The organism is Micromonospora sp. DT47, from assembly GCF_049844475.1.
Classification (GTDB): domain Bacteria; phylum Actinomycetota; class Actinomycetes; order Mycobacteriales; family Micromonosporaceae; genus Micromonospora.
Genome location: NZ_JBNCLC010000001.1, coordinates 438,781 through 495,650 on the forward strand (window position 1 = coordinate 438,781; position 56,870 = coordinate 495,650).

The 56,870-nt window shown below is 73.1% G+C and carries 50 protein-coding genes and 1 pseudogene (2 of these 51 only partly in view); 17 read left to right on the forward strand and 34 right to left on the reverse strand.

What is annotated here, in order from left to right:
• From ACLQ2U_RS02220 to ACLQ2U_RS02245, 6 genes are all read right to left on the reverse strand, one after another.
• A protein-coding gene (locus ACLQ2U_RS02220; protein WP_425748790.1) for an acyltransferase family protein crosses the window boundary here: on the reverse strand, nt 1-1,117 show its 5' portion. The gene continues 1,025 nt to the left of window position 1, outside the view; only the first 1,117 of its 2,142 coding nucleotides appear in the window; its start codon is at nt 1,115-1,117; the stop codon falls past the left edge of the window.
• A 175-nt stretch (nt 1,118-1,292) separates the two neighbouring features.
• Nucleotides 1,293-2,714, reverse strand: coding sequence for an adenylosuccinate lyase (gene purB, locus ACLQ2U_RS02225; protein WP_425748791.1), 1,422 nt, complete (start codon nt 2,712-2,714; stop codon nt 1,293-1,295).
• A gap of 349 nt (nt 2,715-3,063) precedes the next feature.
• Nucleotides 3,064-5,421, reverse strand: coding sequence for a hypothetical protein (locus ACLQ2U_RS02230; RefSeq protein WP_425748792.1), 2,358 nt, complete (start codon nt 5,419-5,421; stop codon nt 3,064-3,066).
• A gap of 338 nt (nt 5,422-5,759) precedes the next feature.
• Nucleotides 5,760-8,102, reverse strand: coding sequence for a hypothetical protein (locus tag ACLQ2U_RS02235; RefSeq protein ID WP_425748793.1), 2,343 nt, complete (start codon nt 8,100-8,102; stop codon nt 5,760-5,762).
• Between the two features lie 5 nt (nt 8,103-8,107).
• Entirely contained in the window at nt 8,108-9,133 is a 1,026-nt protein-coding gene (locus ACLQ2U_RS02240) for a glycosyltransferase family 2 protein (RefSeq protein WP_425748794.1), read from the reverse strand.
• 171 nt (nt 9,134-9,304) lie between these two features.
• On the reverse strand, nt 9,305-10,597 hold the full coding sequence (locus ACLQ2U_RS02245) for an acetyl-CoA C-acetyltransferase (RefSeq protein ID WP_425748795.1): 1,293 nt from the start codon (nt 10,595-10,597) through the stop codon (nt 9,305-9,307).
• A gap of 55 nt (nt 10,598-10,652) precedes the next feature.
• Between ACLQ2U_RS02245 and ACLQ2U_RS02250 the strand changes: the two genes are divergently transcribed.
• From ACLQ2U_RS02250 to ACLQ2U_RS02260, 3 genes and pseudogenes are all read left to right on the forward strand, one after another.
• On the forward strand, nt 10,653-12,008 hold the full coding sequence (locus tag ACLQ2U_RS02250; protein ID WP_425748796.1) for a 3-oxoacyl-ACP reductase: 1,356 nt from the start codon (nt 10,653-10,655) through the stop codon (nt 12,006-12,008).
• 227 nt (nt 12,009-12,235) lie between these two features.
• A complete protein-coding gene (locus ACLQ2U_RS02255) occupies nt 12,236-13,063 on the forward strand; it encodes a MaoC/PaaZ C-terminal domain-containing protein (protein ID WP_425748889.1) in 828 nt (275 codons plus the stop codon).
• Between the two features lie 75 nt (nt 13,064-13,138).
• Nucleotides 13,139-13,670, forward strand: a pseudogene (locus ACLQ2U_RS02260) (DedA family protein); the annotation flags it as partial.
• Here ACLQ2U_RS02260 and ACLQ2U_RS02265 read toward each other — a convergent pair.
• Nucleotides 13,671-14,315: a TetR/AcrR family transcriptional regulator gene (locus ACLQ2U_RS02265; RefSeq protein WP_425748797.1), complete on the reverse strand. Its 645-nt coding sequence runs from the start codon at nt 14,313-14,315 to the stop codon at nt 13,671-13,673.
• 78 nt (nt 14,316-14,393) lie between these two features.
• Here ACLQ2U_RS02265 and ACLQ2U_RS02270 point away from each other — a divergent pair, with 78 nt between their 5' ends.
• From ACLQ2U_RS02270 to ACLQ2U_RS02280, 3 genes are all read left to right on the forward strand, one after another.
• Nucleotides 14,394-14,846, forward strand: a complete 453-nt coding sequence (locus ACLQ2U_RS02270; protein WP_425748798.1) for an SCP2 sterol-binding domain-containing protein — start codon at nt 14,394-14,396, stop codon at nt 14,844-14,846.
• A 2-nt stretch (nt 14,847-14,848) separates the two neighbouring features.
• The gene (locus tag ACLQ2U_RS02275) at nt 14,849-16,063 is read left to right on the forward strand and encodes an acyl-CoA dehydrogenase family protein (protein ID WP_425748799.1); all 1,215 of its coding nucleotides are present in this window, start codon (nt 14,849-14,851) and stop codon (nt 16,061-16,063) included.
• A 157-nt stretch (nt 16,064-16,220) separates the two neighbouring features.
• Complete coding sequence (locus ACLQ2U_RS02280) at nt 16,221-17,783, forward strand: AMP-binding protein (RefSeq protein ID WP_425748800.1); 1,563 nt, start codon at nt 16,221-16,223, stop codon at nt 17,781-17,783.
• 74 nt (nt 17,784-17,857) lie between these two features.
• Here ACLQ2U_RS02280 and purD read toward each other — a convergent pair whose 3' ends face one another.
• Together purD and ACLQ2U_RS02290 are read right to left on the reverse strand one after the other, a co-directional pair.
• Complete coding sequence (purD, locus tag ACLQ2U_RS02285; protein ID WP_425748801.1) at nt 17,858-19,108, reverse strand: phosphoribosylamine--glycine ligase; 1,251 nt, start codon at nt 19,106-19,108, stop codon at nt 17,858-17,860.
• 132 nt (nt 19,109-19,240) lie between these two features.
• Complete coding sequence (locus ACLQ2U_RS02290) at nt 19,241-20,530, reverse strand: adenylosuccinate synthase (RefSeq protein ID WP_425748802.1); 1,290 nt, start codon at nt 20,528-20,530, stop codon at nt 19,241-19,243.
• A gap of 123 nt (nt 20,531-20,653) precedes the next feature.
• Here ACLQ2U_RS02290 and ACLQ2U_RS02295 point away from each other — a divergent pair, with 123 nt between their 5' ends.
• Nucleotides 20,654-21,649 carry a hypothetical protein gene (locus ACLQ2U_RS02295; protein WP_425748803.1) on the forward strand — a complete coding sequence of 332 codons (996 nt, stop codon included), beginning with the start codon at nt 20,654-20,656 and terminating at the stop codon, nt 21,647-21,649.
• 76 nt (nt 21,650-21,725) lie between these two features.
• Entirely contained in the window at nt 21,726-23,414 is a 1,689-nt protein-coding gene (locus ACLQ2U_RS02300) for a chromosome partitioning protein (RefSeq protein WP_425748804.1), read from the forward strand.
• A gap of 47 nt (nt 23,415-23,461) precedes the next feature.
• Here the strand turns inward: ACLQ2U_RS02300 and ACLQ2U_RS02305 are convergent, their stop codons facing one another.
• Complete coding sequence (locus tag ACLQ2U_RS02305; protein WP_425748805.1) at nt 23,462-23,890, reverse strand: DUF3151 domain-containing protein; 429 nt, start codon at nt 23,888-23,890, stop codon at nt 23,462-23,464.
• Between the two features lie 273 nt (nt 23,891-24,163).
• Here ACLQ2U_RS02305 and ACLQ2U_RS02310 point away from each other — a divergent pair, with 273 nt between their 5' ends.
• Nucleotides 24,164-25,375, forward strand: a complete 1,212-nt coding sequence (locus tag ACLQ2U_RS02310) for an LOG family protein (protein ID WP_425748806.1) — start codon at nt 24,164-24,166, stop codon at nt 25,373-25,375.
• Nucleotides 25,376-25,426: 51 nt separating this feature from the next.
• Here the strand turns inward: ACLQ2U_RS02310 and fbaA are convergent, their stop codons facing one another.
• Both fbaA and ACLQ2U_RS02320 read right to left on the reverse strand, forming a co-directional pair.
• A complete protein-coding gene (fbaA, locus tag ACLQ2U_RS02315; protein ID WP_425748807.1) occupies nt 25,427-26,449 on the reverse strand; it encodes a class II fructose-bisphosphate aldolase in 1,023 nt (340 codons plus the stop codon).
• Between the two features lie 131 nt (nt 26,450-26,580).
• Nucleotides 26,581-26,964 carry a phage holin family protein gene (locus tag ACLQ2U_RS02320; protein ID WP_425748890.1) on the reverse strand — a complete coding sequence of 128 codons (384 nt, stop codon included), beginning with the start codon at nt 26,962-26,964 and terminating at the stop codon, nt 26,581-26,583.
• Nucleotides 26,965-27,101: 137 nt separating this feature from the next.
• Between ACLQ2U_RS02320 and ACLQ2U_RS02325 the strand changes: the two genes are divergently transcribed.
• A complete protein-coding gene (locus ACLQ2U_RS02325; protein WP_425748808.1) occupies nt 27,102-27,314 on the forward strand; it encodes a hypothetical protein in 213 nt (70 codons plus the stop codon).
• A gap of 3 nt (nt 27,315-27,317) precedes the next feature.
• Here ACLQ2U_RS02325 and ACLQ2U_RS02330 read toward each other — a convergent pair whose 3' ends face one another.
• Nucleotides 27,318-28,376 carry an LCP family protein gene (locus tag ACLQ2U_RS02330; protein WP_425748809.1) on the reverse strand — a complete coding sequence of 353 codons (1,059 nt, stop codon included), beginning with the start codon at nt 28,374-28,376 and terminating at the stop codon, nt 27,318-27,320.
• Entirely contained in the window at nt 28,376-28,858 is a 483-nt protein-coding gene (locus tag ACLQ2U_RS02335) for a SigE family RNA polymerase sigma factor (protein WP_425748810.1), read from the reverse strand. Before ACLQ2U_RS02335 ends, ACLQ2U_RS02330 begins: the two co-directional genes overlap by 1 nt.
• A gap of 258 nt (nt 28,859-29,116) precedes the next feature.
• Between ACLQ2U_RS02335 and ACLQ2U_RS02340 the strand changes: the two genes are divergently transcribed.
• From ACLQ2U_RS02340 to ACLQ2U_RS02355, 4 genes are all read left to right on the forward strand, one after another.
• On the forward strand, nt 29,117-30,682 hold the full coding sequence (locus ACLQ2U_RS02340; protein WP_425748811.1) for an LPXTG cell wall anchor domain-containing protein: 1,566 nt from the start codon (nt 29,117-29,119) through the stop codon (nt 30,680-30,682).
• A 126-nt stretch (nt 30,683-30,808) separates the two neighbouring features.
• On the forward strand, nt 30,809-32,242 hold the full coding sequence (locus ACLQ2U_RS02345; RefSeq protein ID WP_425748812.1) for a 3' terminal RNA ribose 2'-O-methyltransferase Hen1: 1,434 nt from the start codon (nt 30,809-30,811) through the stop codon (nt 32,240-32,242).
• Nucleotides 32,239-34,752: a polynucleotide kinase-phosphatase gene (locus ACLQ2U_RS02350; RefSeq protein ID WP_425748813.1), complete on the forward strand. Its 2,514-nt coding sequence runs from the start codon at nt 32,239-32,241 to the stop codon at nt 34,750-34,752. The genes ACLQ2U_RS02345 and ACLQ2U_RS02350 overlap by 4 nt, the downstream gene beginning before the upstream one ends.
• A 139-nt stretch (nt 34,753-34,891) precedes the next feature.
• Nucleotides 34,892-35,797 carry a DedA family protein gene (locus tag ACLQ2U_RS02355; RefSeq protein WP_425748814.1) on the forward strand — a complete coding sequence of 302 codons (906 nt, stop codon included), beginning with the start codon at nt 34,892-34,894 and terminating at the stop codon, nt 35,795-35,797.
• A gap of 203 nt (nt 35,798-36,000) precedes the next feature.
• Here ACLQ2U_RS02355 and ACLQ2U_RS02360 read toward each other — a convergent pair whose 3' ends face one another.
• The 15 genes from ACLQ2U_RS02360 to ACLQ2U_RS02430 all read right to left on the reverse strand — a co-directional run bounded on the left by ACLQ2U_RS02360 (nt 36,001) and on the right by ACLQ2U_RS02430 (nt 49,528).
• Nucleotides 36,001-36,342 carry an ArsR/SmtB family transcription factor gene (locus ACLQ2U_RS02360; protein WP_013730828.1) on the reverse strand — a complete coding sequence of 114 codons (342 nt, stop codon included), beginning with the start codon at nt 36,340-36,342 and terminating at the stop codon, nt 36,001-36,003.
• Nucleotides 36,343-36,435: 93 nt separating this feature from the next.
• Nucleotides 36,436-36,975, reverse strand: coding sequence for an orotate phosphoribosyltransferase (pyrE, locus tag ACLQ2U_RS02365; RefSeq protein WP_425748815.1), 540 nt, complete (start codon nt 36,973-36,975; stop codon nt 36,436-36,438).
• 166 nt (nt 36,976-37,141) lie between these two features.
• The gene (locus ACLQ2U_RS02370; RefSeq protein WP_425748816.1) at nt 37,142-37,951 is read right to left on the reverse strand and encodes an SDR family NAD(P)-dependent oxidoreductase; all 810 of its coding nucleotides are present in this window, start codon (nt 37,949-37,951) and stop codon (nt 37,142-37,144) included.
• On the reverse strand, nt 37,948-38,640 hold the full coding sequence (locus ACLQ2U_RS02375) for a hypothetical protein (protein WP_425748817.1): 693 nt from the start codon (nt 38,638-38,640) through the stop codon (nt 37,948-37,950). The genes ACLQ2U_RS02370 and ACLQ2U_RS02375 overlap by 4 nt, the downstream gene beginning before the upstream one ends.
• 73 nt (nt 38,641-38,713) lie before the next feature.
• Nucleotides 38,714-39,697 (reverse strand): hypothetical protein, encoded by a 984-nt coding sequence (locus ACLQ2U_RS02380; protein WP_425748818.1) that lies wholly within the window; start codon nt 39,695-39,697, stop codon nt 38,714-38,716.
• A gap of 128 nt (nt 39,698-39,825) precedes the next feature.
• Nucleotides 39,826-41,421: a polyamine aminopropyltransferase gene (locus ACLQ2U_RS02385; protein WP_425748819.1), complete on the reverse strand. Its 1,596-nt coding sequence runs from the start codon at nt 41,419-41,421 to the stop codon at nt 39,826-39,828.
• Entirely contained in the window at nt 41,418-42,203 is a 786-nt protein-coding gene (locus ACLQ2U_RS02390; protein ID WP_425748820.1) for a hypothetical protein, read from the reverse strand. The genes ACLQ2U_RS02385 and ACLQ2U_RS02390 overlap by 4 nt, the downstream gene beginning before the upstream one ends.
• Entirely contained in the window at nt 42,203-42,625 is a 423-nt protein-coding gene (locus tag ACLQ2U_RS02395; RefSeq protein WP_425748821.1) for a DUF350 domain-containing protein, read from the reverse strand. The genes ACLQ2U_RS02390 and ACLQ2U_RS02395 overlap by 1 nt, the downstream gene beginning before the upstream one ends.
• Before the next feature lie 45 nt (nt 42,626-42,670).
• Nucleotides 42,671-43,096, reverse strand: a complete 426-nt coding sequence (locus tag ACLQ2U_RS02400) for a DUF4247 domain-containing protein (protein ID WP_425748822.1) — start codon at nt 43,094-43,096, stop codon at nt 42,671-42,673.
• Nucleotides 43,093-43,602: a DUF2617 family protein gene (locus tag ACLQ2U_RS02405; RefSeq protein ID WP_425748823.1), complete on the reverse strand. Its 510-nt coding sequence runs from the start codon at nt 43,600-43,602 to the stop codon at nt 43,093-43,095. The genes ACLQ2U_RS02400 and ACLQ2U_RS02405 overlap by 4 nt, the downstream gene beginning before the upstream one ends.
• 2 nt (nt 43,603-43,604) lie before the next feature.
• Entirely contained in the window at nt 43,605-44,234 is a 630-nt protein-coding gene (locus ACLQ2U_RS02410; RefSeq protein ID WP_425748824.1) for a DUF4178 domain-containing protein, read from the reverse strand.
• A gap of 86 nt (nt 44,235-44,320) precedes the next feature.
• On the reverse strand, nt 44,321-45,169 hold the full coding sequence (locus ACLQ2U_RS02415) for a hypothetical protein (RefSeq protein ID WP_425748825.1): 849 nt from the start codon (nt 45,167-45,169) through the stop codon (nt 44,321-44,323).
• Between the two features lie 59 nt (nt 45,170-45,228).
• Entirely contained in the window at nt 45,229-45,606 is a 378-nt protein-coding gene (locus tag ACLQ2U_RS02420; RefSeq protein WP_425748826.1) for a hypothetical protein, read from the reverse strand.
• A gap of 143 nt (nt 45,607-45,749) precedes the next feature.
• Nucleotides 45,750-48,341 carry an ATP-dependent chaperone ClpB gene (clpB, locus tag ACLQ2U_RS02425; protein WP_425748827.1) on the reverse strand — a complete coding sequence of 864 codons (2,592 nt, stop codon included), beginning with the start codon at nt 48,339-48,341 and terminating at the stop codon, nt 45,750-45,752.
• 89 nt (nt 48,342-48,430) lie between these two features.
• Nucleotides 48,431-49,528, reverse strand: a complete 1,098-nt coding sequence (locus ACLQ2U_RS02430; RefSeq protein WP_425748828.1) for a hypothetical protein — start codon at nt 49,526-49,528, stop codon at nt 48,431-48,433.
• A 32-nt stretch (nt 49,529-49,560) separates the two neighbouring features.
• Here ACLQ2U_RS02430 and ACLQ2U_RS02435 point away from each other — a divergent pair, with 32 nt between their 5' ends.
• The 3 genes from ACLQ2U_RS02435 to ACLQ2U_RS02445 all read left to right on the forward strand — a co-directional run bounded on the left by ACLQ2U_RS02435 (nt 49,561) and on the right by ACLQ2U_RS02445 (nt 51,917).
• On the forward strand, nt 49,561-50,061 hold the full coding sequence (locus ACLQ2U_RS02435; RefSeq protein ID WP_425748829.1) for a cation:proton antiporter regulatory subunit: 501 nt from the start codon (nt 49,561-49,563) through the stop codon (nt 50,059-50,061).
• Between the two features lie 5 nt (nt 50,062-50,066).
• Nucleotides 50,067-51,272 carry a cation:proton antiporter gene (locus ACLQ2U_RS02440; RefSeq protein WP_425748830.1) on the forward strand — a complete coding sequence of 402 codons (1,206 nt, stop codon included), beginning with the start codon at nt 50,067-50,069 and terminating at the stop codon, nt 51,270-51,272.
• Nucleotides 51,273-51,485: 213 nt separating this feature from the next.
• Nucleotides 51,486-51,917 (forward strand): hypothetical protein, encoded by a 432-nt coding sequence (locus tag ACLQ2U_RS02445; protein ID WP_425748831.1) that lies wholly within the window; start codon nt 51,486-51,488, stop codon nt 51,915-51,917.
• Nucleotides 51,918-52,014: 97 nt separating this feature from the next.
• Here ACLQ2U_RS02445 and ACLQ2U_RS02450 read toward each other — a convergent pair whose 3' ends face one another.
• From ACLQ2U_RS02450 to dnaK, 5 genes are all read right to left on the reverse strand, one after another.
• Nucleotides 52,015-52,224 (reverse strand): hypothetical protein, encoded by a 210-nt coding sequence (locus ACLQ2U_RS02450; RefSeq protein ID WP_425748832.1) that lies wholly within the window; start codon nt 52,222-52,224, stop codon nt 52,015-52,017.
• Between the two features lie 389 nt (nt 52,225-52,613).
• Entirely contained in the window at nt 52,614-53,051 is a 438-nt protein-coding gene (locus ACLQ2U_RS02455) for a heat shock protein transcriptional repressor HspR (RefSeq protein WP_425748833.1), read from the reverse strand.
• A 29-nt stretch (nt 53,052-53,080) separates the two neighbouring features.
• Nucleotides 53,081-54,262, reverse strand: coding sequence for a molecular chaperone DnaJ (dnaJ, locus tag ACLQ2U_RS02460; protein WP_425748834.1), 1,182 nt, complete (start codon nt 54,260-54,262; stop codon nt 53,081-53,083).
• 82 nt (nt 54,263-54,344) lie between these two features.
• A complete protein-coding gene (gene grpE / locus ACLQ2U_RS02465; protein ID WP_425748835.1) occupies nt 54,345-55,100 on the reverse strand; it encodes a nucleotide exchange factor GrpE in 756 nt (251 codons plus the stop codon).
• Nucleotides 55,101-55,148: 48 nt separating this feature from the next.
• Nucleotides 55,149-56,870 carry the 3' portion of a molecular chaperone DnaK gene (dnaK, locus tag ACLQ2U_RS02470; protein ID WP_425748836.1) on the reverse strand. The gene runs 147 nt beyond the window's last position, so only the last 1,722 of its 1,869 coding nucleotides appear in the window; its start codon lies beyond the right edge, outside the window; it ends in the stop codon at nt 55,149-55,151.

Below are 56,870 nucleotides of genomic sequence, written 5' to 3' on the forward strand. Positions count from 1 at the left end.
TGTTCCGGATCGGGTTCTCGACCAGGTGGTACGAGACGACGGTGAGCGCCAGCGCGCCGGCGGCCAAAGCCAGGTTCACCTTGACCGTCGGCTCCACCCCCAGCGCCGACGGGCCGATCATGAGGACCGGCCAGTGCCAGAGATACCAGCCGTAGGAGAGCTTGCCGATCTGCTGGAACGGCCAGGTGCCGAGCAGCCGGGCGGCGCCCTTGCCGCCGGTGGCCGTACCACCCGCGATGACGGCGGCGGTGCCGAGCACCGGCAGCAGGGCCGCGTATCCAGGGAAGGTGGTGTTCTCGTTGAAGGTCAGCGCCGCGGTCAGCACGGCGGCGAGTCCCACCCAGGTGAGGACGGCGGCCAGCGGCTTCGGCAGCTTGGTGAGCGCGCCCGCCGAGACGGCCACCAGCGCCCCCACAGCCAGTTCGTGCGCCCGGGTGTGCGCGCCGAAGTACGCCCAGGGTGCGGCGGCCTCGCTCTGCCAGACGCTGATCAGGAGCGAGGCCACGACGATGCCGCCGAGGACCATGACAATCGGTAGCCGATGGTTGGACCGGCCGCGCCGCCAAGCCCAGGTCGCCAGCAGCAGCAGCGGCCAGACCAGGTAGAACTGCTCCTCGACGGCGAGCGACCAGAGGTGCTGCAGCGGTGAGGGCGCTGTGGCGTCGTTGAAGTAGTCGGTCCCCACGGCGGCCAGCCGCCAGTTGATCCCATAGAAAGTGCTGAACAACGCGTCCAGCGAGACCGACCGGAACCGGGTCGGTGGCAGCCACAGCCAGCTCGCCACGAGCGTCGCGACGAGCACGACCGTGGAGGCGGGCAGGAGCCGGGCTGCCCGGCGCGCGTAGAACCCGGCCAGCGAGACGGTTCCGGTCCGGGACAGCTCCTTGACCAGCAACGTGGTGATCAAGAAGCCGGAGATGACGAAGAAGACGTCCACGCCGACGTAACCACCGGCCAACGTGGCGATGCCCGCGTGGGCGAGCACCACGAGGGTGACCGCCACGGCCCGCAGACCCTCGATGTCGGCCCGGAACCCGAGGTGCGGGGCCGGAACTGCGGCGGCATCGGAGTGCCGGGCCGAGACGTGGTGCCGGTCCCAGGTTGCGGTGGTCGCCATACCTCACCCATAGATTTGTGGCGGCCGCAGGGCCGGGTGCTGTTCGTCCGTGCACTCAGAGCATCAGCATGCTAGTCGATCACGCCGGATCCGTCCGACCCCGTCCACCCGGTGAATGCGGCGCCAACCGTAACAGGATCGAGTCCCGCGCGCCGACGTCGCCTCGTCCGCGTGGTCAGAGGATGGGGGGTGGGGAGTAGGCGGCGGCGTCGGGGTGGGCGGTGACAACGTCGGCGATACGCTTGGTGACCCGGTCGACCTGCGCGCCGGCGGCGCCCGTGAAGGCGGCGCGGTCGGCGACCAGGGCGTCGATCTCGGCGCGGGACAGGCCGAGGCGGCCGTCCGCCGCGAGGCGGTCGAAGAGGTCGTTCTCCGGGGCGCCCTTCTCCCGCATGGCGAGCGCGACCGCGACCGCGTGCTCCTTGATCACCTCGTGCGCCACTTCCCGGCCCACACCGCGACGCACCGCCGCCACGAGGATCTTGGTGGTGGCCAGGAACGGCAGGAAGCGCTCCAGCTCCCGATTGATCACCGCCGGGTACGGGCCGAACTCGTCGAGCACGGTGAGGAAGGTCTGGAAGAGCCCGTCGGCGGCGAAGAACGCGTCCGGCAGCGCCACCCGGCGGACCACCGAGCAGGAGACGTCCCCCTCGTTCCACTGGTCGCCGGCCAGCTCGCCGACCATCGACAGGTACCCACGGATGATCACCGCGAAGCCGTTGACCCGCTCCGACGAGCGGGTGTTCATCTTGTGCGGCATCGCGCTGGAGCCGACCTGGCCCGGCTTGAAGCCCTCGGTGACCAGCTCCTGGCCGACCATCAGCCGGATCGTGGTGGCCAGCGAGGACGGCGCGGCAGCCACCTGGGAGAGCGCGGCGAGCACCGCCACGTCGATCGAGCGCGGGTAGACCTGCCCGACGCTGTCCAACACCCGCCTGAACCCGAGGTGCTCGGCCACCCGGCGCTCCAGCTCGGCGACCTTGTCGGCGTCGCCGTCGAAGAGGTCGAGCTGGTCCGCGGCGGTGCCCACCGGACCCTTGATGCCGCGCAGCGGGTACCAGTTGATCAGGTCGTCCAACCGCTCGTACGCGATCAGCAGTTCCTCGGCGGCCGACGCGAACCGTTTGCCGAGCGTGGTGGCCTGCGCCGCGACGTTGTGCGAGCGGCCGGTCATCACCAGGCCGGAGTACTCGTGGGCGTGCCAGGCGAGCCGGGTCAGGGTGGCGACCACCCGGTCCCGGATCAGCTCCAGCGAGCGGCGTACCTGGAGCTGCTCGACGTTCTCGGTGAGGTCCCGCGAGGTCATCCCCTTGTGCACGTGCTCGTGCCCGGCGAGCGCGCTGAACTCCTCGATCCGGGCCTTCACGTCGTGCCGGGTGACCCGCTCCCGCTCGGCGATCGAGGCCAGGTCGACGTCGTCGACCACCCGCTCGTACGCCTCGACCACCCCGTCCGGCACCGGCACCCCGAGATCACGTTGGGCCCGGAGGACGGCGAGCCAGAGCCGCCGCTCCAGCCGTACCTTCTCCTCCGGCGACCAGAGGGCGACCAGTTCAGGCGAGGCGTACCGGTTGGCGAGCACGTTCGGGATCGTCACGTACCTCAGTCTTTCATGCCCTCTTCGACGGCGGACGCTGCGTCAGCCCGGCGCGGGCCGTCCGGTGAGCGCCTGCCAGAGCCCGGCCCCGGCCTCCTCCTCGGTGTCGAAGGATCCTCGATCTCGAAGGGGTCCGGCGACAGCCCGGTCGCCAGCAGGGCGTTGCGCACCCCGTGCCGGTCCACTCCCGACCTCCCGATCGTCCTGGGATCAGTAGACGTTGACGGCGGGCAGCCCGCCGCCCGTGCCACCCTGCCGCGGCACCCGGTCGGCAGTGCGGGGCGGGAAGTTCGCGCCCGTGAATGTGGTGGTTTATGCCTTTTGCCCGCTAAAGGGTGGGCGTGGGCGGTCAGGAGCGGTTCACCTCGTACACCGTGACGGTGCCGGAGACCAGGCGGACCCGGGCCAGCCGGGCCAGCTCAGGCGACACGGCCGAGGCCCGGGTGTCGGCGAACAGCCAGCGCACGCCGTACTCCCGTGCCATCCGGTCCAGATCCGCCCGGGTCGGCGCGGCGAAGACCCCGTCGTTGAACGCGAGCAGGGCGGGGTCGGGCGGCCCCTGTTGCGAGTAGCCGAACCCGTCCCGACCCTGCGCGGCGAGGGCCGCATCGGTGTAACCCCAGCTCTCCACGAGCGCCCGATGCCCACCGAGACCGGTCACCCAGAACGCCCGCGCGATGCAGCGCGGGGCGGTCGCCACCGGCATGCAGTGCACGTTGGTCGCCACCACGTCCTCGTCGTCGGCCTGCGCGTCGAGCCAGAGCGCCGCCCGCAACTCGTCCTCGGTCACCGCGAACCGCTCCGGGAAGTACGGGGCGGGCGGGCGCTCCAACTGCTGCACCGTGCCCTTGACGCCGACGGTGACGCTGGCGCACAGCAGCGCGGCGGTCACGCCGGCCGCCGCCACCGCCCACCACCGGGTCGGGGTGCCCGCCGGACCGTCGGTCGACCGGCCCGCTCCGGACCGCCACCGCGCCAGCACGGTGACCAGGACCGCGAGCAGGGCCGCCAGCAGGGCGAACATCGCGAACCGGGCGACCGAGTCGCCCACCGTACGCAGCCAGTCCGCCGTGTCCGGCTCCGGGCGAACGAGCGGGGCGACGACCAGCGGCGCGGCCACACCGAACAGGCCGGCCACCCCCACCGCCGGCCACGGCGGCCGGACCGCCGCCAGCCACCAGCCGGACAGCAGCGCGCCGAACGGGATCACCCCGAGCCAGAAGTAGACCTGACTGGCCGCTGGGTGGTGGAACACCCAGGTGGCAGCCGCACCCGCCAGCACCGCGCCGGCCAGCAACCAGCCGGCCGGATCCCCCCGGTGCTCACGGCTGATCAGCAACGGCCATCCCGCGAAGCGGGACGCCTGCGCCAGCAGCCACCAGCCGAGCAGCGCGAACGCGAAGTACAGTCCGTCCGCACCCGCGTCGGCGAGGCCGGGGGGCAGCCCTCCGCCCGGCTGTACGCCGTCGTCGACCCCCATCGTCTCGGTGTAGGGCGCCATGAACCGGAGCAGGCCGAACGCCTGCACCTTGAGCGAACCCGCCCCACCGCCGGCAAAGAGCAGGTAGCCGAGGCCCATCGCTACGAGCAGACAGACCAGCGCGCCGAGCACGGCCCAGGGGGTCGACCGCCGGCGCCACCAGGCCACCACCGCGGCCAGCCCCAGGGCGACGATCAACGGTGGCAGAGCGCTGGACTTGCCGCCGGCGCATGCCAGACCGAGGGCCGGCACCAGCGGCCAGGCCCGACCCGGACCGCGCCCCCGGACCGCGTCCACGCAGATCCCGGCGAGCAACAGCAGCGGCGCCAGCACGTACACCTGGGAGAGGCTGGCGAACGACAGCGACTGGTATCCCGTCGCGCTGATCGGGGAGCCAAGGGTGACCGGGCCGCCGAGGAAGCCGGCGGCGGCGACCACCGGGCCGACCCAGGCCGTCCGGGCGAGATCCCGGGCCAGACCGGCAGCCACCAGCATCGCCGTGGCCACCACCGGCACGATCCAGAGCCGGAGCATGACCATCGCCGGCGAGATGCCGGTGATCATGCTGCCGGAGGCCACGTGGGCGTCCGACAGATAGTGGTAGCGCAGCGCCTCCCCGTAGACGTGCGGCAGCCGGAACGGCATCGACCTGGTCAGCTCCTGCACCAACCCGAGGTGGTAGAAGAGGTCCTGGTAGTACGCGTAGGTCGCGGGCGGCAGCGGGGAGCGCCGCCACTCGGCCATCGCCCAGGCGAGCGCCAGCAGCAGGACCACGCAGAACGCCCAGTGCCAGGCCACCGGCAGCGGTCGCCGGGGACCGCCCCGCCAGTGCCGCCGCAGACCGGGCACCACCACGAAGGCGATCACCACGGGCACCGGCCACCAGCGCAGCAGGTGCTGCTGGCCGGTGGCGGCGGCGGCCGCCCACGCGACGAGTTCCAGCAGCAGGCCGGTAGCGGCGCCGTACCCGAGATCCTCGGGCAGGTTGCCCCGGCCGCCGCGCAGCGCCCGGTGCACCAGGGTGCCGGGGAGCACCAGGCACAGCGTCCAGTACGCGGCGAACCGGGCGATGTCGCCGCCCGGCACGTCGGCGTCCGCCCAGGCGGTGAGCAGGGCGGCCAGCACCAGCAGCCAGGGCAGCAGCGCGAACGCCCGGCCGGCCAGCAGCCGGCCGCGCCGCGCCTCCGGCGGGGCGGCGGTCTCCGCCCTATCCAGCACCATCCTCATCGGACCCCCGATACCCGCGCGTCATCACAGCTCATAGATGGTGACCGGGCCGGACCTCAGGCGAACCCCGGCCAGCGCCGCCGTCACCACGACCGCGACCGCCGCGACCGGAACGATCCACAGCCGCAGGAGGATCACCGGCGGCGCGGGTCCCGGTGACCATCGAGGCGCTGGCCAGGTGGGCGTTGGAGAGGTTGAGCCACCAGGCGGCCACCATCGCCCCGAGTGCGACGAGCCACGGCAGTGCCGTGAGCGGCCGGCTGGTCCGGGTGGAGGCAGGTGTCACCCGCTGCGGCGCCTCAGCCTCCGCAGCGTTCCGCAGCCCCGTCATGGGCGGGCTACGGTATCTCGAAGACGGCCACGTCGCCCGAGCGGAACCGGGGCGTGGCGTACCGGGCAAGCTCGGGGCTCACCTTGGGACCGACGGCGACCAGCCAGCGCACCCGGTAGGTGCGGGCCAGCGTCGCGACGTTCCCGGCGGTGGGCGCGGTGAAGACGACGTCGTTGTCGGCCAACCGCTGCGGATCCCAGTACTTGCTGGCACCCAGGTGGTCGTGAATGGTCCGGCCCTCCATCGCCCGCTCCACGTACGCCCAGCCCTCGACCAGCACCCGCCGCTCGCCGTACGCGGCGAGCCAGAAGTCCCGGTTGTCGCAGAACGGGCGGCCCGGGTGCCGGCAGTGGCTGTTCGTGGCGACCAGGTCGTCCGGGGCCGAGTGGTCCCGCAGCCAGCGGGCCGCCTCGATGCCGCCGACGGGGAGGCTCGGCGGGTTCGCCGCCACGTTGCGCAGCGGCGCGTCGGACGAGACCAGCCGCGCCATGGTCCGGATCCCGGCGGAGTCGCTGACCACGCTGGTCGCGGCGAAGAGCACCACGACCGCCGCGACCGCGACCACCGGCCGGAGCCGGACCAGCCGGGTGACCAGGAAGAGCAGCGCGGTCAGCACCAGCAGCACCACCGCCAGGACGAGGTAGGGCTCGACCGCGTCGCGCAGCGGGTGGTCCCCCGCCGGACGGTCCTGTCCCACCGTGGCCCGGACGGCGAGGACGGCGCCGGCGCCGAGCGCGGCGGCCAGGGTGAGCAGCCCGGCGAGGGCGGTACGACCGCGCCGGCCGAGTTCCGCCGCGGTGGGCAGCAGGACGGCCAGGCCGAGGGCCGCGAGCATCGCCAGGTACGGACGGGCGGTACGACCGAAGTAGATCTCGCTCAGCCCCGGGTGCCCGAACGTGTACATCGCGCCGACACCGGCCGCGGCGAAGCCGGCCATGAACAGCACCACCGGGTCGACGAGCCAGCGCCGGCGCAGCAGTCCGACGCTGCCGACCAGACCGAACGCGCAGGCCAACAGCGCGATGCCGGTGAGCTTGACCAGGGTCGGCCAGTGGTTCTCCGGGGTGGGCGTGCCCAGCACGAGCTGGCCCAGTCCGCTCCACTTGGCCAGCGAGAGCGGGGCCGGTTCGGTGCCGTAGCTGCCGCCGCTGAAGAGCACGTACTGGGCGAAGGCCAGCCAGGCCAGGACGATCCCGATCGCGAGCAGCGCCCGTACCCGGTGCTTGCGGGTGATGAGCTGCCCGAGCAGGGCCAGGATCAGCCCGCACGCCAGAGCGGGCACGAAGGTGGCCTTGGCCCCGGCGACCGCCCCCACCAGCATGACCAGGACGAGCCAGGACCCGACCGGCGCGGTGTCCTCGCGGAGCAGCCGGACCAGCACCAGGACGACCGCCACGGCGAGCGTCGCGGCCATGGTCTGGGTGGGGCTGAGCCAGAAGGTGTCCAGGAGCGTCGCGTCGAAGACCGGCGCGGAGGTCCACGCGTACGGGACGGTCGCGGTGCCGAGGTAGAGCAGCACCAGCGCCAGCAGGCCGGGCCACCACCGGCCGCTGATCGCCCGGACGACGCCCATGACCAGCAACAGGAACGCGGCGACGATGGGCAGCACCTGCAGCCGGAGGATCAGCACCTGCGGCTCGATGCCGGTGAGCCAGCTGGCCGCCGCGCCGTGGGCGTGCGCGTACCAGTGGTACTGGAGGGCCTCCGCCACCACGTACGGCGCGGTGGGCTGCATGTGGTGCTTGAACTCGCCGACCAGCGCGATCTGAAACGGCAGGTCGACGTTGGGCCCGAGGGCGGCCGCCCCGGAAAGCCCCTCCGTACGGAAGAACAGTGCCGACCGGGCCAGAACGAACAGCGCGATCGCGGCGAGGCCCCAGCTGACCCCGGTCGGGAGCCGTTCCGGGCCGCCGCGCCAGTGCCGGCGCAGCCCCGGTACGGCGAGGAACACGAGCACGGTGAGCACGGGCCAGGCGAGCACCGCCAGCGGCACGCCGAGCGCCCGCGCCGGGATGTACACGGCGAGTTCGACGGCGAGACCCAGGGCGAAGCCCGCCGCCACGTCCACCGCCAGCGTGCCGGAGCGGCCGTGCAGGGCGCGCCAGAGCAGCGTGCCGGGCAGCGCCAGGCAGCCGGCCGAGTAGCCGGCGAAGAGGGCGAGGTCCGGACCGGACACGCCGTACCAGTGCAGCACGACGGCGGAGACGGCCAGCACCACGGCCAGGGGCAGCCAGCCGGTGGCGAGAACGGAGCGGAGCCGTCGCCCGCCCGCCGGCGGGGTCTCCGCGGCGGGCGTGTCGCCGTCCGCGGTGGCGGACTTCCCGTCCACCGCCTCGCGCAGGTTGACCATCCGGGTCAGCCGCTGACCGGGACGCCCGGGCGGTCGGCGGAGACCGCCGGGTCCGCCGAGTCCGCCACCACGACCGGCTCGACCGGCTCGAACGGGGACTCGACCGAGTCGAAGCCGACGTGGAACATCGGTCGGTTCTGCACGGTCGCGTAGATCCGCCCGACGTACTCCCCGAGCAGGCCGAGGCAGATCAGCTGCACCCCGCTGAGCAGGAGCACCGCCACGAACATGGAGGTCCAGCCGGGGATCGCGGTGCCGGTGGTGTACGCGGTCACGCCGAAGGCGATCAGCGCGAGGCAGGCCACGAAGCTGGTCACCCCGAGCCAGGTGGCGACCCGCAGCGGGGCCGCCGAGAAGTTGGCGGTGCTGTCCCAGGCCAGGGCCACCATCTTGCGGAGCGGGTACTTCGTCTCGCCGGCGGCGCGCGCCTCACGGACGTAGGTGACCTCGGCGCTGGAGAAGCCCAGCGAGGGGATCAGCAGCCGGTAGACCGGCGCCCGCTCGGGCAGCTGGCGGAGCACCTCGATGACGTCCCGGGTGATCAGCCGGAAGTCGCCGGCCTGGGCGGGCATGTCGCCGCCGACCAGCCGCCGCATCAGCCAGTAGTAGCCGCGGGCGGTGTTCCGCTTGAACGCGGTGTCGGTGCTGCGGTCCGAGCGGACGCCGTAGACCACGTCCACGCCGTCCTCACGGGCGACCCGGAGCATCTCGGCGATCGTCTCGGGCGGGTCCTGAAGGTCGGCGTCGATGCTGACCACCCAGCGACCCCGAGCGCGGTGCAGCCCGGCGGTCAGCGCCGCCTGGTGCCCGCTGTTGCGGCGCAGCTGGATCAACCGCAGCTGCGGCCAGCTACGCGCGTGCGCGCTGACCATGCCGGCGGTGCCGTCCCGGCTGCCGTCGTCAACGGCCACGACCTCGTAGTCGACGTCGAGCGAGTCGAGCACCGGACGCAGCCGGGCGACGAGGGCGGGAATGACCGCCGTCTCGTTGTACATCGGAATGACCACGGAGAGCGCGATCGATCCGGACATGTTTGATCCCATCGTTGCCGGCCCCGTCCCGGGCGCAGAAGGTCTGTGATTTTACGCGGGTCGGACGCCCGGCGCGAGGCATCATACTCTCGCTCCGACTTTTCGGTCGGGTCGACAGCGGATGAGCCGTTGATGAATGATATTCCCCTCGGCGTCGGCCGTGGGACCCGGTCAGCGCTCCAGGATCGCGGTGACGCCCTGCCCACCGGCCGCGCAGATCGAGATCAGACCCCGGCCACTGCCCTTCTCCGCGAGCAGCTTGGCCAGGGTGGCCACGATCCGGCCGCCGGTGGCGGCGAACGGGTGCCCGGCGGCGAGCGAGGAGCCGTTGACGTTGAGCCGCTCCCGGTCGATCGACCCGAGCGGTGCGTCCAGCCCGAGCCGCTCCTTGCAGAACTCCGGCGACTCCCAGGCGGCGAGGGTGGCCAGCACCTGGGAGGCGAACGCCTCGTGGATCTCGTAGTAGTCGAAGTCCTGCAGGGTCAGCCCGGCCCGGGCCAGCATCCGGGGCACCGCGTACGCGGGCGCCATCAGCAGCCCCTCGTCGCCGTGCACGAAGTCGACCGCGGCCGTCTCGGACCAGGAGAACCAGGCCAGCACCGGCAGGTGGTGCTCCCGGGCCCACTCCTCGGAGGCGAGCAGCACGGTGGAAGCGCCGTCGGTCAGCGGGGAGGAGTTGCCGGCCGTCATGGTGGCCTGCTCGGCGTCCGGCCCCCTGGTGCCGAAGACCGGCTTGAGCGAGCTGAGCTTCTCCAGGCTGGTCTCCGGGCGGAGGTTCTGGTCCCGGGTCAGCCCGAGGTACGGCGTCATCAGGTCATCGAAGAAGCCCCGGTCGTACGCGGCGGCGAGCCGCTGGTGCGAGCGGAGCGCCAGCTCGTCCTGGGCCGGCCGGTCGATCTGCCAGCGCAGCGCCGTCCGGGCGGCGTGCTCTCCCATGGACAGCCCGGTCCGCGGCTCGGCGTTGCGCGGGATCTCCGGCTGGAACGGCTGCAGCGGCCGCAGCTTCGCCGCGATCCTCAGCCGCTCGCCGAGGGTGCGGGCGGAGTTGAGCTTGAGCAGGGTGCGCCGCATCTCCTCGTTGACCGCGAGCGGGGCGTCCGAGGTGGTGTCGACGCCGCCGGCGATGCCCACCTCGAGCTGCCCGAGGGCGATCTTGTTGGCGACCAGGACGGCCGCCTCCAGGCCGGTGCCGCAGGCCTGCTGGATGTCGTACGCGGGGGTGTGCGGGTCGAGCTTCGAGCCGAGCACCCCCTCGCGGGTCAGGTTGAAGTCCTTGGCGTGCTTGAGCACGGCGCCGGCCACCACCTCGCCGACCCGCTGCCCGGCCAGGCCGAAGCGGGCCACCAGGCCGTCCAGTGCCGCGCCGAGCATGTCGGAGTTGGACGCGCTGGCGTACCGCGAGCTGGACCGGGCGAAGGGGATGCGGTTGCCGCCGATGACCGCGACCCGCCGGATGCTCTGCACGATCCCGCCTCCTTGAAAGACTTGCCCTCAACCTACTCGCCAGTAGGCTACGCCTATGACCGACAGGTACGCGAGCTTCGTCCAATCGGGGGCCGGCCGCGCGCTGGTCAAGCGCCTCGGGCTGCCGGACCCGCCGCGCCTGCGCCGGCACACTCCCGGCGACCCGCTGCTGCCCGGCCCGGCCCTGCTCGGCGCGGCCACCGATGGCCGGCTCGCCGAGCCGGTCGGCAAGATCCTCAGCGCCGCCGGGGTCGAGCTGCGGGAGCCCGGCACCGCCGACGCCGCCGCCCGCTTCGGCGCCCTGGTGTACGACGCCACCGGCATCACCGACTCCACCGGCCTGCGCCAGCTGTACGACTTCTTCCACCCGCACGCCCGCGCGGTGCTGCCCAGCGGCCGGGTGATCGTGCTCGGCACCCCGCCGGCCGAGTGCGGCTCGCCCCGCGAGGCGACCGCGCAGCGGGCCCTGGAGGGGTTGACCCGCAGCATCGGCAAGGAGTTCGGCCGCGGCGTCACCGCCCAACTGGTGTACGTGACGAGGGACGGCGACGCCGGCACCCTGACCAGCCTGGAATCGGCCCTCCGATTCATTCTGTCGGGCCGCTCCGCGTACGTCTCGGGCCAGGTGGTCCGGGTCGGCGCCGGCCGCGCGGAGCCGCCGGCCGACTGGGACCGCCCGCTGGACAGGCAGGTCGTCCTGGTCACCGGGGCGGCCCGCGGCATCGGCGCCGCGCTGGCCCGGGTGCTGGCCCGCGACGGCGCCCAGGTCGTCGCGCTGGACATCCCGGCGGCCGGCGACGCGCTGGCCGCGGTGGCCAACGAGATCGGCGGCAGCGCCGTGCAGCTCGACCTGACCACCCCGGACGCGCCGACCCGGCTCGCCGAGCACCTCGCCGCCCGGCACGGCCGGGTCGACGTGGTGGTGCACAACGCCGGCATCACCCGGGACAAGACCCTCGGCCGGATGGACGCCGACCGCTGGGACTCCGTCCTCGACGTCAACCTCTCCAGCCAGGAGCGGATCAACGACGTGCTGCTGGAGCGCGACCTGATCCCGGCCGGCGGCCGGATCGTCTCGGTCTCCTCGATCGCCGGGATCGCCGGCAACCGCGGCCAGACCAACTACGCCACCAGCAAGGCCGGCGTGATCGGGCTGGTCGACTCGCTCGCCCCGGCGCTGCGCGGGCGCGAAATCAGCGTCAACGCGGTCGCCCCCGGGTTCATCGAGACCCGGCTGACCGCGCGGATCCCGCTGGCGCTCCGGGAGGCGGGGCGCCGGATGAACAGCATGTCCCAGGGCGGCCTGCCGGTGGACGTGGCCGAGACGATCGGCTGGCTGGCCTGGCCGGCGTCCGGGGCGGTCAGCGGCAACGTCGTCCGGGTCTGCGGCCAGAGCCTGCTGGGGGCGTGATGGCCGGGAAGAAGGAGCGACCGGAGGACGCGCCCACCCACGACCTCTCGGTGCACGAGCTGATCGACGGCCCGACCGAGGTCATCTCCGCGCACGACCTGTCGGCCGCCCGCGCCGCCATGTCGTCCGGGCACGACGGGAACGTCGAGGCCACCCACGACCTCTCCGGATACGCCACCCACGACCTGTCGGCGCACGCGCCCCGGGCGCGGGTGGAGGTGCCCCGGATGCCGGCGCAGGGAGCGCTGTACCGGCGGGCGCTGCTCGACGCGGTGCCCGGCATCGGGCGGTCCCGCCGTCCGGACGCCCCGCCGGAGGTCGAGCTGGCGGTCGCCGGGATCACCGTCGACCGGGCGCACCTCGCCGACTACGACCGGGTCTGCGGGTTCCGGCTGGCCGACCGGCTGCCGGCCACGTACCCGCACGTCATGGGGTTCCCGCTGGCGCTGCGGCTGATGACCACCCCGGAGTTCCCCATCCCGTTGACCGGGGTGGTGCACGTCGGCAACCGGATCACCGTGCACCGCCCGATCGAGGCCGGCGAGACGCTCGACTTCACCACCCACGCGGAGAACCTGCGCCCGCACGAGCGCGGGCGGCAGATCGACGTCGTCCTGGTCGGGTGGGTCGGCGGCGAGGAGGTGTGGCGCGGCGTCTCGACGTACCTCGGCAAGGAGCGCGCCTCGGACGGCGGTGCGCGGCGCGACCGGGGTGACCGGCCCGCGCCGCCGGCCGCCTCGGGCCGGTGGCGGGTCGAGCCCCGGGTGGGTACGGACTACGCCCGCGTCTCCGGCGACCACAACCCCATCCACACCTCCCGGCTGGGGGCACGGCTGCTCGGATTCCCCCGGCCGATCGCGCACGGAATGTGGAGCAAGGCCCGCTGCCTGGCCGCGCTGGAGAGCCGGCTGCCGGAGGCCTACACCGTCGACGTGGCGTTCAAGCTGCCGGTGCCGCTGCCCACCACGGTGGCCTTCAGCGCCACCCCGGCCTGGGACTTCGCCCTGCACGACGCGCGCACCGGCCGCCCGCACCTGGTCGGCACGATCCGCTGACCAGCCGGTGCCGGGGACTCGGCCGTCCCCGGCACCCGGCCCCGGTGGCGGCGGCCCTTCTGCCCGGTTGCGCCTCCGGCCGGGGCCGGTCACCGGAGCATGATCACCGCCGGGGTCTTCGCCACCGGCGGGCAACCCGACCTGGCGACGGTGATCGTGGTGGCCGCGGTCGGCGCGCTCGCCGGCGACCACGTCTCGTACGCCATCGGCCGGCACGGCGGCGCCCACCGGGTGGCCCCGGCTGCCCGCCGACAGCCGCCGCCGCACCGGATCGGAGTGGGCCCGGCGGGCGGTGGACCGGCGCGGCGGGCTGATCCTGACCACCTCCCGCTACGTCCCCGGCGGGCGCACCGCGGTCACCCTGACCATGGGCGCGGTCTGCTACCCGCTGCGGTCGTTCCTGCTCTTCGACGCGATCGCGACCAGCTCCTGGGCGGCGTACTGCGGGCTGCTCGGCTACTTCGGCGGCCTGGCCTTCGAACGGGAGCCGGTCCGGGGCATCGTCGCCGGCGTGGGCCTCTCGCTGGTCGTCACCTCCGGCCTGGAGCTGGCCCGCTGGCTGCGCCGGCGCGCCCATCGCCGCGCCGCCGCCCGCCGCTCCGCGTGATCACGACGACCGGGTGGGTGGGCGCCAGGTCGCGCCGTGCAGCAGCTGGCCGGCGCCGAGCCAGGCGACGTTCATCATCCGGGTGGCGGTCTTCTCCGGGTCGGCCTCCGGGTGGTCGGCGAGCCAGTCGGCCAGCGACTCGGTCGCGCCGACCAGGGCGTACGCGACGACCTCCAGCTCGGTCTCGCCCACCTCGCGCCCCTCGGCGCGCAGCGCGTGGTCCAGCATCCCGGCGACCACCTCGACCAGCCGGGCGCGCATCGCGGCCAGCTCGCCGGCGAACGGCTGCGAGCCGCGGGCCTGCCGGTAGAGCACCGCCCAGCCGTCCCGGTGCGCGCCGACGAAGCCGAAGAAGGCGCGCAGCCCGCGCCATAGCCGCTCGTCGGCGGGGAGGTCCGGGGCGGCCGCCCCGGCGATCGCCTTCGTCATCCGGGTGCCCTCGCGGTGCAGGCAGGCGATGAAGAGTTCCTCCTTGGTGCCGAGGTAGGCGTAGACCATCGGTTTGGAGATGCCGGCGTCCTCGGCGATCTCGTCCATGCTGGCGGCGTGGAAGCCGCGACGGGAGAAGACCTTGACGGCCGCGTCGAGCATCTGCTGCTCGCGTACGGCCCGGGGCAGGCGCTTGAACGTCGGTGTGCTGGACACCCTTGCGAGCATACCTACTCGTGCGTAAGGTTACGCCAGAGTAACCAAAGTCGGCCCGCCCGAGAGGTGCATTCCCCCATGACTGACTTCGACCCGGCCAACTTCGCCAACGTCGGCCCCAAGGAGTTCGCCCAGCTGGTCAAGTCCACCCCCGGCGACAAGATCGCCGAGGTGATGTCCGGCGACCAGCGCGGCAAGATCCTCGGCGCGGTCTTCGGCCGGATGCCAGAGCTGTTCCGCGCCGACCGCGCCGGCTCCACCAACGCGGTCATCCACTGGAACATCACCGGTCGCCCCGACGGTGGCACCGACACCTACGAGGTCGTCATCGAGAACGGCACCTGCACGGTCAACGAGTCGGCGACCCGCGACCCGAAGCTGAGCCTCACCATGGGCCCGGTCGAGTTCCTGAAGATCGTCTCCGGTGGCGCCAACCCGGTGATGCTGTTCATGACCGGCAAGCTGAAGGCCAAGGGCGACCTGGGCCTGGCCGCCAACATCGCCAACCTGTTCGACATCCCCAAGGCCTGATCATGGCCGAATTCTCGCTCGACCTGAACGAGGAACAGCGGGATCTACGCGACTGGGTGCACGGCTTCGCGGCCGAGGTCGTGCGCCCGGCCGCGGCCGACTGGGACGCCCGGGAGGAGACCCCCTGGCCGGTCATCCAGGAGGCGGCGAAGGTCGGCCTGTACGGCTTCGAATTCCTCGCCACCTGCTGGGCCGATCCCACCGGCCTCTCCCTCCCGATCGCCAGCGAGGAACTCTTCTGGGGTGACGCCGGCATCGGGCTGAGCATCTTCGGCACCTCCCTCGCGGTCGCCGCGATCTACGGCGCCGGCACCCCGGACCAGATGGTCGAATGGGTGCCACAGTGCTTCGGCTCCCTCGACCAGCCCGCCGTCGCCGCCTTCTGCACCAGCGAACCGGAGGCCGGCTCCGACGTCGGCGCGATGCGTACCCGGGCGGTCTACGACGAGGCGACCGACGAGTGGGTGCTGCGCGGGCAGAAGGCGTACGCCACCAACGGCGGGATCGCCGGTGTCCACGTGGTCACCGCGTCGGTCGACCCGACGCTCGGCTCGCGCGGGCAGGCCGCGTTCGTCGTACCGCCCGGCACGACGGGGCTGAGCGCCACCCGAAAACTGCGCAAGCTGGGGCTGCGCGCCTCGCACACCGCGGACGTCTTCCTCGACGACGTCCGCATCCCCGGGCGCTGCCTGCTCGGCGGCCGGGACGCCCTGCTGGAGCGGCTGGACCGGGCCCGGTCCGGGCAGCGCGCCTCCGGGCAGGCCGCGATGCGCACCTTCGAGCTGTCCCGGCCCACCGTCGGCGCGCAGGCGCTCGGCGTGGCCCGGGCCGCCTACGAGTACGCCCTGGACTACGCCAGGGACCGGGTCCAGTTCGGACGCCCGATCATCGAGAACCAGGCGGTGGCGTTCGCGCTGGCCGACATGAAGATGGAGATCGACGCGGCTCGGCTGCTGGTCTGGCGGGCCTCCTGGATGGGCCGCAACAACCGGCCGTTCACCGCCGGCGAGGGCTCGATGTCCAAGCTCAAGGCCGGCGAGGTGGCCGTCGCGGTCACCGAGAAGGCGGTGCAGCTGCTCGGCGGCGCCGGCTTCCTCCGCGACCACCCGGTCGAACGCTGGTACCGGGACGCCAAGATCTACACCATCTTCGAGGGCACCTCGGAGATCCAACGGCTGGTCATCTCCCGCGCCATCTCCGGCATGCAGATCCGCTGATCCGTCACCGTCCGCGCCGATCCCGATCACCCACGGTTGCGCGGTGTGACACGGATTGGGTTACCGGACGCTTCCGGTGCATGATCGAAAGGTGACGCCCCGGTGAAGGGGCCCCTCCGGGGGCCCCTTCCCTGCACCCGAGAAGGAGGCCCGCGGCATGGACCTGCCGTTCGTCGTGGCCACGCTGACCCGACGCGGGCTGCTCACCCCGGGCCGGCCGATCCGGGTCGCCTCCCAGCTCGGGGCGCTGCGCAAGTGGGGCTGGAGCCTCGCCGGCGAGCTGCGGCAGGCCGCCGCGCGCGACCCCGGCCGGATCGCGGTCGTCGACGACCAAGGCGCCGAAACGACCTACCAGGAACTGCTGGACCGAGCCGAACGACTGGCCCGGGCGATGCGTACGGCGCTCGGCGTGCAGCCCGGCGACCGGGTCGGGGTGCTCTGCCGCAACCACCGGGGACTGATCGAGGCGGTCGTCGCCGCCACCGTGCTAGGGGCGGACGCGGTGCTCGTCAACACCGGTCTCTCCGCCGCACAGCTGACCACAGTGGCCGAGGAGCAGCAGCTCCGGGTGCTGGTGCACGACGCCGAGTTCGCCGAGCGGGTGCTCGGCCTCCCCGCCGAGGTCCAGCGGGTGGACGAACGCGGCCACGAGGATCTGATCGCCGGCGCGCTCCCCGGCGACCTGCAACCGCCCGAGCGCGACGGCCGGACCATCGTGCTGACCTCCGGCACCACCGGCACGCCGAAGGGTGCCCGTCGCCCCACGCCGAACGGCTTCGGCCCGCTGGTGTCCATCATCGACCGGATCCCGCTGCACACCCGCGACACCATGATGATCGCCGCGCCGCTCTTCCACACCTGGGGGTACGCCGGCCTCCAGGTCGCCTTCGCGCTGCGGGCCACCATCGTGCTGCACCGCCGCTTCGACCCGGCCGCCACGCTGACCGCGCTCGTGGCGCACCAGTGCCAGGCGCTCTTCGCCGTACCGGTGATGGTGCAGCGGCTGCTCGACGTGCCGCCGCCGGACCCGCTGCCCCCGCTGAAGGTGGTCGCGGTGAGCGGCTCGGCGCTGCCCGGCGGGCTGGCCCCCCGGTTCATGGACGTCTATGGCGACGTGATCTACAACCTGTACGGCTCGACCGAGGTCTCCTGGGCCTCCATCGCCAGCCCGGCCGACCTGCGCGAGGCGCCCACCACGGCCGGTCGGCCGCCGCGCGGCACCCGGTTGGAGCTCCTCGACGCCGACGGCCAGCCGGTGCCCGACGGCCGGGTCGGGCGGATCTTCGTGGGCAACGAGATGCTCTTCGAGGGCTACACCTCCGGGGCGCGGCGGGAGACCCACGACGGGCTGCTCGACACCGGCGACCTCGGCCGGATCAACGCCGAGGGGCTGCTCTTTGTCGACGGCCGGGCCGACGACATGATCGTCTCCGGTGGCGAGAACGTCTTCCCGTCCGAGGTGGAGGATCTGCTCTCCCGGCTTCCCCAGGTCCGCGAGGCCGCCGTCATCGGGGTGCCCGACCCGGAGTACGGCCAGCGACTCGCCGCCTTCCTCGGCCTGCATCCCGGCGAGACCCTCGACCCGGAGGCGGTCCGCGAGTACGTCCGGCACTACCTGGCCCGCTTCTCGGTGCCCCGCGACGTGATCTTCGTGAAGTACCTGCCGCGCAACGCCACCGGCAAGGTGCTCAGCCGCGAACTGCGCCGCTACTACGGCTGACCGTGCGCTTCCGTACCGACGCGTACGGGTTCCCGCACGGGGCGCGCGACCGCGCGCCAGGCCGCCCGGTCGGGTCAGCCCGGCAGGGTGATCCGGCCCTCGACCGCCGCGGCGGCGATGTCGGTGCGGTGGTGCGAACCGGCCAGCTCGACGCCGCGTACCAGGGCGTAGGCGGCGTCCCGCGCGGCGGCGAGGTCCGGGCCGGTGGCCGTACCGCAGAGGACCCGGCCGCCGGCGGAGAGCAACGCGCCGTCGGCGGCCCGGCGGGCGGTGCCGGCGTGGATGACGCCGGCGCGGTCCGCGCCGGCGATCACGTCACCGGTACGCGGTGCGGCCGGGTAGCCCTCGGACGCGACCACGACGGTGACGGCGGCGCCGTCGCGCCAGCGCAGCGGCGGGTGCGCGGCCAGCGCGCCGGTCGCGGCGGCGTGCAGCAGGCCGGCGAGCGGTGTTTCCAGCAGGGCGAGGACGACCTGGGTCTCCGGGTCGCCGAAGCGGGCGTTGAACTCGATCACCCGGGGGCCGGCGGCGGTCAGCGCCAGGCCGACGTAGAGCAGGCCGGCGAACGGGGTGCCGCGGCGGCGCATCTCGGCCAGCGTCGGGTGGACCACGTCGGCCATCACCTCGTCGACCAGGCTGGGCGGCGCCCAGGGCAGCGGTGCGTACGCCCCCATGCCGCCGGTGTTCGGGCCGGTGTCACCGTCGCCGACCCGCTTGAAGTCCTGGGCCGGCAGCAGCGGCAGCGCCGCCTCACCGTCGGTCACCACGAACAGCGACACCTCGGGGCCGGCGAGGTACTCCTCGACGACGACCCGGCCACACTCCTCCGCGTGCCGCAGCGCGGCGGCGCGGTCCTCGGTGACCACCACGCCCTTGCCGGCGGCCAGCCCGTCGTTCTTCACCACGTACGGCGGGCCGAAGTCGTCGAGCGCCTTCGCGGTGCTCTCGGCGTCGGTGCAGGTGTGGGCACGGGCGGTCGGCACACCGGCCGCGATCATGATCTCCTTGGCGAAGGTCTTGGAGCCCTCCAGTCCGGCCGCCTCGGCGGACGGACCGAACGCCGGGATCCCCTTGGCGCGGACCGCGTCCGCGACCCCCGCCACGAGCGGCGCCTCCGGCCCGATCACCACCAGATCGGCCCCCACCTCGACGGCGAGAGCGGCGACCGCCGACGGATCGGTCGGGTTCACCTCCCGCAGTTCAGCGAGCGCGGCGATACCCGGGTTACCGGGAGCCGCGATCAGCTGCTCGACGGACGGATCACCGGCGAGGCCCAGCGCGAGCGCATGCTCCCGCCCCCCACCACCCACAAGAAGAACCCGCACGACCCCGCATCCTACTGACCCGGCTCGCCCACCCCGTTGATCATGAAGTTACCGCCACGACACGCCGAGGCGGACAGCAATAACTTCATGATCAACGCGCGGGGTGAGTGCGGGAGGGCGGGGCTGGAGGGGTTAGGGGAGGAGGGGGTGGCGGATGACGTTTTCTTCGCGGCCGGGGCCTACGCCGACGACGCTGACCCTGGTGCCGGTGATCTCCTCGATGCGGGCGATGTAGCGCCTCGCGTTCTCCGGGAGCTCGTCCTCCGTGCGCGCCTTGGTGATGTCCTCCCACCAGCCGTCGAGCTCTTCGTAGATCGGCATGGCGTGGTGGAAGTCGGTCTGGGTCATCGGCATGTCGTCGAACCGCTCGCCGTTGATCTCGTAACCGACGCAGATCGGCACCTTCGGCATGCCGGTGAGCACGTCCAGCTTGGTGATCACCAGGTCGGTGACGCCGTTGAGGCGGCAGGCGTACCGGGCGACGACGGCGTCGAACCAGCCGCAGCGGCGCTCTCGGCCGGTGGTGGTGCCGTACTCGTGGCCGATCTTGCGCAGGTGCTGGCCGTTGTCGTCGAAGAGCTCGGTCGGGAACGGGCCGGCGCCCACCCGGGTGGTGTACGCCTTGCTGACCGCGATCACCTTGTTGATCGCCATCGGCGGGATGCCCGCGCCCACGCACGCCCCACCGGCGGTCGGGTTGGACGAGGTCACGAAGGGGTACGTGCCGTGGTCCATGTCGAGCATGGTGGCCTGGGCACCCTCCAGCAGGACCGTCTCGCCGCGGTCCAGCGCGTCCCAGAGCATCACCCGGGTCTCCGCGATGTACGGCTTGAGCCGCTCCGCGTACTCCAGGTACTCCTCGATCGTCGCGTCGACGTCGATCGCCTTGCGGTTGTAGATCTTGAACAGCAGCTGGTTCTTCTCGCGCAGCGCGAGTTCCAGCTTCTTGCGCAGGATGCCCGGGTCGAGCAGGTCCTGCAGCCGGATGCCCATCCGGGCGACCTTGTCGCCGTACGCCGGGCCGATGCCCCGACCGGTGGTGCCGATCCGGCGGGAGCCGAGGTAGCGCTCGACCACCCGGTCCAACGCCCGGTGGTGCGGCATGATCAGGTGCGCGTCGCCGGAGATGCGCAGCCGGGAGACGTCCACGCCGCGCTCGGCGAGGCCGTCGATCTCGGCGAGCAGCACCTTCGGGTCGACCACCACGCCGTTGCCGATGACGATCATCGCGCTCGGCGAGAGCGCCCCGGACGGCATCAGGTGCAGCGCGTACTTCTGCCCGTCGGGAGTGATCACCGTGTGGCCGGCGTTGTTGCCGCCGGAGTAGCGCACGACGTAGTCGACCCGCTCACCCAGCAGGTCGGTAACCTTGCCCTTGCCCTCGTCGCCCCACTGAGCGCCGATGAGCACGATCGCTGGCATCTTCTCCGCCTCCAGAAGGCTCGGGTGCCAGGTGGCGACCGGTTGGCGAGCCCGGGGTGTCAGGCTAACAAGTAGTGACGGCGCGGCCGGCAGGGGTCGCGTCGAGAGGCAGGAGGCTCCTTCGTGTACGACGTGGTGCTGCTCACCCTCGGCTCGGAGCGGGACGCTCCCGGTGGGGGCTGCGGCAGCGGCGGAGCCTGCTGCGGTGGTGCCTCCGAGGCCGCCCCGGAGAAGACCGACGAGCGCTGCGAGACGCCGCGCGTACCGGTGCTGGCCTGCGCGGACGCGCTGACCGCCCGGGGCGCCCGGGTGGAGACGGTGACCGCCCGCTCGGATGCCGAGGTCGACGAGGTGCTGGCCCGGCTCGATGGCCCGCCCCGCCCCGACGGCCTGAGCTGGCCCGATCCCGACTCCAAGACCCGCCTGGTCGTCGCCACAGCCAGTGACGCACAGTTGCGCGCCGTTGTGCGCCGGCTGGTCCGGCGGTACGCCCCACCGCCCAGCCGTCGCCCGGCGGACCTGGCCGGCAACCGTACGGTGCCGGACCTGCCGCCGATCGGCGTACTCCCGCTCGATCCGGCCCGCAGCGGCACGCAGCGGGACCTGGCCGCGCAGTTCGGCCTGCCGCGTGACCCGGCCGCGGTCGCCGCCGCGGTGCTGGACGGCGCCGTCCGCCGGCTGGACCTGCTGCGCAACGACGGCGGCTCGGTGACCCTGGACGGCGCGCTGCTCGGCGCCGCCGACGACGACGGCCGCCCGCTGCACTGGCGCGGGCGGGTCGAGGTGGACGACGCGGTGCTCTCCGACGGCGAGGACCCGATCCTGGCCTGCGCGGTCGGCAACGCCGGCGGGTACGCGACCCTCGACCAACTGCCGCTGCTGACCGCCCCCGACCCGACGGACGGGCTGGTCGAGGTGGCGGTGGCCGTTCCCGTGGTGACCCGGTCGTTGGGCCGGAAGAAGATCCGCTTCGAGGTCCGCCGGGCCCGCGGGCGGGCGGTGGCGGTCATCCCGCGGGACGAGAAGGTCCCCTTCCTCGACGACGGGGTCGAGGGCGAGCTGAGCCGCAAGCGGTCCTGGTGGACCGAGCCTGGCGCCTGGGCGGTCTTCACCGGCTGACCCGCACCGGGGTTCCGCTACCGTCCGTCACCGGAACGGAACGGCCTATCCTCGGCAGGAGGAATGGGGAGGAACCGTGGTGGACGAGAACGCCGACCGGACCCGGCTGCCCGGCCAGCAACCGGTGCCGGAGCGGGACATCGAACCGCTCTGGCCGCCCGACCCGACCGACCCCGGCCCGCCGGGACCGGCGTGGGCCGCGCACCAGTCCGCGGCGTACCCGTCGCTGACCGCGGAGGTCGGCCCCGCACCGGCGTTCGGCGGCTGGGCTCCGCCCGGCGACGACGGGACGGCCCCCCGCCCGGACCTGCCGCCGGACGGGCCCGCCAGCCCCGGGCCGGCGCGGAAAGCCGGGCCGGTGCACGGCGGCGTGCCGGTGCCCCGGGTGGGCCAGCCGGCCCCGGTGGACCTCGACCAGCCGATCGCCGCACCGACGCCGGTGGACCACCCGGACGCGACGGCGGCCGGGCACCAGCCGGGTCCGGACACCGCGCCGGGAACCCCGGTGGTGGCGTCGCCGGTCGGCGCCCGGGGCGAGTCCCCGTGGGCGCAGCCACCCCAGCGACCCTCCACCGGCGCCGACGAGGCGGTCGGCACCGCCAGCGTCCCGGGGACCGGGGCAGCCACCCCGCCCGCGCCCAGACTGGGTCCGTTCCCGCCTTCACCTGGGACGCCGCTGACGCCACCCGGGCCGCACCCGGTGACGGAGTACCCGCCGGGGCCGACGCTGTCGGCACCGCCCTGGCAGCAGGGCACCCCGTACACCGGGCTGCCGCAGCAGCCGTACCCCCAGCAGTCGGCCGGCTGTCCGGACCCGACCTGGACGCCGGAGGGTGGGGCCGCGCCGACCGCCGAGGACTTCGCCCGCCGCCGGCAGATCCGCCCGGCCGACCCGGTCGCCACCATGGGGGTACGGGCGGCGGTGAACCGGATGGGGCTGGTCAAGCTCCCGCCGGGGCGGCACGAGCAGGAGCTGCGCCAGGACATCGAGATGGTCCGTCGCAACTTCGGCGGGCTGCGCCAGGTGACCGTGGTCAACCCGAAGGGCGGCGCCGGCAAGACGGTGGCCATCCTGCTGCTGGCGATGACCTTCGGCCAGAAGCGCGGCGGGTACGTGCTGGCCTGGGACAACAACGAGACCCAGGGCACCCTGGGCATGCGGGCCCAGCAGGACTTCCACTCCCGTACGGTCCGGGACATGCTGCGCGACCTCGGGCAGTTCCAGGGCGCGCACGGGCGGATCGGCGACCTGTCGCAGTACGTCCGCTCGCAGGGCGAGGGGATGTTCGACGTGCTCGCCTCGGACGAGTCGGCCACCGGCGGCGAGATGCTGACCGCGGCCGCCTTCGCCGAGATCCGCGAGGTGGTCAGCCGGTTCTACAAGCTGATCTTCGTGGACACCGGGAACAACGTCCGGGCACAGAACTGGCAGGCCGCGATGGACGCAACCGACCAGCTGGTGGTCACCATGTCGGCCCGGAACGACTCGGCGGAGACCGCCGCCCGGATGCTCGACCACCTGGAACAGAGCGGCCGGCAGCGGCTGGCCCGGCAGGCGGTGACGGTGGTCTCCATGCCGCCGTCCCGCAAGGAGATCGACCTGCCGGCGATCCAGGAGCACTTCGCCGCCCGGACCCGGGCGGTGCTGCTGGCGCCGTACGAGCGCCTGATCGACACCGGGGAGCCGATCCGGTACGGCGGACTCTCCTCGGCCACCCGGGACGCCTGGCTGAAGATCGCGGCGGCGGTGGCCGAGGGGCTCTGAGCGGGCCCGACGGCCGGTCCGGCACCCGGACCGGCCGTCGCCGCGGGTCAGGCGCTGGCGAGGGCGTCCCAGGCGGCCGGGTCGCAGTCGCGCAGGAACTGGGCGCAGCGGGCCGCCTCGTCCGCCTCGCCGATCTCGCCGGCGGCCCGGGAGAGCACGTACAGGCAGCGAAGGAAGCCCCGGTTGGGGGTGTGCGACCAGGGCACCGGGCCGTGTCCCTTCCAGCCGCTGCGGCGCAGCTGGTCCAGGCCCCGGTGGTAGCCGGTGCGGGCGTAGGCGTACGCCGTGATGATCTGGCCGGCCTCGAACGCCCGGGTCGCCAGCGCCGCCCAGGCCGCGCTGTAGGTCGGGAAGCGGGCCGCGACCTCGGCGTACGCCTCGTCGCTGCCGGCCCGCACGGCGGCGGCCAGGGCGGCGTCGGCCTCGTCGTGCGCGGGCAGGAGAGTGGCTGGTGGCTCAGGCAACAGGTTCTGCATCGCCCCATTCAACCCGCTTCGCCCTGCGCCGCGCGAGGGGGGCCGGGCGGCGCGCTGGCTGAACGGTGGAGGTGTTCGTCACGCCTGCGGCCCCCACCCCGGCCCCTGCGGCCCATGCCGGACCGAGATGTTTTCCACTACAACTAATGGTCCGGAGCCTCCCCAGGACCCGGTTACGCAGGAGCCCGGCGGTCTCGACCGCCGGGCTCCTGTCGTTGGGCGCGGTCGGTGGGGCGGGTTTGGGTGGTTGTCGGGGCCGGGCAGGATGGCCTGGTGCCGACCCCACCTCCCGCGGACGTCATCGCGCCGCACGACAGCAGCCACGACGAGATCGAGACCCGCGCCGAGTTCGACCGGCACCGGGCCACCGGCAGCCTGGCCGGCCTGACCGTGCAGGGCCTCCGCCTCGACCTGGACCCCGTCCCCGACCTGACCGGCACCGAGGTCGCCGGCACCCTCTTCGTGGGCTGCCGGTTCGCCTCCCGCGAGGTCGGCGCCGACCTGGTCCGGCGCGGCGCGAACGTGGTGCCCCCGTTCTCGGGGCTGCCGTACCCGACCCAGCCCTCGCACCTCTACACCCCCGACGACCTGGCCGCCGGCTTCGCCGAGGGTGGGTTCGCCGGGATGTACGACACCCGGGTCTACGACCACTTCCGGGCGCACGGCGGGGCGCTGCCGGACGTCCGGGAGGCGCTCGGCCAGCGGCTGCACGACCACGGCGTGGACAACGCCCTGGTCGACGCCACCCGGGCCTGGCTGGCCACGCACGGCCCGCAGTCGGTGGTCGGGGTGATGGGTGGGCACGCCGTGCCGCGCGGCAGCGTGCCGTACCGGATGGCGGCGGTGCTGGGCTGGGAGCTGGCCCGGGCCGACCGGCTGGTGGTGACCGGCGGCGGCCCCGGGGTGATGGAGGCGGCCAACCTCGGCGCGTTCCTCGCGGCCTGGCCGGCGGAGGAGCTGAAGACGGCGATCGACCTGCTCGCCGTGGCGCCCGACTTCACCGACCACGACCGCTACACGGCGGCGGCGCTGACCGTCCGCGAGCGGTACGCGGTCGCGCCGGCCGTCCCGCAGCAGCGGGCGCCGGGCCTGGGCTGGGCCCGCACCGGCGGGCTGGCCATCCCCACCTGGCTGTACGGGCACGAACCGGCGAACCTCTTCGCCGGGAAGATCGCGAAGTACTTCTCCAACGCGATCCGCGAGGACACCATCCTGCGGCTGGCCCGGGGCGGGATCGTCTTCGCGCCCGGCCGGGCCGGCACGGTGCAGGAGGTGTTCCAGGCGGCGACGAAGACCTACTACGGCACCGACGGGGCGAGCGGGGCGTACGTCTTCCTGGACCGGGCGTACTGGACCCGGGAGCTGCCGATCGAGTCGCTGCTGCGGCCGCTCTTCGCGGCGTCCCCGTTCGGCGACCTCTCGACCACCGTGCACCTCACCGACGACGTCCACGAGGCCGTCCGGGTGCTCACCGCGACGGCCTGACACGCCGACGGCCGGCTCCCCGGGCGGGGAGCCGGCCGTCGTGGCGCGCTGTTACTTCATCTTGGTGCCGGTCGAGCGCAGGTGCTCGCAGGCCTCGACGACGCGGGCGGCCATGCCGGCCTCTGCGGCCTTGCCCCAGACCCGCGGGTCGTACATCTTCTTGTTGCCGACCTCGCCGTCGACCTTCAGCACGCCGTCGTAGTTGCGGAACATGTGGTCCGCGACCGGCCGGGTGAAGGTGTACTGGGTGTCGGTGTCGATGTTCATCTTCACCACGCCGTAGTCCAGCGCCTCCCGGATCTCGGAGAGCAGCGAGCCGGAGCCGCCGTGGAAGACCAGGCTGAGCGGCTTCTCCTTGCCGTACTTGGCGCCGACCGCCATCTGGATGTGCTCGAGCACCTCGGGGCGGAGCTTGACGTTGCCCGGCTTGTAGACGCCGTGCACGTTGCCGAAGGTCAGCGCCGCCATGTAGCGGCCCTTCTCGCCGAGGCCGAGCGCCTCGACCATGGCCAGGCCGTCCTCGACGGTGGTGTATAGCTTCTCGTTGATGGCGTTCTCGACGCCGTCCTCCTCGCCGCCGACCACGCCAACCTCGATCTCGAGGACGACCTTGGCCTTGGCGGCCTCGTCGAGCAGGTCGGCGGCGATCTCCATGTTCTCCGCCACCGGCACCGCCGAGCCGTCCCACATGTGCGACTGGAACAGCGGCTCCTCGCCGCGCGTCACCCGCTCCTGGGAGATCTTCATCAGCGGCCGGACGAACTTGTCCAGCTTGTCCTTCGGGCAGTGGTCCGTGTGGAGGGCGATGTTGACCGGGTAGTTCCTGGCCACCTCGCGGGCGTACGCGGCGAACGCCGCCGCGCCGGTGACCATGTCCTTCACGGACGGGCCGGAGAGGTACTCCGCGCCACCGGTGGAAACCTGGATGATGCCGTCGCTCTCCGCGTCGGCGAAGCCCTTCAGCGCCGCGTTCAGGGTCTGCGAGGACGTCACGTTGATCGCGGGGTACGCGTACCGGCCGGCCTTGGCGCGGTCCAGCATCTCCGCGTACGTTTCGGGGGAAGCGATGGGCATGTCTAACGCTCCTTACTTACCGCTCTCGGCCGTGCAGGCCGCTGTCTTCCATGGCTGCGCCGGACCGCGCTGTCCACCGCGGGCAGTATCCCGTAGAAGGTGGCGACGGGCACAACCGACCCGGGACCCGCTCACCGGTTCTCCAGGCGGTCGGGCACGACGACGCTGATCAGCCAGCTCACCACCGCCATCACGATGGCGCCCCAGAAGGCCGCCCAGAAGCCGTCCACGTGGAACGGCAGGTGCAGCCCCCGGGCGATCCAGTCGGTGAGCAGGAACAGCAGCGCGTTGACCACGAGCGCGAACAGACCGAGGGTGAGCAGGTAGAACACGCAGCCGAACACCTTGATGACCGGCTTGAGCACCGCGTTGACCACGCCGAAGATGAGCGCCACCACGATCAGGGTGAGCGCGGTGTTGGCGCCGTTGCGGCCGTTCACCTCGACCCCGGGCACGATGAGCGTGGTGACCCACAGCGCGATCGCGGTGATCACCAGCCGGATCAGGAAGCCCACGTCCCCCATCCTGGCACCGGGGTCCCAGTACGGAGGGACAATCCGCCGACTCCGGTTCCGCTCGGCTCCGAGCAGGCTGCGCGCGCAGCCCGTACGGTGTGTGGGTAGCTGTCCGCACCGAGATCCAGGGAGGGACGATGGGTCAGCCCGACGAGGACTTCGCCCCGAGCGACCACCTCGCTCCGGAGGAACGGGATCTGGAGGCGGAACCGGCCGACGCCGTCGAGCAGGCGACCTCCACCGACCCGAGCGACGCCGAGACCGAGCCGCACCGCGGCCTGGAAGTCGCCGACTGGGACGCGATGGAGCAGGCCCGGGTGGTCGCCGGCGACGAGGACGACTACCGCTGACCCTCACCCCAGGCCGGTCACCCGGTCCGGGTGGGCCGCCGTCCACTCACCGAGCCGGTCGTCCCGCAGCGCGGTCAGGAACCCCGGGCTCAGCGTGGGGTCGAGCCGGAACCGGTAGCTGGGTTTTTCGACGTACTTGACCGGCAGGACCACGGCGACCGGAGGAGCGCCGGTCCCCTGCGCGGCCACCGCAAGCAGCGCCGGCAGCGACGTCTCGCCCGTCTCGGTCACCAGGCCGGTGCCGAGCTGGTTGAGCAGCCTGGAGAGCAGCACCGGGTTCGTCAGCACACCCCGCTCGTCGACCCGGCGGAGCAGCCCGGCCGCGTACCGCTGCGCGTTGCGGTCGCGATCCAGGGAGCCGTCGGGCAGCCCGTAGCGCTGGCGGAGCAGGTCCACCGAGGCGGCGCCGTCGAGCTGTTGGCAACCGGCGGGGAACACCCGACGGGTGTGCGCGGAGCGGACCTCGGCCGGCAGGCAGACCGGTACGCCGCCGACCGCGTCGGCCAGGTTGCGCAGCAACGGGTACGTCAGCACGGCACCCGCGTCGATCCGTACGCCGGTGGTGTCGGTGACCACCCGCCGGATCAGCGCGTAGCCGCGGGTCAGGTCCGGACGCGGCGTGCCGGCGCCGAAGGAAAGGGCCGCGTTGAGCTTGTCCTTGCCGTGGCCGGGGATCGACACCTCCAGGTCGCGCGGGAGCGAGACCAGGTAGAGCCGGCTGCGGTCCGCCGGGACGTGCACGAGCAGCACCGAGTCGGCGAGCCGGTAGGGCCGGTCCGCCGGCCCGTCCGCCCCGACCAGCAACACGTTCAGCGCCCCGCTGGGCGTCGCCGGGGCGGACTCATCCAGCAGCGGCACGGTCACGGTCCGGTCCGGGGTGAACGCCGGCACGCCGACCACGGCGGCCACGACCAGCGCCAACGCCGTACCGCCGAGCCGGAGCCGGAACCGGCGGCGCCGCCGGCGGACCACGGTCCGCTCGATGGCGGAGCGGACCGGCCCGGTGGGCGGGGTCAGGGTCTCGTGTCGCGCGAAGGCGGCCCGCAGGTCGTCCTCGATCATCAGCAGGCCTCCACGTACTCGGCTCGGAGGGTGGCCAGCGCCCGGGAGATGCAGGAGCGGACGGTGCCGACGGCGCAGCCGAGGATCTCGGCGATCTCGGCGTCCGGCAGGTCCTCGTAATAGCGCAGCACCAGCGTGGCTCGCTGCCGGCGGGGCAGCCGGGACAGCCAGGACCAGAGCTGGTCCCGGTCCACCGCGGACTGCGCGTGGTCGGTCGGTGCGGGCACCGCCTCGTCCGGCTCGCCGCGCAGCAGGACCCGGCGCGCCCACGACCCACGCCGCCAGTCGATGTACTGGTTGGTGAGCATCCGGCGGACGTACCGCTCCGGGGAGTCGGTCCGCGCCACCCGCCGCCAGTTCAGCTGGACCCGGACCATGGTGTCCTGCACCAGGTCCTGGGCCTGGTGCGGATCTCCGGTCAGCATGACCGCGTACCGCAGCAGGGCGCCCAGCCGAGAGTCGGCGAACTCCTCGTACGTCACTGCACCTCCCGGTGTCCCGCCCTTGATGACGGGCCCGGACGGGCGGAACGTTGCAGTCGATCCGGCCGATCGGCGTCCCGCCACGTCCCGTGACCGTCGCAAATACGACGCGTGCCCGTCCGCCGGCCGATGCGCCGGTCCTGATCAGCCGTTCGGCTCATTCGCCTGCTCAGGAGGCCCTCGGGGCACCGGGGCGACTTAAGGAGTCTTTAAGATCCGCAGGCTCCACCTGGACACCCCCACGGGAGGAACCCCCCAATGTTCAAGCACTCGACCCGGCGCTGGCTCGCCGGGCTCGGCGTCGCAGGCGCGTTCGTCGCCGCCTCCGCCACCCCCGCCTTCGCCGCGGACCCCACCATCGCCGACGCGCAGGGGGCCGAGGGCTTCTCGCTGTACGCGAACGACGTCATCGTCGCTCCGGACGGCCCCGAAAAGTGGATCTCGCTCTACTCCCTGGTGGACGAGCCGTTCACCGACTACACCGTCAAGGTGGACCGCAGTGCCGTCGACGGCTTCGCGGAGGTGCAGACGCCGGACTCCTGCGCCGGGACCGGGGCCGTCCTGACCTGCACGGTGAAGAACGACGCGGAGCCGGACCTGGACCTGCTCTCCCTCGCGGTGCTGCCGCGTGACGGGGCCAAGGCCGGGCAGGAGGGCCAACTCGCATTCACCGTCACCACCCCGGACGCCGGAACCGCCACCTACCGCTCCACGGTGACGGTGGGTGAGGGCGTCGACCTGACGTCCGAGCCCTTCGTCAACCTGGCCGGCACCCCGGGCAGCACCGTGCCGGCGCCGTTGTCCGTGGGCAACCAGGGCAAGACCGACGCCGAGGACGCGGTGCTGTTCTTCTTCGGCTCCTACGCTCTCGCACCGGCCAAGCGGTACGAGAACTGCGAGTACTTCGAGGACAACTTCGGCGAGTACGCGTACGCCTGCACCCTCGACGCCACGGTGGCGGCGGGTGGTAGCGCGAAGCTCGACGACTCCTTCGGCTTCGCCGTCCCCAGTGACGCCTGGGCGCCGAACACCGACTACGGCTTCGCCATCTGGATGACGCCCGCGGACTGGCAGGCGTTCCGGTCGCAGGTGCCCGACTTCGGCAAGAGCGCGAAGGGCGACGAGGGGGTTCTGAAACTCACCCCCACCGCTCCCTCCCGGACCCTGGCCCGCGCGATGCAGCAGACGGACGTCGACCCGACCAACAACGAGACCATGATCCAGCTGGCGGTCAAGGGCAACCAGAAGGCCGATGTCGCGGCCAACGGCGCCACCCTGGACGCCCAGGTCGGCGCCACCGTCCCGGTCACGGTCGGCTTCACCAACAACGGCCCGGCGGCGATCAACGCTGGCGGCGAGGACGGCATCTACACCCTGGCGCTGGTCACCCTGCCCAAGGGCACCACCGCCGTGAAGGCGCCGGAGCAGTGCGCCGACGCCGAGGGCGAGTTCGGCCCGGACTCCGGCAAGGCGGGCGCGGCCGTCTACGCGTGCTTCGTGCCGGACGTGGTGGGCAGCGGCAAGAAGGTCGAGTTCCCGTTCTCGCTCCGCGTCGACCAGCCCGGCACCCTCGCCGGCAAGGTCGAGCTGTTCCACGGTGGCCCGGACGAGACCACCCGCAAGGACCTGAACCCCGCCAACGACACCGCGAAGATCGTGGTGAAGGCCACGGGCGACGGTGGCCAGGGTGGCGGCGACGGCGGCACGCTGCCGATCACCGGTTCCTCCACCGGCCTGATCGCCGGCATCGGCGCACTGCTGCTGGCGGCCGGCGCGGGCGGCTACGTGGTGGCCCGCCGCCGCAAGACCCGCTTCGTCGCCTGACGGATCCCGCACCACCCAGCGACACCCGGTGCCCCGCCGACCACCACGGTCGGCGGGGCATCGCCGTATCCACCGCGACCGAAAACGGGACGACGCAAGATCGATCGTGCTGACACCATCGACGGCGTGCTGCTCACCCTGACGACCACCCACCGGCCGGCGACCGACCTCGGTCACCTGCTGGTCAAGCATCCGGACCGCGTGCAGAGCTTCGACCTGCCGGCCGGCACCGCGCACGTGCTCTACCCGGAGGCGGACGAGCAGCGCTGTACGGCCGCGCTGCTGGTCGAGGTCGACCCGCTCCGGCTGGGCGGCGGTCGCGGTCGCGGGAAGGCGAAGGCGGCCACCCCGGAGACCTTCACCCTCGGCCAGTACGTCAACGACCGCCCGTACGCCGCGTCCAGCCTGCTCTCTTCGGCGCTGGCGAAGGTGTTCCGGTCGGCGCTGCGCGGCGAGTCCCGGGACCGGCCGGAGCTGGCCGCCACTCCGATCCCGCTGGAGGTCCGGGTGCCGGTGCTGCGCTGCCGGGGCGGCGCGGAGCTGGCCGTGCGGGTCTTCGCCCCGCTGGGCTGGACGGTGACCGCAGACCCGATCCCGCTCGACGGCACGCACCCGGAGTGGGGCGACAGTCGCTACGTCGCGCTGACCCTCACCGGCACGTTCCGGGTGGCCGACGCGCTCAACCACCTGTACGTCCTGCTGCCCGTGCTGGACGACGCCAAGCACTACTGGGTGGCGCCGGACGAGGTGGACAAGCTGCTCCGGGCCGGCACCGGCTGGCTGGCCGACCACCCGGAGCGGGCCCTGATCACCCGCCGCTACCTGGCGCACCGCCGGGCGTTGGCCGGCCACGCCCTGGCCCGCCTGGCCGAGCTGCGCCTCGCCGACGACCCGCCCGCCGACGACAGCGTGGCGGACGAGCAGAAGACCGACGCACCCCAGCGGGCGTCGCTGGCCGTACGGCGACGCGAGGCGGTGCTGGCCCCGCTGCGGGCCAGCGGCGCGACCCGGGTGCTGGACCTGGGCTGCGGCGGTGGCGCGCTGCTCACCGCGCTGGCCGCCGACCGGCGGTTCACCGAGGTGGTCGGCACCGACGTGTCCAGCCATGCGCTGACTCTGGCCGCCCGCCGGCTCCGGCTGGACCGGCTGCCGGAGCGGCAGCGCGACCGGATCCGGCTGTGGCAGTCGGCGCTGACCTACCGGGACGACCGGCTGCGCGGGTACGACGCGGCGGTGCTGATGGAGGTGATCGAGCACGTCGACCCGCCCCGGCTGCCGGCGCTGGAGGACGCCGTGTTCGAGCACGCCCGGCCGGGCACGGTGGTGGTGACCACCCCGAACGCCGAGTACAACGTCCGCTACGAGGGGCTCGAGGCGGGCCAGTTCCGGCACGCCGACCACCGTTTCGAGTGGACCCGGTCCGAGTTCGCGTCCTGGGTCGAGCGGGTGGCCGCGGCGTACGGCTACGCCGCCACGATCAGCGGGATCGGCGACGACGATCCCGAGGTGGGCGCACCGACCCAGCTGGCCGTGCTGACCCGGCAGGAGGAGAGCCGATGACCACCCTCGACATCCCCGAGCTCGCCCTGGTGGCGCTGGTCGGCGTCTCCGGCTCGGGCAAGTCCACCTTCGCCCGCCGGCACTTCCTGTCCAGCCAGGTGCTCTCCTCGGACATGTTCCGGGCGATGGTGGCCGACGACGAGAACGACCAGTCCGCCTCCGCGGACGCGTTCGAGGCGCTGCACCACGTCGCGGGCACCCGGCTGCGCCGGGGCCGGCTCACCGTGGTGGACGCGACCAACCTCCAGCCGCACGCCCGTACCGCGCTGGTCCGGGTGGCCCGGGAGCACGACGTGCTGCCGGTGGCGATCGTGCTGGACGTGCCGGAGGCGCTGGCCTGGGAGCGGACCGGGGCCCGGGCCGACCGGACCTTCGGCCGGCAGGTGCTGGTCCGGATGCAGCGCGACCTGCGCCGAACGTACGGGCAGCTGGCCCGGGAGGGCTTCCGCAAGGTGCACGTGCTGCGCGGCGTCGAGGAGATCGACGCCGCCGAGATCCGCTACGAGCGGCTCTTCAACGACCGTCGGGAGCTGACCGGGCCGTTCGACATCGTCGGTGACGTGCACGGCTGCCGCGAGGAGCTGGAGGCGTTGCTGCTCCGGCTGGGCTGGGCGCTACGCCGCGACGACGCGGGCCGCCCGGTGGACGCGGTGCACCCGGCTGGTCGTACCGCGGTCTTCGTGGGTGACCTGGTCGACCGCGGCCCGGACTCCCCCGGCGTGCTCCGCCTGGTGATGGGCATGGTGGCGGCCGGCCACGCGATCTGCGTGCCGGGCAACCACGAGCAGAAGCTGCTGCGCAGGCTGCGCGGCCGGGACGTGCGGCTCACCCACGGCCTGGCCGAGACGATGGCCCAGCTGGCGGCGGAGTCGCCGGAGTTCGTGGCCGAGGTCTCCGCCTTCGTCGACGGCCTGGTCAGCCACTTCGTGCTCGACGGTGGCCGGCTGGTGGTCGCGCACGCCGGCCTGAAGGAGGCCTACCAGGGCCGCGCGTCCGGCCGGGTCCGCGCGTTCGCGCTGTTCGGGGAGACCACCGGCGAGACCGACGAGTACGGCCTGCCGGTCCGCTACCCGTGGGCGCGCGACTACCGGGGCTCGGCCATGGTCGTGTACGGGCACACGCCGACGCCGGAGCCGGAGTGGGTGAACAACACCATCTGCATCGACACCGGCTGCGTCTTCGGCGGGCAACTGACCGCGCTGCGCTACCCGGAGAAGGAGCTGGTCGCCGTCCCGGCGGCGAAGGAGTGGTACGCGCCGGTCCGCCCGCTGGTCACCGCCCCGGCCCGGCCGGACACCGTGCTGGACCTGGCCGACGTGACCGGCCGCCGGCACATCCAGCACGGCTACGGAACGCTGACCGTGCCGGCGGAGAACGCCGCCGCCGCGCTGGAGGTGATGAGCCGGTTCGCGGTCGACCCGGGCCGGCTGGTCTGGCTGCCGCCGACCATGGCGCCCTGCTCGACCTCGACCGTAGCGGGGTTCCTGGAGCACCCGGCGCAGGCGTTCGACGACTACCGGGCGGCGGGTGTGGACCGGGTGGTCTGCGAGGAGAAGCACATGGGCTCGCGGGCGGTGGTGCTGGTCGAGCGGGAGCCCGGGCCGGTCGGCGGCGGGGTGGTGCACACCCGCACCGGTCGGCCGTTCTTCGGCGCGCCGCTCGACGACGAGCTGCTGGCCCGGGTCCGGGCCGCGGTCACCGCGGCCGGGCTCTGGGACGAGCTGGGCACCGACCGGCTGCTGCTCGACTGCGAGCTGCTGCCCTGGTCGGCGAAGGCCGGCGCGCTGATCCGCGAGCAGTACGCCAGCGTCGGCGCGGCCGGCCGGGCGGCGCTGCCCGCAGTGCTCGCCACGCTGGATGCCGCCGCAGGGCGGGGGCTGCCGGTGGACGCGCTGCGGGACCGGATGGCCGGCCGCCGGGCGGAGGTCGAGGACTACTCGGCCGCCTACCGGGCGTACGTCGCGCCGACCGACGGGCTGCGCGGGGTGACCCTGGCGCCGTTCGCGGTGCTGGCCGGCGCCGGGGTGAGCTTCGTCGACCGGGACCACGGCTGGCACCTCGCGCTCGCCGACCGGCTCCACGCGGCCGACCCGGAGTTCTTCACCCCCACTCGGCGGCAGGTGGTCGACCTGGCCGACGCCGCGGCGGTCGACGCGGCCACCGAGTGGTGGCTGGCGCTCACCGCGGCGGGTGGCGAGGGCATGGTGGTGAAGCCGTACGCCGGGCTGGCCGCCCGCTCGGAGCGCGGTTCGCTGCTCCAGCCGGGGATCAAGTGCCGGGGTCGGGAGTACCTGCGGATCATCTACGGTCCCGGCTACACCGAACCCGCCCAGCTGGCGGCGCTGCGCCGCCGGTCGCTGGGGCGCAAGCGGGGCCTGGCGCTGCGCGAGCACGCCCTCGGCCTGGCCGCCCTGGACGCGTTCGCCGAGAACGCCCCGCTCTGGCGTCGCCACGAGCTGGTCTTCGCCATCCTCGCCTGCGAATCCGAACCGGTGGACCCCCGCCTCTGACCCTCGCACTTTCACGGAAAGAGTGGCTGTTCCGCGCTCCATGGCCACTCTTTCCGTGAGAGTGCGCCCGGTGTGCCGCGTGCGGTGAGGCGGAGAGGGCGGTGCGGGGTGGAGGGGGCGGCGGGGTTCGGTAGCCTGTGTGGCCGTGGACACAGGTGAGAAGACCCGGGTGGTCGCCGAGACGATCGCCCTGAACCCGCTCGACCCCAAGGAGCTGTTGCAGACCTTCGGGCTGATCGGCGTCTGGGTGATCCTTTTCGCCGAGACCGGCCTGCTCGTCGGCTTCTTCTTCCCCGGCGACTCGCTGCTGTTCCTGGCCGGCGTCGCGGCCTCGCCGGTCGCGGACGCGATCTTCGGCAACGGCACCCGGCTCTCCCTGGCCGGCCTGCTGATCGGCGGTCCGATCTGCGCGATCGTCGGGGCCCAGCTCGGGCACTGGCTCGGCGCCAAGTACGGCCGGCGGATGTTCGAGCGCCCCAACTCCCGCCTCTTCAAGCGGGAGTACGTGGAGAAGGCGGAGTACTACTTCCAGAAGTTCGGCCCGGCGAAGGCCGTGGTGCTGGCCCGGTTCATCCCGATCGTGCGCACCTTCCTCAACCCGGTGGCCGGCGTACTGGGCATGCCGGCCCGGCAGTTCCTGATCTGGAACATCGTCGGCGCGATCCTCTGGGTGGACGGCATCCTGCTGATCGGCTACCTGCTCGCCGACCAGATCTACAGCGCAATCGGCGACAAGATCGACCGGTACATCCTGCCGGTGGTCGTGCTGATCGTCCTGGTCTCGGTGCTGCCGATCTTCTTCGAGTTCCTCCGGGACCGGCGGGCCCGCAAGCGCGGCGAGGCCGTCGCGGTGGTGGCCGCCGCCAGCGCGGCCGGCGCGGTGGAGGCGGTCCGGGACGCCATCGACCACCACCACCAGGACCAGCCGCAGCAGCAGCCCTACCAGCAGCAGTTCCCGCCCCGGACGTACGGCGGCCAGCAGGGGCCCGGGCAGCAGCCGCCGCAGGACGGCGGGCGGTACCCGGAGCACGGTCAGGGCCGCTGACCCGGATCCCGACTAGTGCCGGAGACCCGGCAACGACGAACGGCCGGTCCCGGGCGGGACCGGCCGTTCGTCGATGTGCGCCACCGGGAAACCGGTGGTGGTTGGTTCAGCGAGCTGACTGGTGACGGGCAGGCGTCACCGCCCGATGACGCCACCCCTGGTACGCCACCGGACGTCGCCCCTGGTCGGGACGACGCGCGGAGTCAGCGAGCCTTCTTGGTGGCCCGCTTGCGCGGCGGGGTGAGCAGGTCGGCGATCGTGGCGATCGCCGACGGCACCAGCCGGTAGTACGCCCAGACACCGCGCTTCTCCCGCTCCAGCAAGCCGGCCTCGGTGAGGATACGCAGGTGGTGGCTGACCGTCGGCTGGGAGAGGCCGAGCGGCGCGGTCAGGTCGCACACGCACGCTTCGCCCTCGGGGGCCGACTGGATCAGGCTGAGCAGCCGCAGCCGCGCGGGGTCTGCAAGGGCCTTGAGGACCCCCGCCAGCCGCTCGGCATCGGCACGTTCGATCGGCTCGCCGGCAAGCGGCGAGATCTGAGGCATAGTCATTTCAGCCAACGCAGTTCCCACGATTTCTATCCTTCCACCAGCAGCATCGATCCGCCTGCATATCAGCAGATCCGAATCGGCAAATTTTTACGCCACAAGGCCGAGGTCAGCCAACGTATAGGCCGCCCGATACGGCAGTCCGGCGGCTCGCACCGCGTCGCCGGCACCTCGATCAACAATAACCGCCACACCCACGATCTCCGCCCCGGCCTCACGCAACGCCTCGACCGCGGTGAGTACGCTACCGCCCGTCGTCGAGGTGTCCTCCACCGCCAGTACCCGCCGCCCGGCCACCTCAGGCCCTTCGATCCGCCGCTGCAGACCGTGCGCCTTGCCGGCCTTGCGGACCACGAAGGCGTCCAGCGGTCGGTCGGTCTCCGCTGCGGCGTGCAGCATCGACATCGCGATCGGGTCGGCGCCCAGGGTCAGCCCACCGACGGCGTCGTACTCCCAGTCGGCGGTCAGCTCGCGCATCACCCGACCGACCAGCGGCGCGGCCCGGTGATGGAGCGTGACGCGACGCAGATCGACGTACCAGTCCGCTTCGCGGCCGGAGGAGAGCACCACCCGTCCATGGACCACAGCCAGGTCAGTGATGAATTTACGCAGGTCGTCGTGGTCCCCCATGGCGATAGAGGGTACTGCGCGAGTCTGTGTGCCGTGTCTGGGGTTCGCCCGGGTCAGCCTCGCGGGCGACCGATGGGTGGCGATGGACGGCTACGCTGCGCGATCATCCCGTCCGGTCGACCGCCGACGGCATCCCGTCCTCGGACCGGCGGGCGGCAACGCCGGCTCAGCCGTCGGCCGGATCGACCCGCCCGCGCCGATCCCGGTACACCGCCCGCACCAGCCGACGCGGCGCGTACCGCAGGCCGGCGACGGCCAGCTTGTACCTCCAGTCAGGAACGCTGACCGGCTTGCCTTTCCACAGGTCACGCAGGGCTTCGTCGACCACGTCGTCGGCCCGCAGCCACATCCACCCCGGCGTGCCGGAGATGTCGATGCCGTTGCGCTCGTGGTAGCCGGTGCGGGTGTAGCCGGGGCAGAGCGCCATCACCCGTACGCCGAACGGACGCGCCGACTGGTCGACGGACTCGCTGAAGCTGGTCACCCACGCCTTGCTGGCCGGGTACGTCGAACCCGGCATGACCGGCGCGAAACCGGAGACGGAAGAGACATTTATCACTGCCCCCGCCCGTCGATCCGTCATCGGGCCGAGGGCGGCGAGGGTCAGCCGCATCACCGCGTGCACGTTGAGCCGCAGCAGCCGGGCCTCGTCGGCGGCGGTGGACCGGAGGAACGGCCGGTTGAGGCTGATCCCGGCGTTGTTGATCAGCAGGTCGACCGGAGCGCCATCGGCGAGCCGCCGCTCCACCACCGCGCAACCGTCGTCGGTGGACAGGTCGGCGGAGAGGGTCTCGACCTGGTGGCCGTACCGCCCGGTCAGGTCGGCGGCCACCTCGGCCAGCCGGGTCGCGCCCCGGGCCACCAGCACCAGGTGCCAGCCGTCGGCGGCGAGCCGGCGGGCGAACGCCTCGCCGATGCCGGCGGTGGCGCCGGTGATCAGCGCCCGTCGCTCGGTGGCCGGATGGTCGGATGTCACGGGCGGTCCTCAATGGGCGGCAGCGGGGACTGCGGTGGCGGATACGGGTGGTACGGGGCCGGACCCTGCGGAGCCGTGCCGTAGGGCGGCGGAGCCGGCGGCACCGGCCCGGGCCCGGCCGGACCCGGGCTGCGCGGGCGGAACCAGGCGTTCGCCGCCGGCAGGACCAACAGCAGGGCGACCACAAGGTAACCGAGCGCCTGGCCCACCGAAAGCCCCCCGTTCACCGGGAGCCACCAGGACGGGTAGGCGTCACCGAGCAGACCCGTCAACTGTTCGGCGGTCCCGTCGTCGGTCCGCAACGGGCTGGTCCGCTGGACCACCAGCGTGGCCAGACCGCAGCACCCGCAGAGCAGTCCCAGCCCGCAGACCACCCACGTCGCCACCCGGGCGCCCGCGCGACGGGCCAGCAACCCGGCGGCTAGGCCGACGAGCAGCACACCGACCAGGACGGTCAGCACCGCCGAGACGATCGTGACCGCGCGGACGAGGAGGACCACGCCGTCGACGTCGTCCGGGCCCGCGGTCGTACCGGCGGCGGCCGCGCGGAACCGGTCCACCGTGCCGCCGAGGGCGAGCAGGGCCGCGACGGCGTACGCCCCGGCGCAAAGGGCCATCAGCGCCAGCACCGCCGCCGCCAGCGTGACGGCGACCGGCCGACGCGCCGGCACCTGATCCGGGTACGACACGACAATTCCCTCCGGTAGGCGTCGGGTTGCAACCTACTCGGAGGGAATCGTCGGCGTCGCTCTTACTCGCCCGTCAGCTGCCCGACGGCCGGTGCGGATCCTCCGGCGGGGTGGCCCGACCCGGCCGGTCCGGGTCCTCGGCCGGCTGGTCCGTCCGGTCGGCGCCCGACGCGCCGGTAGGCGGCGGGGCCGACGGCGACTGCCACGGCGAGGTGGCCGGCGGCTGGTCCGGCGCACCGGGAGCGGCCGGCGTGTCGGGCGGGGTCGGCTGGCCCGGGGCCGAGGGCTGGCCCGGCTGCGGGTAGCCGGGAGCGGACGGATACCCGGGCGCCGGCGGGTAGCCCGGCGCGGACGGGTAGCCGGCCTGCGGCTGACCCGGCTGCGGATAACCGGGCTGCGGATAACCCGGCTGCGGATAACCGGGCTGCGGGTAACCCGGCTGCGGGTAGCCCGGGTAGGCGGCGCCCGGGGCGGGCGGCTCCCAGGCCGGCGGCGGCTTGCGGAAGAACTCGTTGGCCTTCGGCAGCGCCAGCAGGATCAGCGCGGTGAGCAGGGCCAGCAGGCTGAGCAGGCCGATCAGTGTGTTGACCGGGGTGAACCAGGACGGAAGGGCCTCGTTCAGCCGGCGCTGGATCTCCTCTCCGCTCGGCATGTCGCCCGTCGATCCGCCCCCGCCGGTGAAACCGCCGGTCGCGTTGCTGATCAGGCCGCCGCCCGTGCAGCAGAGCAGGATGCCGCCGAGCACCCAGGTGGTGATCCGGGATCCGTTCTTGCCCCGGTTGTTGAGCAGGGCCAGCACGACCAGCCCCACCGCGAGCAGCAGCGTGAAGATGCCCGCTCCGACGGTGAAGGCTATGGCGAAGTCGGCGATGTTCTGCGCGCCGTTCGCCGAGGTGCCGCGGTAGGCGTCGTCCAGCACATCGCGGATGGTGCCGATGGCGGAGAGCGAGATGATCAGGCTGATCACCTGAAGGACGGCGAACAGAATCAACAGGTAGCTGGAAATCGTCACCACGGCCGGCCGGGAACGGGCCGGTGTGTGTTGGGAATCGACCATGATTCTCCTTCCCCTAGATCGCGTCCCACCGTATCGACTCCGACCCAATCGGGCGCGCCACGCGGTCGGCGAACCGGCCGATACCGCCCCGGTGTGCGGATCGGCGGGCGGCAGCTGCGGAAACCGCACTAGTAGCCGCGCCACTCCGTCCGGGCGTACTCCAGCACCCTGGGCTGCAACAACGTGGAGGCGGGCAGGTCGAGGCGACGCCGGTCGGCCGGGAAGGCGGACGCCGCGCGGAGCACCGCCGGGTCGAGGAAGCGCAGCGGCGGGGCGTCGCCGGGCAGCTCCAGCGCCGGCCGGGTGGACCCCGGCGCGGCGAGCAGGAAGCCCCAGTCACCGAACGACGGCACGTCCACGTGGTACGGCACCGTGGCGAAGCCCGCCGCACGGACCGATGCCTCGATCGACCAGTACGACCGGGGCGCGAAGTAGGGCGACCCGGACTGCACCACCAGCCGCCCTCCCTCGGCGAGCACCGCGCGGATCAGCGCGTAGAACTCGACGGTGTAGAGCTTCGCGGTGGCCGTCTCGTCCGGGTCGGGCAGGTCGGCCACCACCACGTCGAAGCGTTCCGTGGCGGTACGCAGCCAGCCGAACGCGTCGAGGTTGAGCACCCGTACCCGGGGGTCGGCGAAGGAGTTCCGGTTGAGGTCGCGCAGCTGCGGTTCGGTACGGGCCAGCCGCACCACCGCCGGGTCGAGGTCGACCACGGTCACCCGGCGCACGTCGGGGTAGCGCAGGATCTCCCGGACCGCGAGCCCGTCCCCGGCGCCGAGCACCAGCACCTCGCCGCGCGGCCCGTTCAGCGCCGGGTGCACCAGCGCCTCGTGGTAGCGGTACTCGTCGACCGAGCTGAACTGGAGGTCGCCGTTGAGGAAGAGCCGCAGGTCGGTGTCGGCGTGCCCGACCTCCCGCACCGACCGGGTCAGCACGATCTCCTGGTAGCGGCTGCGTTCGGCGTGCACCACCGGGTCCCGGTAGAGATGCTGCCGGGCGGTCAGCTCGAAGTCGGCGGCGGTGATCCAGGCGTACCCCAGGCAGAGGGCGACCACCACGGACCCGGCGCCGAGCGCGACCCGCGCCCGGCGGCTCAGCTCCGCGCGGAACACCGTGCAGACCAGCGCCAGGCCGGCCACCGCGTTCACCGCGCCGACCACCAGCGCGCCCTTGAGCAGGCCGAAGACCGGGATCAGCAGGAACGGGAAGGCCAGCCCGCCGAGCAGCGCGCCGACGTAGTCGGCGGCGAAGAGGTCGGCCACCGCACTGCCCGCGGACTGCTCACGGATGCGTTGCAGCATCACCATCAGCAGCGGGATCTCCGCGCCGATCAGCAGGCCGAGCACGAAGGCGGTGCCGACCAGCGCCGGGCCGTAGAGGTCCAGCCAGGCGAAGGCGGCGTAGAGGCCGAGCACGGAGAGCCCGCCGAGCAGCGCCAGGGTCAGCTCGACCACGGCGAACGCGGCGGCCGCCCGGGACTGCAACGGCTTCGCGGCGAGCGCGCCGATTCCCATCGCGAAGACCATCACGCCGAGCACGATCGAGGCCTGCCCGACCGCGTCGCCGATCAGGTAGCTGCCGAGCGCGACCAGGGCCAGCTCGTACACCAGGCCGCAGGCCGCGCAGACGAAGACCGCGACCAGGACTGCCGCGCGGGCCGCCCGCCAGTGCGGCCGCGCCGCCGGTCCGGCGGCGACCGGCGGCGCCGGCGCGTCGGTGGTCACGCCTGCTCCGGGGTACGCGCCGAGGCCTCCGCCCCGGGGCGCTGCGCGGGCCCGGCCGGCCGCAGCTGCCGACGGCGCTGCACCACTCCGACGGTGACCAGCAGGGCGCAGAGCAGCAGCAGGCCGGCGGCGGCGAACAGGTAACCCCAGCGGTCCCGCCAGAGGTCGCTGCCCGCGTCCGGCAGCGGGGACGGGCTCACCGCCGCGGCGGTGGGGGTGGGCGCCGGTTCGGCCAGCCCCGCCTCGACGGCCAGCAGCGGCAGCATGACGGCCGCGCGGGTAACGGCCCAGCCAGGGTCGTCGACGAAGGCGTCTTCGGGCAGCCCGAACCGCTTCAGGCCGTCCTCGATGGCGTGGAGGTCGCTGCCGGAGATGTCGTCGGAGCCGGTGATCCGAACGTACGCGGAGTCCTCGCTCTCGCTGTTCTCCGAGGTGTAGGTGACGGCAGCGACCACCTGCACCCAGCGCGGGCAGCCCGGGGCGTCCTCGACCGACACCCCGTCGCCGAGGTTGGAGCCGACGCTCACCACGTCGAGGCCGTCGTCCAGCCGCCAGCCATAGCAGATGCCCTGGCTGGCCTCGGCCCGCTCGAGGATCGGCACGGTGTCGGTGCGCTCCTCGACCGCCGGTGCCGGCACGTCCGTGCTCTCCGAACCGTTGAGCAGTCCGGCCACCACGCAGCCCACGACGACCAGACCGATGCTGAGCCAGGTGACCCAGGCGACGACCTTCGAGGACTTCTTCCGCCCACCCTTGCCCGGCGGTCGCTTCGCGGTGGCCATCAGCTGATCGCGGCCGCGATGATCGCGCCGGTGGCGAGGTGGACCACCGCCGACACCCAGACCGCCGGCTGCGGCTCCGGGTCGACCAGCAGCTCACCCAGCTGGCCCGGGGTGACCGCGTCGAGCAGCAGGAACGCCCCGGCCATGATGAGCAGCCCGAGCAGTCCGTACGCGGCCGACCCGACCAGGCCGAGCACCACGTCGTCGTCGCTGGCCGCGATGGCAGCGACCACGATCACGCCGACCCCGGCCAGGTTCGAGGCGAGCAGCAGCGCGGCGTTGCGGTTGCGCTCGGTCCAGATCAGCTGGTTGAGCCGGCCGGGCGTGGCCACGTCGACCAGCACGAAGCCGACGGCCATCAGGACGACGCCGACCACGCCGTAGGCGAGCGTGACCAGCAGATCGGTGACCAGGGTCTGCACAGGGAGCTCCAGGGGTTCGGTCGGTCGGTCGGGAGGGACTGGTCGCTACTTGCCGGAGCCGGGGCCGCCGCCCCGCACGGTGCTGCCCCGCCCCCAGCCCCAGTGGCTGCCCACCGTGGAGTGGTAGCGCGGGTAGGCGGTGCGCAGCCGTTCCAGCAGGATCACCGAGCCGGTGGCGATCGGCAGGATCACCACCGAGTCGTCGTCGTAGCGCAGGTAGGCGCCGCTGCCGTCGACGTACTGGTCGGCCGGCTTCCAGGCACCGGCGACGTCCTGCGCCACCTGGCTGGGCGTCTTGGTCGAGGTGTATGCGACCGCGTCCCCGCCGATGTCCCGGCTCGTCGCGCGGGTGTACCGGTCCTGCACGTAGCCCCGCGGCGAGAAGTTGCCGTAGAAGAGGGCGAAAACGGCGACCAGGGCGCCGACGACCGCGAAGCCCACCCCCACCACGAACCAGCGCCGGTACGTCATCGCAGTGCCACCACCGTTTCAGTCAGGACCAGCTCATTGGTCTGGGGATACGCGTGCCAGGTGCGCCAGGCCACCGAGCCGTCCGGCGGGTCGGCGCACACGGCGAGCGCGGTGACCGCGTCCGGATCGCCGGGGAAGACCCCGACCAGCGCGTACGGGTCGTCGGCCAGCTCGGCGCGGAGCCCGGCGACCCGGCTGCGCAGCTCACCGGCGGGCGGCCGGAGCACGGTGGCGGTGAACCGGTAGCCACCGGCCTCGTCGCGCAACGTGCCGGGCAGGTGCGGCGGGCCGCCGGGCAGGCAGGCGACGGTCTCGGTGAGCGTGCTTCCTCCCGCCGGCTGCAGGACGACCTGGTGGGAGGCGCCCAGCAGGCGTAGCCGCAGCCGGACGCCGCCGGGCAGGTCGAGGTCGCGGACGTGCAGCGCCGGGCGTTCCGGCCCGCCGAGCGCCAGGCTGAGGTCGGCGGCGCTGGTGTCGACGTACGGGGTGTGCAGGCTGACCAGCACGCTCAGTCCACCGTCCCGGCACCGGCCTGCGGGTAGACCATCACCTCGGAGCGGTGCAGCCGCTCGCCCCGGGCCACCTCCCAGCCGGCCTCCCCGTACGCCTCGAAGGCGAGCCGGGCGCCGTCCGGCGCGCGGTAGTCGTGGTAGCGGACGGTGCCGCTCGGGTCCAGGCCGGTGGTGCCGGTGGCCGAGTAGCGGGCCTGGCCGGACTCCTCCCAGGAGTAGCTGCGCCCGGCGAAGTCGAGGGTCGGCGCGCCCGGGGTGAGGGGGGTGCCCGGCTCGGCGGCCCAGAGCACCAGATCCAGGTCCGGGTCCTCCTCGACGGAGAGCCAGCGCTTCACCCCGCCGGAATCGTCCAACAGGTGCTCCGCCCAGCTCCACGCCCCCTCGACCAGGTGCACCGAGCCGCGCACCGCGTACGACACCTGGCGGATCTCCACGATGTCGCCGGGCTTCAGGTTCCGCGGATCCCCCCGCAGGGCGTCGGAATCGGTGTCCCGGAACGGGTCGCCGGGCGCCGCCGGCCGGGGAGGCTTCTTCTCGCGCCGCAGGGCGATCACGGCGATCACCACCCCGGCGACGCCGACCAGACATCCCACCGCCGTCACCAGGTACGCCACCGACCCGTTCACCGCGACCGCCTCCCACCTGCGTTGGCGCGAACGGTAACAACCCTGCGCACCTGGAGAAACGGGTCCATAGTTGAGTTACCGGTCAGCTACCGAACGTCCCCTCCGGACGCCGTCGGGTCGCTGTCGGGCGGGGCGGTCGGGTCCCCGGCGGGAGGCGTCGCGGCGGCTGCCGGCGGAGCCGGGGCGGGCTGCGGCGGGATGCCGTGCGCACTCGGGTCCGGACAGATCATGTAGCCGGGCGGCAGCAGGAAGGCGGCCGGCACCGGGTACGCCACGGGCGGCCGGTGGGGCGCGCCGGGCGGCCGCCCGGACGCGGGTACGAACCAGCGGTGGGACGTGGGCAGCGCCAGCAGCACCACCGCGGCGAGGGTGAGGCCGAAGACCAGCAGCGCGGCCAAGCCGCCGACGGCGAAGAAGACGTCCTCCGCCGGATCGGGCCCGGTGCCGTAGAGGGTCTGCAGGAACTTCGACTCGTCCGGGGTGAACTCGGCGGGGATCTCGGAGTCCCAGTCCTCCGTCGGGCCGCCGCCCATGGCGAAGGCGAACGGAAGCAGCATTCCCGCGAAGCAGCCCTGACCGAAGACGCACAGCAACTGAAGCCCGCCGGTCACGAAGACCATGACCCGGGCGACGGCGCTGCCCCGTCGTACGCCCCACGCGGCGAACCCGAGCAGGGCCGCGAGCAGCAGCACTGGCACCCCGACCACGCAGGACATCACGACGTTGCCGAAACGCTCGTCCGCCACCTCGGCGGGATCGGCGTCGGGCACCAGCCGCGCGGCCCGGTCGATCTCGCCGTCCCACCACATCGCGTGCCACACCAACACGGCGGCCAGGACCAGCAGGAGGGCCACGGCGGCGAGCTGCAACCAGGAGGCGATCGTGACGAGGCGGGGGCGGGGTGGGCGTACCGGCGCGGCGGCAGGCGAGGTCATGCCGGGAAGCTACGGGGTGTCCGCCACTTCCCGCAGTCCCGATTCCGGTGGAGCGGAGGTCACCGCCCGCTGAGCCGCTCGGTGGCGTACTCGCGAAGGATGGCGGTGCCCATCACGCAGCCGGTGAACGTGGTGAACTCACCCTTGTCGTCGCGCAGGGCCGTCCACGCCTCCCGGGCCGCCGCCGGGTCGACCCGCTCCAGCAGCGTCGCCGCGTACGCCCGGCCGGCCGGGGAGCCGCGCCGGAGCAGCCAGTCGACCTTCTTGCGACCGTCCTCCGGACGCTCGGCGAGCACCTGCTCCAGGTGCCGGTACGCCTCGGTCACCGGCAGCACCTGGGAGGCGATCCCCACCCCACCGAACGCCACGGTGTCGGCCTTGGCCAACTCCTTGACCGCCGCGTCCAGCTCCCTGTCCTTCTTCCCCATCCCCAACATGTCTTCATCCTTTCCCCGGGCCGCCAGCCGCCACCCTTTTGATCAAGAGGTTTGCGTCATGGAGCACGGGTTCCGAAGACGCAAACCTCTTGATCACGGCAGGTGGGGCCTGCCGGAGGCGGGCCCACGCGGAATCGGGCGGGTCAGGCCGGGGAGACCGTGAGGCCGCCCTTGGCGTCAGCGAGGTCGACCTTGACCGTCTCGCCGTCGCGGATCTGGCCGGCCAGCAGGGCCTTGGCGAGCTGGTCGCCGATGGCGGTCTGGACCAGCCGGCGCAGCGGGCGGGCGCCGTAGATCGGGTCGTACCCGTGCTCGGCGAGCCAGCGGCGGGCCGGTTCGGTGATCTCCAGGCCGAGCCGGCGGTCCGCCAGCCGACGCCGCATCCGGTCCAGCTGGATGTCCACGATCGACCGCAGGTCGTCCCCGCGCAGCGCGGCGAAGACCACGATGTCGTCGAGGCGGTTGAGGAACTCCGGCTTGAAGTGCGACCGGACCACCGCGATGACCCCCTCGCGGCGCTGCTCCTCGGCCAGCGTCAGGTCGCTGATCACCGACGACCCGAGGTTGGAGGTGAGGATCAGGATCGCGTTGCGGAAGTCCACCGTACGGCCCTGGCCGTCGGTCAGCCGGCCGTCATCGAGCACCTGGAGCAGCACGTCGAAGACGTTCGGGTGGGCCTTCTCCACCTCGTCCAGCAGGATCACCGAGTACGGCCGGCGGCGCACCGCCTCGGTGAGCTGGCCGCCCTCCTCGTAGCCGACGTAGCCGGGCGGGGCGCCGACCAGGCGGGCCACCGAGTGCTTCTCGCCATACTCGCTCATGTCGATGCGGACCATGGCCCGCTCGTCGTCGAAGAGGAACTCGGCGAGCGCCTTGGCCAGCTCGGTCTTGCCGACACCGGTCGGGCCGAGGAAGAGGAAGCTGCCGGTCGGGCGGTCCGGGTCGGCGACCCCGGCCCGGGCGCGGCGGACCGCGTCGGACACCGCGCCGACCGCCTCGGACTGGCCGACCACGCGGGAGCGCAGCGACTCCTCCATCCGGAGCAGCTTGGCCGTCTCGCCCTCCAGCAGCCGGCCGGCGGGGATGCCGGTCCAGGAGGCGACCACCGCGGCGATGTCGTCCGCGCCGACCTCCTCCTTGAGCATCGCGCCGTCGGCCTGGAGCCGGGCCAGTTCCTCCTCGGCCCTGGCCAGGTCGGCCTTGAGCGCCGGGATCCGGCCGTAGCGCAGCTCGGCCGCGCGTTCCAGCTCGCCGTCGCGCTCGGCCCGCTCGGCCTCGCCGCCGAGCCGCTCCAGTTCCTCCTTGGCGGTGGAGAGCTTGGTGATGTGGCTCTTCTCCGTCTGCCAGCGCTCGGAGAGCGCGGTGAGCTGCTCGCGCTTGTCGGCCAGCTCCTTGCGGAGCCGCTCCAGCCGCTCGGCGGAGGCGGCGTCCGGCTCCTTGGCCAGCGCCATCTCCTCGATCTCGAGCCGGCGCACCGCCCGCTCGATCTCGTCCACCTCGACCGGCCGGGAGTCGATCTCCATCCGGAGTCGGGACGCGGACTCGTCGACCAGGTCGATCGCCTTGTCCGGCAGGAACCGGTCGGTGATGTAGCGGTCGGAGAGGCCGGCGGCGGCGACCAGCGCGGCGTCGGTGATCCGTACGCCGTGGTGCACCTCGTAGCGCTCCTTGAGGCCGCGCAGGATGCCGATGGTGTCCTCGATGGTCGGCTCGCCGACCAGCACCGGCTGGAAGCGGCGCTCCAGCGCCGGGTCCTTCTCGATGTGCTCGCGGTACTCGTCCAGCGTGGTCGCGCCGACCATCCGCAGCTCGCCGCGGGCCAGCATCGGCTTGAGCATGTTGCCGGCGTCCATCGAGCCCTCGCCCTTGCCGGCGCCCACCACGGTGTGCAGCTCGTCGAGGAAGGTGATGACCTTGCCGTTGGAGTTCTTGATCTCCTCCAGGACGGACTTCAGCCGCTCCTCGAACTGGCCGCGGTACTGCGCGCCGGCGACCATCGCGCCGAGGTCGAGCGAGACGAGCTTCTTGTCCCGCAGCGACTCGGGCACGTCACCGGCCACGATCCGCTGGGCCAGGCCCTCGACGATGGCGGTCTTGCCGACGCCCGGCTCGCCGATCAGCACCGGGTTGTTCTTGGTACGCCGGGACAGCACCTGGATCACCCGGCGGATCTCCGAGTCCCGGCCGATGACCGGGTCGATCTTGCCGTCCCGGGCGCTGGCGGTCAGGTCGACGCCGTACTTGGCCAGGGCCTGGTAGGTCTGCTCGGGGTCGGCGGTGGTGACCCGGCGGTCCCCGCCGCGGACGGTCGGGAAGGCGGCGACCAGGTTCTCCTCGGTGGCGCCGGCGGACTTCAGCGCGCCGGCGACCGCGCCGCCCACCCGGGCGAGGCCGGCGAGCAGGTGCTCGGTGGAGGTGTACTCGTCGCCCAGCGGCCGGGCGATCTGCTCGGCGGCGCCGATGGCGTTGACGAACTCGCGAGCCAGCGTGGGCTCGGCGATGCTGGAGCCACGGGCGGCGGGCAGCGCGTCGACCGAACGCTGGGCGACCCGGCGCAGCTCGGCGGGGTCGGCCCCGACGGCGCGCAGCAGGCCGGCGGCGGTGGAGCCGTCGGTGTCCAGCAGTGACAGCAGCAGGTGCCAGGGCTCCACGGTGGCGTGACCGCGCTGGTTGGCCAGCGCGACGGCACCGGTGATGGTTTCGCGGCTCTTGGTGGTGAGGCGTTCCGTGTTCATGGGCTCCCCCGGATCGGCGTGTCCACTGGTAGCGACACAACCAGAGTTGAGCGTATTCCGCTCAACTCTATCTCTGTGACGCCCGTCACTCAGTCCCCTTCGACGGCCACCCGCGTCCACCGCCGATCCGTGCCGACGCCGCTACCCAGCACCACCTCTGCCGATCCCCGGGCGAACACGGTGCCGTCGCCGAGGATGGTCAGATGGTGGTTCGGGCCGAGCGGCCAGGGGACCGGCGTGTAGCGGCCCTCGATCACCACGCCCGCGCCGTACGGGCCGGTCACCGCGAGCCGCCCGGCGCCGACCGGAGCCACCGACAGGATCCGCGAAGGATAGGACTCCGCCGGCACCGGCAGCCAGCGCCCCGGGTAGCGCCAGAGCGCCGGGAAATCCAGCCGGTCCGACCGCTCTCCCACCAGCCACACGTCGCCGTCCGGCGCCACCCGCACCTGGAGGACGGACACCTCGCCGTCGGGCGCCGGCACCGCGGTCCGCTGCCAGCTCCGACCCCGGTCCGTCGAGACCGCCGCGTACGGCCGGCCGTCGGCCGCTCCCGCCGCCACCAGCAACTCGTCGGAGGAGGCGACGGTGTCCAGGCCCGGCACCGGCGGCTGTGCCGCGAGCGGGCGCAGCCGCGTGCCGTCCCACTCGCCCACCCGGTCGGCGCCCTCGATCACCTGGAACCGCCCCTGCGCGGCCCGCCACGCCGCCGGCTCCCCGGCCGTACGCACGAAGCTCGCGCCGCCGTCGGTGGAGGCGTACCAGCCGTGCGGCTCGGCCCGGAGCACCACCAGCCCGGGGGCGGTGTAGAGCTGCTGGTTGTCGGCCACCGGACGCGGATGGGGCACCTTCAGCCAGGAGCGGCCACCGTCCAGGGTGGAGAAGAGCAGCGCGGGGCAGGTCCGCTCCGGCGGGCGGCCGTCGCAGCTGCCGAAGAGCGCCCAGCCGTGCTCGGCGTCGGAGAACTCAACGTACGGGTCGTCGTACCGCTGGGCGACAGCGACCCGGACGGCGCGTACCTCGTCGAAGCCGGCGGGCGGCGGCGGCGCCGGCGCGGACGCGATCGGCCGGGGCGGCGCGGACGTCCGGGCCGGCGGATCGCGGCGGATGTCGCCGACCGCCGTGCACGACACCAGCGCCGGGACGAGGAGCAGGGCGGGCAGGGACCGCACGGCTCGTTCGATCATGACCGCCTCCTCGGCAGGGTAGCCTTGCCCGGGTGCGAGTACGTGTCGAACAGACTGCCCTACCGGGGATCGGCGTGCGTCACGACCTGGTGACGGAATCCGGCCGCCGGCTCGGCGTTGTCTCCCACCGCAACGGCCGCCGCGACCTCGTCCTGTACGACCCGGACGATCCGGACGCCTGCCAGGCGGACATCCCGCTCACCGACGACGAGGCGGAGGCGCTCGCCGACATCCTCGGCGCGTCGCTGATGCTCGGCCAGCTCTCCGGCCTGCGCGAGCAGGCGGCCGGGCTGCTCACCGAGCAGATCGCCATCCCGGCGGGGTCGAAGTACGTCAACAAGCGGCTCGGCGACACCAATGCACGCACGCGCACCGGCGCCTCGATCGTGGCGGTGCTCCGCCAGGGCGAGGTGAACGTCTCGCCCGATCCCACCTTCCGCTTCGCGGCCGGTGACGTGGTGGTCGTGGTCGGCACCCGCAAGGGGCTCGACGGAGTGACGGCCATCCTCGCCGACAGTGACCCGGACGGCTGAGGCGGATGCACGAAACCACCACACTGCTCGTCGAGGTCGGCGCGCTGCTGCTGCTCCTCGGACTCCTGGGCCGGCTCAGCCGGCGGTTCGGGGTCTCCCCGATCCCCCTCTACCTGCTCGCCGGCCTCGGCTTCGGCCACGGCGGCCTGTTGCCGCTCAACGCCAGCGAGGAGTTCTTCGCCGTCGGCGCCGAGATCGGCGTCATCCTGCTGCTGGTCATGCTCGGCCTGGAGTACAGCGCCAACGAGCTGGTCGGCAACCTCCGCTCGGCCGCGCCGGCCGGGCTGATCGACGCGCTGCTCAACGCGCTGCCGGGCTTCGCGTTCGCGCTGCTGCTCGGCTGGGGCTGGGTGGCCGCCGTGGTGCTCGGCGGGATCACCTGGATCTCGTCCTCCGGGGTGATCGCCAAGGTGCTCGGCGACCTGGGCCGGGTCGGTAACCGGGAGACCCCGGTGATCCTCTCCGTCCTGGTCATCGAGGACCTGGCCATGGCGCTCTACCTGCCGCTGGTCACCGCGCTGCTGGCCGGCGTGGGGCTGGTCAAGGGCGGGATCGCGCTCGGCGTCGCGGTGCTCACCGTGGTCGTCGTGCTGGTGGTCGCCATCCGGTACGGCCACCTGATCTCCGCGGCCCTGTCGGCGAAGGACCCGGAGGCGCTGCTGCTCGGGGTGCTCGGCCTCACCCTGCTGGTCGCCGGCGCCGCGGCCAAGCTCCAGGTCTCCGCCGCGGTCGGCGCGTTCCTGGTCGGCATCGCGCTGTCCGGGCCGGTGGCGCACCACGCGACCGAGCTGCTCTCCCCGTTGCGGGACCTCTTCGCCGCGGTCTTCTTCGTCTTCTTCGGCCTGGTCACCGACCCCCGGGACATGCCGCCGGTGCTGCTGCCGGCGCTGGCCCTGGCCGTGGTCACCATGGGGACGAAGCTGCTCACCGGCTACCTGGCGGCGCGGCGGGCCGGCATCGCCGAACCCGGTCGCTGGCGGGCCGGCTTCGCGCTGATGCCGCGCGGGGAGTTCTCCATCGTCATCGCCGGACTGGCGGTGGCCGCCGGCACGGTCGAGCCCCGGCTGGCGGCGCTCGCCACGGCGTACGTGCTGATCACCGTGGTGACCGGGCCGATGCTGGCCCGACTGCCCGACATGGGGTGGTTCAAGCGCTGGCTGCGCGGGCGCACCCCGGCGCGGCGGCCGGAGCCCCTGCCCACCGCCGACTGACCCCGGACCCGGCGGGCCGGCCGGCACCAGCCGACCCGCCGACCGGCCGGGTCGACCGTACGGTCCACCCGGCCGGTCCGGCCGTCGCCGAATTGCTCCCGACAGGGGCTACCGCCAGCCCGGTACCGCGCGCTACCGTGGCGCCCCAGCAGGTCAGGGTTCCGCAGGTGGGCGGTGCGCTGCGCACCCGCGGGCGCGAGCGGAAGGTTGCCGGTGAGCGTGCAGGAGTCGACCTTCCACGGCTTCGCCAACCCCGTCGATCCGTCACCGACGGAGTTGCGGGCCTGGGCGTACCAGCCCGATTCGGTGCCACTGACCTCCATGCCGCCGGACTGGGACCTGCTGGTGGCCGGGGACCACCTGGTGCTCACCCTCTTCGACCTGGCCATGGACCCGGCCTGTCCGGCCCGCCGGTTCGCCCTGCACTGCCTCTACATCTACGCCGCGGACGGCATCCGGACGAACTTCCGCGCGCACCCGAAGCGCCGCTTCCGGAAGGTGGTCGAGCAGGCCGAGCGGGACGGCGACGAGCTGATGCGCACCTGGGCGCACAACAGCCGGATGCTGCTGGCCCGGCAGGACCTCTTCGTCTATCGGGACTGGTGTGAGGGCGGCCTGGTCCGGGAGAACCGCCGGCTCGGCTAGTCCCGCTCTCGGTGGGTGTGGCCCGCCGGCCACCGCCGCACGCACGGCGAACGGGCCGGGGCCCCCCGTGGGTCCCGGCCCGCACGTCGGCGGATCGTCAGCGTTCCGATCCACCCTGGTTCCGGCGTCTCGCCTCGGTCCGCCCCTGGTCGACGCCGTGGTCGACCTGGTCGGCGAACCGGCCATTCTTGATCTTGTCAGTGAACTCGCCCTCGGTGACCCGGTCGAACCTCTCCCGGACCTTCTCGGCCACCTTCTCGAGCCGGTCCTCCGCCTGCTGGACCACATCCTTGGCCGATTCCGCCATGGCTCCCCCTGCCAGTTCGGAGTCCGGATTGTTCAGGTTGGACCTGCTTTTAGGCTAAGGCAGTCGCCCCGGCTCGCGCCGGGAATTCCGGGAACTACGCCGGGTCGAGGCGGTTTGACAGCCATGGTGTTCCACTCGCCATTCGCATCGGCGGCGTGCCCGACCGATCCGCTCGGTATGTCCGGACCGGGTGGGCGGCGGGGGCCCTGACGGACGACGGGTCGAGCCAGCGGCGCAGCGCGCTGGTGCGGCCGGGGGGCGGTCGGCGGCGGCGAGTTGCAGGTGGCAGCCGGCGACGCTGTGCAAGATCGACCGGGTGGACAGTCGGAGAAGGCGGGTGCGGCCCGCACGCGCCGTGCGGGTGCGGCCGCCGGGAACCGGCCCGGCGGTCAGCGGTCGGTGCGGCGGGGGCGCCAGACCACCAGCGCGGTCGACGTGCGGTTGGTGGGCACGAGATCCCGACCGGGGAAGGTGGCCAGCGACTCCAGCTCGGCGATCCGCCGGTACGCGGCGTCCAACTCCGCCTCCAGCCGGGCCACCCGCTGCTGCGCCTGCTCCAGCAGGCGCTCCAGACCGATGATCCGCTTGACCCCGGCCAGGTTGATCCCGTCGTCCTGGCTGAGCCGCTGCACCTCGCGCAGCAGCACCACGTCGCGCACGCTGTAGCGACGCCCGCCCCCGGCCGCCCGGCCGGCCTGCACCAGGCCGAGCCGGTCGTACTGGCGCAGGGTCTGGGGGTGCATCCCCGCCATCCGCGCCGCGACCGAGATCATCAGCACCTTGGCCTCGTAGGCAGGGTCACCCGAACCGACGAAATCGCCCGACATCCCGCTCACCTCCGCACCCGATCCACCGGTCAACCGACCCGACGCACCCGCGCGTCGAGATGTTCCCGGGCGGCCGGCGGCGTCGACCCGGCGAACGACTCCAGCGCCGCCCGGGCCTCGTCCGACACGATCGCCGGCACCACCACGTCCAGCGTGACCAGCAGGTCACCGGCCTGACCGTCGCGCCGGACCACACCCTTGCCCCGGGCCCGCAGCACCCGCCCGGACGGCGTACCCGGCGGGACCCGCAGGGTCACCGCGCCGTCGAGCGTGGGTACCCGCAGGTCGATGCCGAGCACCGCCTCCGCGAAGGTGATCGGCACGGTCAGGGTCAGATCGTCCCCGGTACGCCCGAACAGCTCGTCCGGGCGGACCTTGACCTGCACGAACAGGTCACCGGCCGGGCCGCCGCGCTCGCCCGCCTCACCCCGCCCGGCCAGTCGGATCCGCTGCCCGTCGGCCACCCCGGCGGGGAAGCGGACGTTCAGCGTGCGGGTCTTGGTCACGCCGCCGGTGCCGTGGCACTCCGGGCACTTCTCCTCGACGACCGTGCCGACGCCCTGGCAGTTGCGGCACGGCTCGGAGAAGCTGAACGACCCCTGGTTGCGGGTGGTCACCCCGGCGCCCTGGCAGACCGGGCAGGTCTTCGGCTGGGTGCCGGGCTTCGCGCCGTTGCCGTGGCAGGTGTCGCAGACCCCGGGCGCGCGCAGGGTCAGCGGGAGGGTCACCCCGCGTACCGCGTCCTGGAAGTCGAGCGCGACCTCGGTCTCCACGTCCCGGCCGCGGGCCGGGCCGCGCGGACGTGCCGGGCCGCCCGCGCCGCCACCGGAGAAGATCGAGCTGAACAGGTCGGTGAAGCCGCCGCCGCCGAACCGGGTGTCCGCGCCGGCCCCGCCGCCGAACAGGTCGGAGACGTCGAACGGCACCCCGCCGGGCTGGCCGGCGCCGCGGGCGTTGCGCCGGAACGCGCCCGAGCCGAACAGCGAGCGCATCTCGTCGTACTCGCGGCGCTTGGCCTCGTCGCCGAGCACCGCGTACGCCTCGGAGACGGCCTTGAACCGCTCCTCGGCCTTCGGGTCACCGGGGTTGTGGTCCGGGTGCGACTCCCGGGCCAGCTTCCGGTACGCCTTCTTGATCTCGTCCGAGGAGGCGGACTTCTGCACGCCGAGCGCGGCGTAGTAGTCCTTCTCGATCCAGTCCTTGGAACTCACCGGTCCACCCCCTTCCGAGTGATGTGGCCCGGTCGCCCCGCCCGCCGTGAGCCGGCGGGCGGGGCGACCGGATGGTCAGGCACTATTCCGGGTCGGCGACCGCGACCAGCGCCGGCCGCAGCAGGCGCTCCCCGAGCAGGTAGCCCCGGCGCATCACCTGCACGCAGGTCGGCTCGTCGACGTCCGGCGAGGTCTGGTGCGCGACCGCCTCGTGCCGGGTGGGGTCGAACGGGTCGCCCTGCTCCCCGAACGGGGTCAGGCCGAACTTGCCCAGCGCGGTGGTGAGCTGTTCGGCCACCGTGCCGAACGGCCCGACCAGGTCGCCGTGCTCCCGGGCCCGGTCCAGGTCGTCCAGGATCGGCAGCAGCGCGGCGAGCACCGAGCCGGTCGCCTGCTCCTGGACCACGCCCCGGTCCCGATCCACCCGCTTGCGGTAGTTGGCGTACTCCGCCGACACCCGCTGCAGGTCCCGGGTCCGCTCGTCCAGCTCGGCCCGGAGGGCCTCCAGTTCGGCGCCGAGCGGGGAGCCGGCCGCGCCGCCGTCGACCGGCTGCGCGGGGGCGTCCACCACCGGCGGGCCGGCCGGGGCCGGACCGTCGACCGAGGTGGCCTCGATCTCGATCTCGTCGACCACGACCTCACCCTCCTCGACCAGGCCCTCGGCCGGGACGTCCGCCCCGGCGTCGGCGGCGGCGGGCGCCTCCTCGGTCTTGCCGATCTTGCGGTTGTTGCGGATGACGACCCGCGGCCCGTCGCCGGCGGCCTGCTCGGCGGGCGCGGAGCCACCCGGCGTCGACCCGGTGGACTCCGGATCGGCGGCTCGTGGCTTCTCCGTCATGCGACTACCTCGATTTCTGTGCCGTGCGTCGGGGTCCGGGACGGACCGTCACTTCTTGTCCTCGTCCACGATCTCCGCGTCGACCACGTCGTCCGGGCCGCCGGCCTGCGGGCCGCCGGCCTGCGGGCCACCCGTGGCACCCGCGCCCGGGCCGGCCGCGCCGGGCTGCTCACCCTGCTCGGCCTGCTGCGAGTAGAGCAGCGAACCGGCCTGCTGGGAGACCTGCGCCAGCCGCTCGTGGGCGGCCTTGATCTTCTCGATGTCCTGGCCACCGAGCGCGCCACGCAGTTCGCCGAGCGCCTCGTTGAGCTGCTCGCGGTTCTCGCTGGGCAGCTTGTCGCCGCTCTCGGCGAGGAACTTCTCGGTCTGCCACTGCAGGGCCTCGGCCACGTTGCGGGCCTCGGCCTCCTCGCGACGGCGCTTGTCGTCGTCGGCGTGCTCCTCGGCGTCCCGGCGCATCCGCTCGATGTCGTCCTTCGGCAGCGAGGAGCCGCCGGTGATCGTCATCTTCTGCTCCTTGCCGGTGCCGAGGTCCTTCGCGTGGACGTTGACGATGCCGTTGGCGTCGATGTCGAAGGCGACCTCGATCTGCGGCACGCCGCGCGGCGCCGGCGGGAGGCCGGTCAGCTCGAAGGTGCCGAGCTTCTTGTTGTAGGCCGCGATCTCCCGCTCACCCTGGAAGACCTGGATCAGCACCGACGGCTGGTTGTCGTCCGCCGTGGTGAAGACCTCGGAGCGCTTGGTCGGGATCGTGGTGTTGCGCTCGATCAGCTTGGTGAAGATGCCGCCCTTGGTCTCGATGCCCAGGCTCAGCGGGGTCACATCGAGCAGCAGGACGTCCTTGACCTCACCCTTGAGCACACCGGCCTGCAGGGCGGCGCCGACGGCGACGACCTCGTCCGGGTTGACGCCCTTGTTCGGGTCCCGGCCGGTGAGCTGCTTGACCAGGTCGGTCACGGCGGGCATCCGGGTCGAACCGCCGACCAGGATGACGTGCTCGACGCCGGAGATCTTGATCCCGGCGTCCTTCACGGCCTGCTCGAACGGACCCTTGCAACGGTCCAGCAGGTCCTGCGTCATCCGCTGGAACTCGGCGCGGCTGAGCGTCACGTCCAGGTGCAGCGGGCCGGCGGCGCCGGCGGTGATGTACGGCAGGTTGATGTTGGTGGTGGTGGCGGCCGACAGCTCGATCTTGGCCTTCTCGGCGGCCTCACGGAGCCGCTGCAGGGCCATCTTGTCCTGGGCCAGGTCGATGCCGTGCTCGCCCCGGAACGTCTTCACCAGGTGGTCGATGATCCGCTGGTCCCAGTCGTCACCACCGAGGTGGTTGTCACCGCTGGTCGACTTGACCTCGATGACACCCTCGGCGAGCTCCAGCAGGGAGACGTCGAAGGTGCCGCCACCCAGGTCGAAGACCAGGACGGTCTGCTCCTTGGAGCCCTTGTCCAGCCCGTACGCCAGGGCGGCCGCGGTCGGCTCGTTGACGATCCGCAGCACGTTGAAGCCGGCGATCTCACCGGCCTCCTTGGTGGCCTGGCGCTGGCCGTCGTTGAAGTAGGCGGGGACGGTGATCACCGCGTCGGTGATCTGCTCGCCCAGATACGCCTCGGCGTCCCGCTTGAGCTTCATCAGCGTGCGCGCCGAGATCTCCTGCGGGGTGTACTTCTTGCCGTCGATGTCAACGGACCAGTTGGTGCCGATCTCCCGCTTGACCGAGCGGATCGTCCGGTCCGGGTTGGTCACCGCCTGGCGCTTGGCGACCTCACCGAC

What these genes read in the sequence shown, in the direction of transcription:
- pyrE (WP_425748815.1), bottom strand. Translation starts at nt 36,975, where the DNA reads ATGGGGGACCACGACGACCTGCGTAAATTCATCACTGACCTGGCTGTG.
- ACLQ2U_RS02235 (WP_425748793.1), bottom strand. Translation starts at nt 8,102, where the DNA reads ATGGTCAACCTGCGCGAGGCGGTGGACGGGAAGTCCGCCACCGCGGAC.
- ACLQ2U_RS02350 (WP_425748813.1), top strand. Translation starts at nt 32,239, where the DNA reads ATGACCACCCTCGACATCCCCGAGCTCGCCCTGGTGGCGCTGGTCGGC.
- ACLQ2U_RS02275 (WP_425748799.1), top strand. Translation starts at nt 14,849, where the DNA reads ATGGCCGAATTCTCGCTCGACCTGAACGAGGAACAGCGGGATCTACGC.
- ACLQ2U_RS02230 (WP_425748792.1), bottom strand. Translation starts at nt 5,421, where the DNA reads ATGAGGATGGTGCTGGATAGGGCGGAGACCGCCGCCCCGCCGGAGGCG.
- ACLQ2U_RS02250 (WP_425748796.1), top strand. Translation starts at nt 10,653, where the DNA reads ATGACCGACAGGTACGCGAGCTTCGTCCAATCGGGGGCCGGCCGCGCG.
- ACLQ2U_RS02420 (WP_425748826.1), bottom strand. Translation starts at nt 45,606, where the DNA reads ATGTTGGGGATGGGGAAGAAGGACAGGGAGCTGGACGCGGCGGTCAAG.
- ACLQ2U_RS02240 (WP_425748794.1), bottom strand. Translation starts at nt 9,133, where the DNA reads ATGTCCGGATCGATCGCGCTCTCCGTGGTCATTCCGATGTACAACGAG.
- ACLQ2U_RS02305 (WP_425748805.1), bottom strand. Translation starts at nt 23,890, where the DNA reads ATGCAGAACCTGTTGCCTGAGCCACCAGCCACTCTCCTGCCCGCGCAC.
- ACLQ2U_RS02255 (WP_425748889.1), top strand. Translation starts at nt 12,236, where the DNA reads ATGCCGGCGCAGGGAGCGCTGTACCGGCGGGCGCTGCTCGACGCGGTG.
- ACLQ2U_RS02455 (WP_425748833.1), bottom strand. Translation starts at nt 53,051, where the DNA reads ATGTCGGGCGATTTCGTCGGTTCGGGTGACCCTGCCTACGAGGCCAAG.
- ACLQ2U_RS02450 (WP_425748832.1), bottom strand. Translation starts at nt 52,224, where the DNA reads ATGGCGGAATCGGCCAAGGATGTGGTCCAGCAGGCGGAGGACCGGCTC.
- grpE (WP_425748835.1), bottom strand. Translation starts at nt 55,100, where the DNA reads ATGACGGAGAAGCCACGAGCCGCCGATCCGGAGTCCACCGGGTCGACG.
- ACLQ2U_RS02360 (WP_013730828.1), bottom strand. Translation starts at nt 36,342, where the DNA reads ATGCCTCAGATCTCGCCGCTTGCCGGCGAGCCGATCGAACGTGCCGAT.
- ACLQ2U_RS02270 (WP_425748798.1), top strand. Translation starts at nt 14,394, where the DNA reads ATGACTGACTTCGACCCGGCCAACTTCGCCAACGTCGGCCCCAAGGAG.
- ACLQ2U_RS02290 (WP_425748802.1), bottom strand. Translation starts at nt 20,530, where the DNA reads ATGCCAGCGATCGTGCTCATCGGCGCTCAGTGGGGCGACGAGGGCAAG.
- ACLQ2U_RS02330 (WP_425748809.1), bottom strand. Translation starts at nt 28,376, where the DNA reads ATGATCGAGGACGACCTGCGGGCCGCCTTCGCGCGACACGAGACCCTG.
- ACLQ2U_RS02440 (WP_425748830.1), top strand. Translation starts at nt 50,067, where the DNA reads ATGCACGAAACCACCACACTGCTCGTCGAGGTCGGCGCGCTGCTGCTG.
- ACLQ2U_RS02415 (WP_425748825.1), bottom strand. Translation starts at nt 45,169, where the DNA reads ATGACCTCGCCTGCCGCCGCGCCGGTACGCCCACCCCGCCCCCGCCTC.
- ACLQ2U_RS02400 (WP_425748822.1), bottom strand. Translation starts at nt 43,096, where the DNA reads ATGACGTACCGGCGCTGGTTCGTGGTGGGGGTGGGCTTCGCGGTCGTC.
- ACLQ2U_RS02430 (WP_425748828.1), bottom strand. Translation starts at nt 49,528, where the DNA reads ATGATCGAACGAGCCGTGCGGTCCCTGCCCGCCCTGCTCCTCGTCCCG.
- fbaA (WP_425748807.1), bottom strand. Translation starts at nt 26,449, where the DNA reads ATGCCCATCGCTTCCCCCGAAACGTACGCGGAGATGCTGGACCGCGCC.
- ACLQ2U_RS02390 (WP_425748820.1), bottom strand. Translation starts at nt 42,203, where the DNA reads ATGGCCACCGCGAAGCGACCGCCGGGCAAGGGTGGGCGGAAGAAGTCC.
- ACLQ2U_RS02280 (WP_425748800.1), top strand. Translation starts at nt 16,221, where the DNA reads ATGGACCTGCCGTTCGTCGTGGCCACGCTGACCCGACGCGGGCTGCTC.
- ACLQ2U_RS02380 (WP_425748818.1), bottom strand. Translation starts at nt 39,697, where the DNA reads ATGGTCGATTCCCAACACACACCGGCCCGTTCCCGGCCGGCCGTGGTG.
- ACLQ2U_RS02325 (WP_425748808.1), top strand. Translation starts at nt 27,102, where the DNA reads ATGGGTCAGCCCGACGAGGACTTCGCCCCGAGCGACCACCTCGCTCCG.
- clpB (WP_425748827.1), bottom strand. Translation starts at nt 48,341, where the DNA reads ATGAACACGGAACGCCTCACCACCAAGAGCCGCGAAACCATCACCGGT.
- ACLQ2U_RS02340 (WP_425748811.1), top strand. Translation starts at nt 29,117, where the DNA reads ATGTTCAAGCACTCGACCCGGCGCTGGCTCGCCGGGCTCGGCGTCGCA.